General features: G+C 44.2%; 59 protein-coding genes, 2 tRNA genes and 1 riboswitch (1 of these 62 running past the window's edge). Of the genes, 25 read left to right on the top strand and 36 right to left on the bottom strand.

The features are described 5' to 3' along the window. On the top strand, positions 1-500 hold the 3' portion of the coding sequence (locus MUN34_RS14500; protein WP_247858170.1) for a GNAT family N-acetyltransferase. It extends 343 nt beyond the left edge of the window; the window shows 500 of its 843 coding nt (coding positions 344-843); the start codon falls outside the window, past its left edge; it ends in the stop codon at positions 498-500. On the opposite strand, the gene MUN34_RS14495 is transcribed toward MUN34_RS14500, so the two are convergent. The 4 genes from MUN34_RS14495 to MUN34_RS14480 form a co-directional block, all read right to left on the bottom strand. Continuing rightward, complete coding sequence (locus tag MUN34_RS14495) at positions 489-1,421, bottom strand: hypothetical protein (RefSeq protein WP_247858169.1); 933 nt, start codon at positions 1,419-1,421, stop codon at positions 489-491. The two genes, MUN34_RS14500 and MUN34_RS14495, sit on opposite strands and share 12 nt — an antisense overlap. A gap of 114 nt (positions 1,422-1,535) precedes the next feature. Continuing rightward, complete coding sequence (locus MUN34_RS14490) at positions 1,536-1,895, bottom strand: hypothetical protein (protein ID WP_247858168.1); 360 nt, start codon at positions 1,893-1,895, stop codon at positions 1,536-1,538. A 56-nt stretch (positions 1,896-1,951) separates the two neighbouring features. Beyond that, complete coding sequence (locus MUN34_RS14485; RefSeq protein ID WP_247858167.1) at positions 1,952-2,419, bottom strand: GNAT family N-acetyltransferase; 468 nt, start codon at positions 2,417-2,419, stop codon at positions 1,952-1,954. A gap of 31 nt (positions 2,420-2,450) precedes the next feature. After that, the gene (locus MUN34_RS14480; RefSeq protein WP_026829216.1) at positions 2,451-2,966 is read right to left on the bottom strand and encodes a GNAT family N-acetyltransferase; all 516 of its coding nucleotides are present in this window, start codon (positions 2,964-2,966) and stop codon (positions 2,451-2,453) included. Positions 2,967-3,228: 262 nt separating this feature from the next. Here MUN34_RS14480 and murB point away from each other — a divergent pair, with 262 nt between their 5' ends. Beyond that, positions 3,229-4,143, top strand: coding sequence for a UDP-N-acetylmuramate dehydrogenase (murB, locus tag MUN34_RS14475; protein WP_026829217.1), 915 nt, complete (start codon positions 3,229-3,231; stop codon positions 4,141-4,143). 93 nt (positions 4,144-4,236) lie between these two features. On the opposite strand, the gene MUN34_RS14470 is transcribed toward murB, so the two are convergent. Next, a complete protein-coding gene (locus tag MUN34_RS14470) occupies positions 4,237-5,460 on the bottom strand; it encodes an aminopeptidase (RefSeq protein WP_026829218.1) in 1,224 nt (407 codons plus the stop codon). Positions 5,461-5,555: 95 nt separating this feature from the next. Between MUN34_RS14470 and MUN34_RS14465 the strand changes: the two genes are divergently transcribed. Then, complete coding sequence (locus MUN34_RS14465; protein WP_026829219.1) at positions 5,556-5,978, top strand: DUF1232 domain-containing protein; 423 nt, start codon at positions 5,556-5,558, stop codon at positions 5,976-5,978. 94 nt (positions 5,979-6,072) lie between these two features. On the opposite strand, the gene MUN34_RS14460 is transcribed toward MUN34_RS14465, so the two are convergent. Together MUN34_RS14460 and MUN34_RS14455 are read right to left on the bottom strand one after the other, a co-directional pair. Then, complete coding sequence (locus tag MUN34_RS14460; RefSeq protein WP_026829220.1) at positions 6,073-6,909, bottom strand: formate/nitrite transporter family protein; 837 nt, start codon at positions 6,907-6,909, stop codon at positions 6,073-6,075. Between the two features lie 183 nt (positions 6,910-7,092). Beyond that, positions 7,093-7,701 (bottom strand): hypothetical protein, encoded by a 609-nt coding sequence (locus tag MUN34_RS14455; RefSeq protein WP_247858166.1) that lies wholly within the window; start codon positions 7,699-7,701, stop codon positions 7,093-7,095. Between the two features lie 138 nt (positions 7,702-7,839). Between MUN34_RS14455 and MUN34_RS14450 the strand changes: the two genes are divergently transcribed. Both MUN34_RS14450 and MUN34_RS14445 read left to right on the top strand, forming a co-directional pair. Beyond that, on the top strand, positions 7,840-8,709 hold the full coding sequence (locus MUN34_RS14450; RefSeq protein WP_247858165.1) for a YitT family protein: 870 nt from the start codon (positions 7,840-7,842) through the stop codon (positions 8,707-8,709). Between the two features lie 160 nt (positions 8,710-8,869). Next, positions 8,870-9,514 (top strand): CHASE3 domain-containing protein, encoded by a 645-nt coding sequence (locus tag MUN34_RS14445; protein ID WP_026829223.1) that lies wholly within the window; start codon positions 8,870-8,872, stop codon positions 9,512-9,514. Between the two features lie 34 nt (positions 9,515-9,548). On the opposite strand, the gene MUN34_RS14440 is transcribed toward MUN34_RS14445, so the two are convergent. From MUN34_RS14440 to MUN34_RS14410, 7 genes are all read right to left on the bottom strand, one after another. Further along, positions 9,549-9,914 carry an ArsR/SmtB family transcription factor gene (locus MUN34_RS14440; protein WP_247858164.1) on the bottom strand — a complete coding sequence of 122 codons (366 nt, stop codon included), beginning with the start codon at positions 9,912-9,914 and terminating at the stop codon, positions 9,549-9,551. A gap of 190 nt (positions 9,915-10,104) precedes the next feature. After that, positions 10,105-10,548 carry a hypothetical protein gene (locus MUN34_RS14435; protein WP_247858163.1) on the bottom strand — a complete coding sequence of 148 codons (444 nt, stop codon included), beginning with the start codon at positions 10,546-10,548 and terminating at the stop codon, positions 10,105-10,107. Between the two features lie 14 nt (positions 10,549-10,562). Further along, positions 10,563-11,201: a thiamine phosphate synthase gene (gene thiE / locus MUN34_RS14430; RefSeq protein ID WP_026829226.1), complete on the bottom strand. Its 639-nt coding sequence runs from the start codon at positions 11,199-11,201 to the stop codon at positions 10,563-10,565. Next, on the bottom strand, positions 11,191-11,961 hold the full coding sequence (gene thiM / locus MUN34_RS14425) for a hydroxyethylthiazole kinase (protein ID WP_026829227.1): 771 nt from the start codon (positions 11,959-11,961) through the stop codon (positions 11,191-11,193). The genes thiE and thiM overlap by 11 nt, the downstream gene beginning before the upstream one ends. Next, complete coding sequence (thiD, locus tag MUN34_RS14420) at positions 11,942-12,751, bottom strand: bifunctional hydroxymethylpyrimidine kinase/phosphomethylpyrimidine kinase (RefSeq protein ID WP_247858162.1); 810 nt, start codon at positions 12,749-12,751, stop codon at positions 11,942-11,944. The genes thiM and thiD overlap by 20 nt, the downstream gene beginning before the upstream one ends. Before the next feature lie 117 nt (positions 12,752-12,868). Continuing rightward, positions 12,869-12,979, bottom strand: a riboswitch (TPP riboswitch). A 60-nt stretch (positions 12,980-13,039) separates the two neighbouring features. After that, positions 13,040-14,317, bottom strand: a complete 1,278-nt coding sequence (locus MUN34_RS14415; RefSeq protein ID WP_247858161.1) for a murein hydrolase activator EnvC family protein — start codon at positions 14,315-14,317, stop codon at positions 13,040-13,042. A 207-nt stretch (positions 14,318-14,524) separates the two neighbouring features. Then, positions 14,525-15,967 carry a murein hydrolase activator EnvC family protein gene (locus MUN34_RS14410; RefSeq protein WP_247858160.1) on the bottom strand — a complete coding sequence of 481 codons (1,443 nt, stop codon included), beginning with the start codon at positions 15,965-15,967 and terminating at the stop codon, positions 14,525-14,527. A 257-nt stretch (positions 15,968-16,224) separates the two neighbouring features. Here MUN34_RS14410 and MUN34_RS14405 point away from each other — a divergent pair, with 257 nt between their 5' ends. Then, positions 16,225-16,632 (top strand): VOC family protein, encoded by a 408-nt coding sequence (locus MUN34_RS14405; RefSeq protein ID WP_026829231.1) that lies wholly within the window; start codon positions 16,225-16,227, stop codon positions 16,630-16,632. A 58-nt stretch (positions 16,633-16,690) separates the two neighbouring features. Here the strand turns inward: MUN34_RS14405 and MUN34_RS14400 are convergent, their stop codons facing one another. The 6 genes from MUN34_RS14400 to MUN34_RS14375 form a co-directional block, all read right to left on the bottom strand. Continuing rightward, positions 16,691-17,203: a type 1 glutamine amidotransferase domain-containing protein gene (locus MUN34_RS14400; RefSeq protein ID WP_247858159.1), complete on the bottom strand. Its 513-nt coding sequence runs from the start codon at positions 17,201-17,203 to the stop codon at positions 16,691-16,693. A gap of 29 nt (positions 17,204-17,232) precedes the next feature. After that, positions 17,233-17,403 carry a hypothetical protein gene (locus tag MUN34_RS14395; RefSeq protein WP_247858158.1) on the bottom strand — a complete coding sequence of 57 codons (171 nt, stop codon included), beginning with the start codon at positions 17,401-17,403 and terminating at the stop codon, positions 17,233-17,235. 28 nt (positions 17,404-17,431) lie between these two features. Next, on the bottom strand, positions 17,432-17,872 hold the full coding sequence (locus tag MUN34_RS14390; protein WP_026829233.1) for an organic hydroperoxide resistance protein: 441 nt from the start codon (positions 17,870-17,872) through the stop codon (positions 17,432-17,434). Between the two features lie 145 nt (positions 17,873-18,017). Then, positions 18,018-19,382 carry a hemolysin family protein gene (locus MUN34_RS14385; RefSeq protein ID WP_051525169.1) on the bottom strand — a complete coding sequence of 455 codons (1,365 nt, stop codon included), beginning with the start codon at positions 19,380-19,382 and terminating at the stop codon, positions 18,018-18,020. Positions 19,383-19,547: 165 nt separating this feature from the next. Further along, positions 19,548-20,030 carry a DUF456 domain-containing protein gene (locus tag MUN34_RS14380; protein WP_026829235.1) on the bottom strand — a complete coding sequence of 161 codons (483 nt, stop codon included), beginning with the start codon at positions 20,028-20,030 and terminating at the stop codon, positions 19,548-19,550. Positions 20,031-20,093: 63 nt separating this feature from the next. Next, positions 20,094-21,299, bottom strand: coding sequence for a DUF2254 domain-containing protein (locus MUN34_RS14375; RefSeq protein ID WP_247858157.1), 1,206 nt, complete (start codon positions 21,297-21,299; stop codon positions 20,094-20,096). A 193-nt stretch (positions 21,300-21,492) separates the two neighbouring features. Here MUN34_RS14375 and MUN34_RS14370 point away from each other — a divergent pair, with 193 nt between their 5' ends. Together MUN34_RS14370 and MUN34_RS14365 are read left to right on the top strand one after the other, a co-directional pair. Continuing rightward, on the top strand, positions 21,493-22,977 hold the full coding sequence (locus MUN34_RS14370; protein WP_026829237.1) for an aldehyde dehydrogenase family protein: 1,485 nt from the start codon (positions 21,493-21,495) through the stop codon (positions 22,975-22,977). 63 nt (positions 22,978-23,040) lie between these two features. Beyond that, positions 23,041-23,430 carry a tautomerase family protein gene (locus MUN34_RS14365; RefSeq protein WP_247858156.1) on the top strand — a complete coding sequence of 130 codons (390 nt, stop codon included), beginning with the start codon at positions 23,041-23,043 and terminating at the stop codon, positions 23,428-23,430. A 51-nt stretch (positions 23,431-23,481) separates the two neighbouring features. Here MUN34_RS14365 and yidD read toward each other — a convergent pair whose 3' ends face one another. Beyond that, positions 23,482-23,748 (bottom strand): membrane protein insertion efficiency factor YidD, encoded by a 267-nt coding sequence (yidD, locus tag MUN34_RS14360; protein WP_247858155.1) that lies wholly within the window; start codon positions 23,746-23,748, stop codon positions 23,482-23,484. Positions 23,749-23,853: 105 nt separating this feature from the next. Between yidD and MUN34_RS14355 the strand changes: the two genes are divergently transcribed. From MUN34_RS14355 to MUN34_RS14340, 4 genes are all read left to right on the top strand, one after another. Next, a complete protein-coding gene (locus tag MUN34_RS14355; RefSeq protein ID WP_247858154.1) occupies positions 23,854-24,819 on the top strand; it encodes a quinone oxidoreductase family protein in 966 nt (321 codons plus the stop codon). 192 nt (positions 24,820-25,011) lie between these two features. Next, positions 25,012-27,369 (top strand): YhgE/Pip domain-containing protein, encoded by a 2,358-nt coding sequence (locus MUN34_RS14350; protein WP_247858153.1) that lies wholly within the window; start codon positions 25,012-25,014, stop codon positions 27,367-27,369. After that, positions 27,356-27,916 (top strand): TetR/AcrR family transcriptional regulator, encoded by a 561-nt coding sequence (locus MUN34_RS14345; protein WP_247858152.1) that lies wholly within the window; start codon positions 27,356-27,358, stop codon positions 27,914-27,916. The genes MUN34_RS14350 and MUN34_RS14345 overlap by 14 nt, the downstream gene beginning before the upstream one ends. Before the next feature lie 76 nt (positions 27,917-27,992). Beyond that, positions 27,993-28,271, top strand: coding sequence for a hypothetical protein (locus MUN34_RS14340; protein ID WP_247858151.1), 279 nt, complete (start codon positions 27,993-27,995; stop codon positions 28,269-28,271). A 51-nt stretch (positions 28,272-28,322) separates the two neighbouring features. Here MUN34_RS14340 and MUN34_RS14335 read toward each other — a convergent pair whose 3' ends face one another. Beyond that, positions 28,323-29,057, bottom strand: a complete 735-nt coding sequence (locus tag MUN34_RS14335; RefSeq protein ID WP_247858150.1) for a metallophosphoesterase family protein — start codon at positions 29,055-29,057, stop codon at positions 28,323-28,325. Positions 29,058-29,393: 336 nt separating this feature from the next. Here MUN34_RS14335 and MUN34_RS14330 point away from each other — a divergent pair, with 336 nt between their 5' ends. Then, positions 29,394-30,416, top strand: a complete 1,023-nt coding sequence (locus MUN34_RS14330; RefSeq protein ID WP_026829244.1) for a PTS sugar transporter subunit IIC — start codon at positions 29,394-29,396, stop codon at positions 30,414-30,416. Positions 30,417-30,507: 91 nt separating this feature from the next. Here the strand turns inward: MUN34_RS14330 and MUN34_RS14325 are convergent. Then, a tRNA-Val gene (locus MUN34_RS14325) sits at positions 30,508-30,580 on the bottom strand. Positions 30,581-30,756: 176 nt separating this feature from the next. Between MUN34_RS14325 and MUN34_RS14320 the strand changes: the two genes are divergently transcribed. Further along, on the top strand, positions 30,757-33,870 hold the full coding sequence (locus MUN34_RS14320) for an efflux RND transporter permease subunit (RefSeq protein ID WP_247858149.1): 3,114 nt from the start codon (positions 30,757-30,759) through the stop codon (positions 33,868-33,870). A gap of 44 nt (positions 33,871-33,914) precedes the next feature. Here MUN34_RS14320 and MUN34_RS14315 read toward each other — a convergent pair whose 3' ends face one another. Then, positions 33,915-34,391 carry a DUF456 domain-containing protein gene (locus MUN34_RS14315; RefSeq protein WP_026829246.1) on the bottom strand — a complete coding sequence of 159 codons (477 nt, stop codon included), beginning with the start codon at positions 34,389-34,391 and terminating at the stop codon, positions 33,915-33,917. Between the two features lie 93 nt (positions 34,392-34,484). After that, the gene (locus MUN34_RS14310) at positions 34,485-35,297 is read right to left on the bottom strand and encodes a D-alanyl-D-alanine carboxypeptidase family protein (protein WP_026829247.1); all 813 of its coding nucleotides are present in this window, start codon (positions 35,295-35,297) and stop codon (positions 34,485-34,487) included. 239 nt (positions 35,298-35,536) lie between these two features. Here MUN34_RS14310 and MUN34_RS14305 point away from each other — a divergent pair, with 239 nt between their 5' ends. Continuing rightward, positions 35,537-36,082, top strand: a complete 546-nt coding sequence (locus MUN34_RS14305) for a methyltransferase family protein (protein ID WP_026829248.1) — start codon at positions 35,537-35,539, stop codon at positions 36,080-36,082. Between the two features lie 22 nt (positions 36,083-36,104). After that, positions 36,105-37,589, top strand: a complete 1,485-nt coding sequence (locus MUN34_RS14300) for a phytoene desaturase family protein (protein ID WP_026829249.1) — start codon at positions 36,105-36,107, stop codon at positions 37,587-37,589. 48 nt (positions 37,590-37,637) lie between these two features. On the opposite strand, the gene MUN34_RS14295 is transcribed toward MUN34_RS14300, so the two are convergent. From MUN34_RS14295 to MUN34_RS14285, 3 genes are read right to left on the bottom strand one after another with little or no spacing between them, the layout of a single operon-like run. Continuing rightward, positions 37,638-38,198: a histidine phosphatase family protein gene (locus tag MUN34_RS14295; protein WP_026829250.1), complete on the bottom strand. Its 561-nt coding sequence runs from the start codon at positions 38,196-38,198 to the stop codon at positions 37,638-37,640. 13 nt (positions 38,199-38,211) lie between these two features. Then, positions 38,212-38,892 (bottom strand): response regulator transcription factor, encoded by a 681-nt coding sequence (locus MUN34_RS14290; protein WP_026829251.1) that lies wholly within the window; start codon positions 38,890-38,892, stop codon positions 38,212-38,214. 4 nt (positions 38,893-38,896) lie between these two features. Then, positions 38,897-40,258, bottom strand: coding sequence for a sensor histidine kinase (locus MUN34_RS14285; protein ID WP_026829252.1), 1,362 nt, complete (start codon positions 40,256-40,258; stop codon positions 38,897-38,899). Positions 40,259-40,411: 153 nt separating this feature from the next. On the opposite strand from MUN34_RS14285, the gene MUN34_RS14280 reads away from it, so the two are divergent. After that, positions 40,412-40,978 carry a YdhK family protein gene (locus tag MUN34_RS14280; RefSeq protein WP_247858148.1) on the top strand — a complete coding sequence of 189 codons (567 nt, stop codon included), beginning with the start codon at positions 40,412-40,414 and terminating at the stop codon, positions 40,976-40,978. A 43-nt stretch (positions 40,979-41,021) separates the two neighbouring features. On the opposite strand, the gene MUN34_RS14275 is transcribed toward MUN34_RS14280, so the two are convergent. Beyond that, positions 41,022-41,094 (bottom strand) — tRNA-Val (locus MUN34_RS14275). Between the two features lie 143 nt (positions 41,095-41,237). Next, on the bottom strand, positions 41,238-41,864 hold the full coding sequence (locus tag MUN34_RS14270; protein ID WP_247858147.1) for a nitroreductase family protein: 627 nt from the start codon (positions 41,862-41,864) through the stop codon (positions 41,238-41,240). Positions 41,865-42,058: 194 nt separating this feature from the next. Here MUN34_RS14270 and yhfH point away from each other — a divergent pair, with 194 nt between their 5' ends. The 4 genes from yhfH to MUN34_RS14250 all read left to right on the top strand — a co-directional run bounded on the left by yhfH (position 42,059) and on the right by MUN34_RS14250 (position 44,923). Beyond that, a complete protein-coding gene (yhfH, locus tag MUN34_RS14265; protein ID WP_251135546.1) occupies positions 42,059-42,205 on the top strand; it encodes a protein YhfH in 147 nt (48 codons plus the stop codon). A gap of 204 nt (positions 42,206-42,409) precedes the next feature. Continuing rightward, positions 42,410-43,258 carry a polysaccharide deacetylase family protein gene (locus MUN34_RS14260; RefSeq protein ID WP_081776658.1) on the top strand — a complete coding sequence of 283 codons (849 nt, stop codon included), beginning with the start codon at positions 42,410-42,412 and terminating at the stop codon, positions 43,256-43,258. Positions 43,259-43,270: 12 nt separating this feature from the next. Then, complete coding sequence (locus MUN34_RS14255) at positions 43,271-43,924, top strand: YkyA family protein (protein WP_026829256.1); 654 nt, start codon at positions 43,271-43,273, stop codon at positions 43,922-43,924. Between the two features lie 93 nt (positions 43,925-44,017). Continuing rightward, positions 44,018-44,923: an EamA family transporter gene (locus tag MUN34_RS14250; protein WP_026829257.1), complete on the top strand. Its 906-nt coding sequence runs from the start codon at positions 44,018-44,020 to the stop codon at positions 44,921-44,923. Positions 44,924-44,950: 27 nt separating this feature from the next. Here the strand turns inward: MUN34_RS14250 and nagE are convergent, their stop codons facing one another. The 3 genes from nagE to MUN34_RS14235 form a co-directional block, all read right to left on the bottom strand. Continuing rightward, positions 44,951-46,459, bottom strand: a complete 1,509-nt coding sequence (gene nagE, locus MUN34_RS14245) for an N-acetylglucosamine-specific PTS transporter subunit IIBC (protein ID WP_247858146.1) — start codon at positions 46,457-46,459, stop codon at positions 44,951-44,953. 161 nt (positions 46,460-46,620) lie between these two features. Next, positions 46,621-46,818 carry a CsbD family protein gene (locus MUN34_RS14240; RefSeq protein ID WP_026829259.1) on the bottom strand — a complete coding sequence of 66 codons (198 nt, stop codon included), beginning with the start codon at positions 46,816-46,818 and terminating at the stop codon, positions 46,621-46,623. 145 nt (positions 46,819-46,963) lie between these two features. Continuing rightward, complete coding sequence (locus MUN34_RS14235) at positions 46,964-48,166, bottom strand: ornithine--oxo-acid transaminase (protein WP_012369410.1); 1,203 nt, start codon at positions 48,164-48,166, stop codon at positions 46,964-46,966. Between the two features lie 173 nt (positions 48,167-48,339). Between MUN34_RS14235 and MUN34_RS14230 the strand changes: the two genes are divergently transcribed. After that, positions 48,340-50,379, top strand: coding sequence for a bifunctional diguanylate cyclase/phosphodiesterase (locus tag MUN34_RS14230; RefSeq protein WP_247858145.1), 2,040 nt, complete (start codon positions 48,340-48,342; stop codon positions 50,377-50,379). A 102-nt stretch (positions 50,380-50,481) separates the two neighbouring features. On the opposite strand, the gene MUN34_RS14225 is transcribed toward MUN34_RS14230, so the two are convergent. Beyond that, the gene (locus tag MUN34_RS14225) at positions 50,482-51,876 is read right to left on the bottom strand and encodes a basic amino acid/polyamine antiporter (protein ID WP_026829261.1); all 1,395 of its coding nucleotides are present in this window, start codon (positions 51,874-51,876) and stop codon (positions 50,482-50,484) included. Between the two features lie 118 nt (positions 51,877-51,994). Here MUN34_RS14225 and MUN34_RS14220 point away from each other — a divergent pair, with 118 nt between their 5' ends. Together MUN34_RS14220 and MUN34_RS14215 are read left to right on the top strand one after the other, a co-directional pair. After that, positions 51,995-52,678: an MgtC/SapB family protein gene (locus tag MUN34_RS14220; protein ID WP_247858144.1), complete on the top strand. Its 684-nt coding sequence runs from the start codon at positions 51,995-51,997 to the stop codon at positions 52,676-52,678. 108 nt (positions 52,679-52,786) lie between these two features. Then, a complete protein-coding gene (locus MUN34_RS14215) occupies positions 52,787-54,421 on the top strand; it encodes a peptide ABC transporter substrate-binding protein (protein ID WP_026829263.1) in 1,635 nt (544 codons plus the stop codon). An 87-nt stretch (positions 54,422-54,508) separates the two neighbouring features. Here MUN34_RS14215 and MUN34_RS14210 read toward each other — a convergent pair whose 3' ends face one another. Both MUN34_RS14210 and ade read right to left on the bottom strand, forming a co-directional pair. Further along, positions 54,509-54,766 (bottom strand): hypothetical protein, encoded by a 258-nt coding sequence (locus tag MUN34_RS14210; protein WP_247858143.1) that lies wholly within the window; start codon positions 54,764-54,766, stop codon positions 54,509-54,511. A gap of 187 nt (positions 54,767-54,953) precedes the next feature. Continuing rightward, a complete protein-coding gene (gene ade / locus MUN34_RS14205; RefSeq protein WP_247858142.1) occupies positions 54,954-56,684 on the bottom strand; it encodes an adenine deaminase in 1,731 nt (576 codons plus the stop codon). Between the two features lie 124 nt (positions 56,685-56,808). On the opposite strand from ade, the gene MUN34_RS14200 reads away from it, so the two are divergent. Continuing rightward, complete coding sequence (locus MUN34_RS14200; protein WP_247858141.1) at positions 56,809-57,348, top strand: gamma carbonic anhydrase family protein; 540 nt, start codon at positions 56,809-56,811, stop codon at positions 57,346-57,348. The last annotated feature ends 91 nt before the right edge of the window (positions 57,349-57,439 follow it).

Below are 57,439 nucleotides of genomic sequence, written 5' to 3'. Positions count from 1 at the left end.
GTTACTGTTTATCCAGTGAACAGTTCCGACTGATTGGTCTGACACACGATCGGCCTGCCTCCGTCCAGTTCAAACCTCTCTCCTCACGTAATCGCCATCTGTTCTTAACGATCCGTAACGAAGCCATCCGTTATTCTGAATTTCTTTTCCCTTACGATACTATCTATCTCGACTATTTAATCGATCAAGGTGTCTTGCCTTATCTCGTCTACGACAAGAAAACGATTGTCGGAACAATTTTAATGGAACAGCATAAACAAGTCGTCCGCCTTTTGGAAATCGCATGTTTGCCCCAATTAAAAAACCAAGGCTACGGTCGCCGGATTTTAGATACCTTCCAAATGAAGTTACACAAGAAAAATATCTTATCTTTTGAAGTCTATTGTTGTTCCACACATCAAGAAGCTCTTCGTCTCTATCAACCGACTGCTTTTTGTGATATTCAAATTTTTTCGAATTGGCACCGTTATTCTTGTGAACCGGTTTCGTTAGTCACGTAACCGTTGAACGATTTCCAAGTATTCATTGAGTACATACTGATTGTCCAGCGTCTTAAAATCAACGCCTGCCTGCTGTTTTAATTGGTTGCCGATGACAAATAAACTTTCGTAATAATCCGTTCCCATGCTTGCCGCAAGACCCGGCTGATGATTATGGAATGCCAACAGTGCATCTTTTACGATTTCTTGCTGATTTGGTTCCATCAAAACATCTTCTAACATTTTCGGGAATTGTTCAATCTGGCGACCGACGATCGCATAAAAGAGCGGAAAATGTTTGGCATACCGAAATGCTACTTCGTAACGGGTATGATTAACAATTGATCGTACACTGTCGAACTTTGCACGTTGAAGACGTTCCGCCAAGCCGACTGTCGCAGGATGCCTAAACAAAGAAAGACTCTGTTCATCCAGTGCTTGTTCGTGCGTCAACAATAACACGATGTCCAGTGTATTGATTTCATCCGTTTCGAGAAAACGGTCACTTCGTTGCAACACCGTTGTGTAATCCAGGTCCACCCCTGAATCGACTGCAAGTTGAAATAAGACGGGATCATAGACGGTATATAGACCTACAGGGAAAGATAACGGCTGCCTGACAAGTGACCGGTGACCTTCCACTGTCACGATTTGATTCAGATCCAGTCCATTCGCAAGTAACTGTTGAAATAGTGACGCTCCCTGGCCGCTTTCTGTCAATTTCATCAACAGGCGATCCACCTCAATCAGCGGCTGTTCCGTCTCAAGGGCTAAATTCAGGTGTTTATCTGATTGCAGCGCAACAGCTCGTCCGATAAAATTCAAGGCTTGCCGCTCTTGTCCTGTCAGTAGTTGATTGTATGTCTGAAAGGTCTCACTCTCAAGTGTAAGAAAAGCATTCAGCGCTGGAGCGATTGCTTCGTTTTTAACAAATCTTTTCATAATTAGTGTCCTCCTGCATGATGTCTCTCTTCGTAGTGTACGCAATATTGAATCTTCTTGAAAGACTCAAAAAAATCTTGGGGCTTCTAAAGAAAAGGAAGCGCCCAAGATTTTTCATTTTTTACTTACCTGCAGATGGGAATTCCGAAATGCTTCATCCTGTTTTCCGGTTTTTTCAACACTGGTTCCGACTGAACCGCTGTATTCGATCTGTTGTTTAGGCTGAATGAATTCATAAGTAATAGCCGGCTCACCGCGTAAACGTACTTTAATCACTTGACGATGTTGAATTGAAAAAGAGGCCTTTACTTCGAGTAGTGACGTTTTATCGATGTCGTGTTGCGTTTGTAACATCTTCGCCAACTGTTCTTCTGCACTGCGTTGGCTACTTTGAAGTTCAGCGTAAGAAATTCCTACAGCAAACGCCAATACGCCAATCAAACTTAACGCGAGAATGACCAGTACTTTTCTCAATGACTGACTCACCTCCAGACAAAGTTCTTCCTGCTCTCTTCATCGGTTCGTCCGTCCTATTCCTGAAGTCTTTTTGAAACTTCCTCCAAGTTCATCTGCATGTCCAAATGGGGAATCCCGTCCTCTAAATATACGTCCGACATTTCCTTAAAACCAAATGAACCGTAAAATTGTTTTAAGTGTGCCTGAGCCTGAAGGTCAATCAATGCTACACCCTGTCCTTGAATGTGAACAATCGCTTCGTTTAAGAGTTTTCTTGCGATACCGTTTGACCGGTAACCGATTTGTACCGCCACCCGACCGATTGCGACTGCGCCTGACAGCTTTCTCGGCAAGATGCGCAGACAACCAATCAAATGTTGACCGTCGTACGCGAGACCATGCAGCGCCTCCTGGTCACGATTATCGAGTTCTGGATAGGGACAGTTTTGTTCAACGACAAATATATCCGTTCTTAATTTCAATAATTGATATAAGCTTGCACCGTCCAACTCATCAAATGCCATCCACTTTGTCTGATACATACCTGATCCGCTCCTCTGTACTTTCGAAAAATCAACCTCTGAACAGCCGGGATAACCGGCAAGAATAGATGACGACCGGAACCCCGTTATACATCGTATCTTTCTCCCATTGTAACCCATTCGCACGAGCGACATTTTGCGAAGAATGATTTTCCGGGTGAATGATGGAAATCAGACGATCATGCCCTCTTTCGAACGCTTCGCGCATTAATCGTTTGGCCGCTTCCCGGCCGTATCCGACCTTCCAATGAATCGGCGTCAACCAGTACCCGACTTCTAATTCCTCGATTCCATCAACTTTTTGTAAAACCAGCCCGGCAAAACCAACAGGTTCATTCGTCTCTTTTTTGATCAACAGTAAAAAACCTGTTTGCCGTTCATCCTCATAACGATCGAATTGCCGTTCGAACCAGTTTCGCGCCTCTTCTTCTTCCAACATGACACCACCGTTGATATAACGCATGACCTGTTCATTTTGAACAAGGGTTTTATAAAAAATAAAATCGTCTTCCACAAACGGTCGCATCTCCAGCCGTTCACTCTCCATTTCAATCCCCCTCTTTCCGAATAGAAGCTGTTTTCTTTAATTTTCCCTTTTTTACATTCATTCATTCATAATCCATTCATTTTCACAAAAAGAAAACGATATCTACATGTTGATTCGATTACATTCTTCAGGAACCGCTTGCTTTTTATCTGTCAACTCTGTATTTTGGGAACAGTATGCTAAACATCAATCACGGAATTAGTGTAAAATATATTTTGAGCATTTTTTTGGCTGAATGGAATTTATGAAAAAGGACTGAGACATGATGACTGAGCAATTATTAGCTGGATTATATGAAGGTATTGCAAAAGAAGCTGTATTGATTAACGAACCCTTAAAAAACCATACGTATACTAAGATGGGTGGATTGGCAGATCTCTTCCTCATCCCGTCGACATATGAAGAAACTGCATTCGCCGTCCGATACGCGTATGAAAATGACCTCCCCTTGACGATGCTTGGAAACGGCTCGAATCTTGTCGTCCGCGACGGCGGTATCCGCGGGATCGTTTTATCTTTTGAAAAATTAACGGATATTTCGGTCGAAGGTCACGAACTGATTGCTCAAAGCGGTGCTGCCATCATCCACGCTTCACGTATCGCTTACGACCATGCTTTAAGTGGTCTTGAGTTTGCCTGCGGCATCCCCGGAACGATTGGCGGAGCATTGATCATGAATGCCGGAGCATATGGCGGAGAAGTAAAAGACTGTCTCCACAGTGCAACCGTCTTGACACGCAAAGGTGAATTATTGAATATCTCACATGAAGAACTCGAGCTCGGATACCGGACGAGCTGTTTTTCCAAAAAAGAGTACATCATTTTAGAAGGACGTTTTTCGTTAACAGAAGGCGATCCTGCCCTGATTAAAGAAATGATGGATGATTTGACACATAAACGTGAGACGAAACAACCACTTGAGTACCCTTCTTGCGGGAGTGTCTTTAAACGACCGGAAGGATATTTCGCTGGTAAGTTAATTCAAGATAGCGGGTTACAAGGGGCACGAATCGGTGGTGCAGAAGTTTCTCAAAAACATGCCGGTTTCATCGTTAACATCAAAGACGCAACGGCCACCGACTACATTTCGCTCATCCGCCACGTGCAGGAAACCGTTCAAGAAAAGTTCGGCATCTTACTGGAGCCGGAAGTGAAAATCATCGGGGAAGAAGCTTAATCGTTTTTAATCACATGAAACCAAACAAAGAGAGCACCCCGACATGATTACCATGTCCGGATGCTCCTTTTTTCTATCCTCAAAAACTCTGGATTAGATTGCCCAGTTTCCGTCACGCATCAAGGGCTCTCGTGTACCGTCAGGCAACTCTCCGTCAATTGACATTTGACCTGAACCAATCATGAAATCGACGTGAGTCATTGAATCGTTTGCACCTTGCGCTGCCAATTCTTCATTCGACAAACTTGGTCCATTTTCAAGACAAGTCGAATAGGCGCGACCAATCGCTAAGTGGCATGAAGCGTTCTCGTCAAACAACGTATTATAGAACAAAATACCGGAATCTGAAATCGGTGAGTGATGAGGCACAAGAGCCACTTCTCCGAGATAACGAGCACCTTCATCTAATGAGATGAGTTCGTCAAGCGCTGCTTGTCCCTGTTTCGCTTCAGCTTTGACGATTTTTCCGTCTTCAAACCATAACGTGAAATCATCAATCAGATTCCCGCTGTAGCTGAGTGGTTTTGTACTTGAAACATGACCATTGACGCCTGTTTTCTTCGGTAACGTGAATACTTCTTCCGTCGGCAGATTGGCGATGAAGTCGACACCATCCGCGTTTGGTCCTCCGCCACCCAACCAGACGTGACGCTCTGGCAATTCAATCGTCAGTTCTGTGCCTGGCGCCGAATAATGTAACTTATTGTATTTTTTTTCTGTCAGGAAAGTCGCTTTGGTCCGCAAGTTTGCATCATGTTGCTCCCAAGCTGTGACTGGATTGTCTTGATCGACACGTGTTGCTTTTAATATGGCTTCCCACAGGTCTTCTACAGCGCGTTCCGAGTCTGGGAATACCTTTGCCGCCCAGGCATCTGACGGCGCTGCAATGACGCACCAACTGACGTTATCGCTCATGACGAACTTACGCCAATTTGCCAACGCAACGCCAGCGGCTTTGTTCGCTCGCGCAATCCGGCTTGATTCAACACCATTCAATAAATCAGGATCTTCACTGACAACTGACAAGAAAGCTGTTTTTTCTTCTGCTAATTGATCAAAACGGGCTTTTAACCATTCTGGGAACGCATCAAATGAATCTTCCGGTGCGTCGAAGTAACGGATTTTCGTCATTTCGTCATCCGACCATTGAACGTAGACATTCGAAGCTCCCACTTCGTAAGCAACGCGTGTGATTTCACGGACTAACGGTGCATTTTCAATCCCTGCCCGAATTTCGAGTTGTTGACCGGCTTGCAGGTTGATTCCTGTACGTACGGCAAGTGCAGCATACTTTTTTAATTGTTCTTGAGTCGGCATTATGTAATCCCCTTTCAACTATTACTCTTATTTTCACGAAATAGTTGCAATTTTGCAAGAAATAAGGCGAAACTAGAGATACAGAAGGAGTGTTGATGATGGAATTTACACCAGGAGATTTTAAATCCGCTTATACCTATTTCCACCGACAAGCGTTAACCGCTGTCGGAAATGCGAAAGCACAAGAAGACTTATTGATCCAAGGAGAACTCGGATTAGCCCGATTAACGACAGATCTTGCCTCTGAGGACGGCTCGGATATCGAACGCGAAGCAGAACTTGTTCTTTATTTCCAACTCAAACAGTTGCTCGACATGTTACGCGCTTTGTACAACAAACGTTTCGAAATGCAACCGGAACAGGAGCAACTTTTATTGACAGCTGTTCTTTACTTCACGTCTCCGGTTGATGCTTTACCTGATGAAAATATTTTAGGACTGTTCGATGATGCTCAAATCGTCGAGGCCATTTATGAAGAACTGGCCGCGGATGTCGATCGTTTTCAACATCTCGAATGACAACATGAAATAATAGCAGACATCAAAAAAAGAAGGATCCGTTGAAAACCGGACCCTTCTTTTTCTATCTTCAAGCAGTCGAACTTAACGTTTTTTAAGCTTTTTGTTTTGAAGCGATGTTGATTGTTGCTGCCTGTTCGTTCGATTGATCTACTTCGAGCTTCGATTTATTGAGCCATGTGTAGACCATTCCCATGAATAGTGCTCCACCGATAATGTTCCCCAACAATGCCGGAACCAGGTTATGGATCGCACCGGCAAAGGAAATCGCTTCCGGATGCGGGACGACTAAAGCAAGTGAGAACAATGCCATGTTGGCAATAACGTGGTCAAAACCAGAAGCAAAGAACACAGCGACCAAAATCATCATCATCATGATTTGTGCGAGTTCATTTTTCATGTTTTTCGGAATGAAAATCGCCAGACAGACCATCCAGTTACAGAAGATGGCTCGTGTAAAGATTTCCCATGTCGTATGATGGATTTTCGTCTCAGAAACAGCAAACAACCAGTTTTCCATTCCGAGTTCCTGGATAATCCCTGTTTGTGAGAAAAGTAAGGCAAAGGCAAGTCCGCCGAGACCGTTTCCGATGAAACACAGCGTCCATACTTTAAACGTATCCATCTTCGAAGTGAAGCCACGCATTGTCGACGTCGTGAAATACATCGTATTTCCGGTAAATAATTCTGCACCGCCGTACACGATCAAGACGAGCGCGACACCAAACGTCAATCCACCGACGAGTGTCGTAACCGGTGATTCATTTAAATATAAACCGTTGATTGCTTTAAGTGTAAATATGATGGCAAAACCAATAAAAACTCCTGCTAACATTGCTCGAACCAAATATTCTAGCGGACGCATCCGTAGCATTTGTGTCGATTTGACAGCTTTTTTTCGTAATCCTTCTAATGCTTCTACTTCATTCATTGTAGAAACCCCGCTTTCTTTTGTTCAACACTTCACAATGTCTGTTCATTTATTATCATACTTCCATCTTATAAGATGTTCAAGTCATGAATAGACACTATTTAGCGTTTTATTAAAAGAACAGGATGTAAACGATACCAATGTGTCAAGTTTGTGAAAAGTGCTTTTTATTGGTGTATACAACTACTTTCCAGGAAGGATTTGCAACGATTCTTGGAACTTTTCAAAAAATACTGTCCGCCTGGAATCTACAAGTACATAGTCTTCGACAACGACGCGATTAAACCGATTTGCGGAAGAACTGGCACGTTCGATATCCCGTGGTGTATAGTCTTCAATCCGTTGTCTGTCCATATCAAACGTGACTTCAGAAAACGAATCCCTGTAATGAATTTGAAGTTCGGATAAGTCGGATACACTCAAAAAAAGTGCTAGTGTCTGATGCATGATCAACTTGGATAAACGGCTTTCCAAAAAAGCGGCGTTGCCGGATTGGATTGCCTTTCCATTACTACCCGTCCAATCCGCCTGCCCTTTTTCAGTAGGTTCGTATGTCATCTTCACCGTCGTACCATCCACTGATACACCAGTCAACGCCTCGGAAAACGGCAACTGTTTGACTAACTCTTCAATCGCAGCCGTATTGGCAACCGATGTCCCGACATGACGTGCAATCACATGACCATCTTTAAAACTCTCTTCTTCCGGCGGTTGCTGTTGGTTCCAGACGACCCACGAACCTGCCGACAGCCCGATTCCAATACACAAAATGAACAGTATGATTTTTTTCAAAAAACGCTCTCCTTTCTCAAAACCAGATGATTTTATTGTTCTTTTTTCAAATCGGGGGTTGAATTAATCCTCATATCAGCGTACTCTTGCAGGCAGATACTTTATGGAGGAGGAGCATGAGATTACTCATCAATCACAATGAAAACTAAACAGCCCGCAAAGAAAAAACGTACAGAGAAAATCGGTTTCCTCTTGATTGGAACATTGCTGTACTCGTTGTACATCAGTCTTCTCTTATCGCCGAATGATATCGGATCCGGCGGAATCATGGGAATCACACTTATCGCACAAGAATTATTCCACACACCAATCGGTTTGACACAACTGGTCTTGAACATTCCACTTTTTTTACTTGGATTTCGTTTTTTAAGAAAACACTTTATGTTTTTATCCGGTCTCATCGTCTTGGCTTCATCGTTTTTAATTGACTGGATTCCGACCCAAATCGTTCCTGAATCTTTAAATGATCCACTCGTCGCTTCCATTTTTGCCGGACTTGTCTCTGGTTTGGCGATGGCTTTGATCTTCTTTGGCGGTGCCTCGACTGGCGGTCTCGATATCCTTGGAAAATTCTTTTATGCCCGCTTCCACAACTGGCCGCTTCCACGTATTTTTTTAATGCAGGATTTAGTCATCTATGTACTCGTCTGGTTCGTATTTGATTTGAAACATGTCATGTATGCGTTGATCATGAGTTTTGTTCGGGCGAAAGCACTTCAGACCGTGTATAGTTTTTATTCCGCTTCTAAACAATGTATCATCATTTGTGAAAAAGCCGATGAAATCAATGAAGTAATCACAAAAGAATTAGGACGCGGTGTAACGATTCTCGATGCGCGCGGCGGTTATTCGAAGCGGACGAAAAAGATGGTCTATGTCGTCGTACAGAATAATGAAATTCTTAAACTCCAAGAAATTGTTTCCTCCGTCGAATCCAACGCTTTTGTCACGTTTTCTGAGATTCATACGGTCTTCGGGAACTACAAAGAACACTCCTATTCTTTTTAACTGTCTAAAACGTTGTTACCGCTGCACTCGTTGTAGCGGTTTTTTGTGTATAATACGCAAAATCAAAGAAAATGTTCCACATTTTTTGAAGAATCCTTCACTTTTTGGGAAATAGTGGTTAAGCTAATGACATTACGTTTTGTAAAAAAGGATGGATTGCATGAATCAACTATGGCGGCACCGTATCACCCTCATCCTGATCGTCAGTCTGTTTGCCTCGATTCCACTTCTGTATGCTTTAAGTGGGTATCGAACGATTTCCAAATTGACTGAAGAGATGCATAGACAAGATATTCCAATGATTAAACAAGTAGATCAATTGATCGAACATAATCGTGACCGGGCGAATGCTGTTCGCGGCCTGTTGTTATATGAAGATGACCGTTACATTGAACAATATTACTTTTCTACTTCTAAAGTTCATGATTTACGGCGTTTATTAAATTCCTCCAATCAGACACCTGGTGCGGTTAAAGATTTACTGTTGCGTAATAATGCCTGGGAGGAAGAGATTCAAGAAGTTTTTACCGTCTATGAAACAGATCATCCGCAACGGGCTAAAAAATTAGCTAAACAAACGACCCAAACCACCCAAACGATTCTTGAAGACTTGTCACAAATTAAAGAAAAATTATATCGTGATCTTGAACAAAAACTAGAATTGGCCACTGAAATGACGGCAGAATATAAACGAATGTGCTTCAGCCTATCTATTTTAGCTTTTTTGTTGATTGCAACGACCATCATCTTATTTCACCGGTCTAAACCGCTTTCCGAAAACAAAACAAACACGTATCGCCCGTAAGGACGTTACGTGTTTGTTTTGTTGTTCAGTAAACTCAAGAGGACGCCTTACCTTCGTTTACATGTTCCATTGCTAGATGAACGAGCGACGATACGTGATGATCGTCCAGCGAATAATAGACGACCTTACCTTCTTTTCTATATTTCACCAGTCCTTGTTTCAACAAGGTACGGAGATGGTGAGAAGCTGTTGCAATCGAACAATCCACCGAAGCCGAGACATCACAGACACAAAGCTCCTCTTCCACCGTCAAGGCGTAAGCAATTCGTAAACGCGTGGCATCTGACAGGACTTTGAACAACTTTCCAATGTCTGTCGTCGGAATCGTATCGACGATTTGTTCAATTTCTTCTGCACGTACTTGATCAATGGCAATCGTTTCACAACGTGGTGCATCCACCGTCATCACCTCTTTCCCTTTCATTCCACCATCGTTTCAAATGAATTGCAAGGAAATCACTTCAGGACTCAGGTGACTGACTGATCTGAACTTTTTAACTGAAAAGCAACAGTTCAAAAAAGTCTGTTTCCCGTCGTCCAGACCGGGAAGCAGACTTTTTCATTAGACGATTCCTATTTGAAGCACATTTTCATTTATCACGGTTTCGTCTTGAGATTGCGTAAAAGAACCAGCCACCTAAAAAGTTTCCGATATCCCATACGATACGGTTTGAATCGACGGCACGCACACCGATATCAATAATGCCCGTACTTTTCAAGCGCTCTTTATAGCGCTTCCGTAAAAAATGGGGTAGCGGAAGAAACAGCATCATCCGGTAAAAAATATCTAGATGTGTGTGCCCCCAGATTTCAGTTGCGATTGAGCTCGTTTGAATGAGCAAGGAACGTTTATACTGTTGTCGGTATTTATTCTTTAATAACACAGCTAGTTGATACGAATAACGATTCGGGAAAGGAAATAGCACTGCACCTAAATGATATTTCCCGCGATTATCGACTCGAATGATTTGTGGTTCGATTTTATACCGAATCCAACGTCCTCGAAATCGAACAGACTGCCATTTCACGACCATCACCTCTAAGTGAACTATACCCTGTCGGAGACGCTCTGACGCACTTGTTTCACGGTCTGCTTAAACTTTTTCGTCGTTCGTTGAATGTCTTCACTTGCAAATAAAGCTGAAACCACAGCATATCCGTCCACTAGTGAACTAAGTGTTGAAATGTTCGTTTCGGTAATCCCACCGATTCCAACCAACGGGATGTGAACGGCTTTACGAATCTCTTCTAACGTCGCTCGCGCCATGAATGTTGCATCTTGTTTCGTCGCTGTCGGAAAGAGTGAACCGACCCCTAAATAATCTGCGCCTTCCCGTTCTGCCGCAACAGCTTGTTCCACTGTTGAAACGGAAACACCAATCGTCGCTTCCGGTAACAAACGACGCGCTTCAGTTAAAGGAATATCATCTTGACCGATATGCAAACCGGCATCGACCAATAAAGCGATATCAATCCGATCATTAATAATGAGCGGAATGTCGTAACGTGCGGTAATATCTTTCAACGCAATGGCTGATTCCAGAAAAGCCTTGCCCGAACTATCTTTTTCCCGTAATTGAACAATCGTTGCGCCTCCTTTAATCGATGCTTCGACGGCGTCCGCCAAGGAAAGATGCGGATGCAAACGTCGATCGGTCACTGCGTAAATCAAATATTCACTGTCCATTTGTCTGCACCTCCGGCAAATTTTCTTCCGTCATCAAGCTCACTGCATCGAACAACCCGGTCCGAAAACTCCCGATACCAGGATAATCCTCAGCCGACTCCCCTGCTTTCCCCATAGCATATGTCCCAAATACTGCCGCCTCAAAACGATCGTATCCGGCTCCTAAAAACGTCGCAATCAAAGAAGCGGTCATACATCCTGTTCCCGTCACTTGACCAAGACGTTTCGTACCAACATCCAGATAATGTTGACGATCTCCATCCGTCACAAAATCAATCGGTCCTGTTACGACGATGACTTGTTTCGTTTGGGATGCAAAATCATGGATACTTTGAAAATCCAGGGATTCTCCTTCAGCAGCGTCGACTCCTTTCGTTCGAGCGGTCTGTCCAAGTAATGTCTTGATTTCAGATGCATTTCCTTTGATGACCGTAAAGGTGATTTCCTCCATCAATTGCTTCATAAAATCTGTTCTTAATGCCGTCGCTCCTGCGCCAACCGGATCCAGAATGACCGGTTTACCCAATCGATTAGCCGTTTTCCCTGCTAAAATTTGAGCTTGGCGCATGTCTGGATTAATCGTCCCAGTATTAATCACGATAGCATCTGCATGCCCGACCATCTCTTCCACTTCCAACAGGTCATCTGCCATAACAGGAGATCCGCCAAGGGCAAGTGTCATATTGGCACAGTCATTGATCGTTACGGTATTCGTTAAATGATGAATCAACGGTTTTTTATCATGGATGCGTCGTAGCATGTGTATCCCTCCAAAGTTCATGAAAATGATGTGTCGGACCAATACCGTGTCCGAGCGCAAAACCGTGACGAATGGCTTCCGTCACATAACGTTTTGCATGACTGATGCTGTCTTCCAGTGAATGACCGAGGGCAAGATGAGCTGCGATAGCAGCAGATAGCGTACAGCCTGTTCCATGGGTATGACGGGTCTCTATCCGTTCTTGTTCAAAGACGACATATCGTCCGTCCGCATATAAAAGATCGGTGGCGTCGTGTCCTTCCAAATGTCCGCCCTTGAGCAAAATAGCTCCTGCTCGTTTTTCAGCCAGTTTTACCGTCGCTTGTTTCATATCATCAAGGGAGTGAACCGTTTGGCCAATCATCCGCTCGATTTCAGGAATATTAGGGGTTACAAGCGTCGAAAGCGGTAAAAGCTGTTCGAGCAATGCATGTTCTGCATTCGGTTGTAACAAGCCGTGACCACCTTTCGCGACCATGACGGGGTCGAGAACAACCGGAAGCTGATGTTTTTCCAGTTGTCTTGCAATCACTTGGATCGTGTCTTGATTGGAAACCATTCCGATCTTAATCGCATCGACACGGATATCTGAAAAGATGGATGTCAACTGTGCTTCCACGAGCTCTGGGGATACATCTTCGACCGCTTGAACACCTAACGTATTTTGTGCCGTAATCGCCGTGATGACACTCATTCCGTATACACCGAGTGCTGAAAACGTCTTTAAATCTGCCTGAATTCCCGCTCCGCCTCCAGAGTCGGATCCAGCAATCGTCAATACATGTTTCATTCCACTTCCTCACTTTCCTGTGAGCAAATAAGGAGAAAACGGACAACAAAAAGCGCCGTCCGCTGTAAAAAAGCAGACGACGCCATGAACAATCAGTTCTACTGATTGAAGTACTCATGTCTTCGATCTCAACTTTCCTACGCTGGTATTATCCAGTTCAGGTGACAGGGTCGAAAACAGAATGGTTTTCCTCTCAGCCGGACTCCTCCAGCTCCCCTAGTTGCTCGTAATTTAAATTCTTTTTCACTGTATCACAGCACTATCAAAAAAACGAGCCGAAGCTCGTTTTTAAAGATATCCAAGTGGATTGACCGTGTTGGCTGGTCCTGTCGCACTATATTGGTATCCACCGATATGCAGTTCAAAATGTAGGTGCGGTCCTGTCGAATTTCCGGTACTGCCGAGAGTACCAAGTGTTTGACCTTGAGTTACCGTTTGACCTGCAGAAACCGATAACGAATTCATATGACCGTACACTGTTGTGTACACCTGACCCTCAAGGAAATGCGAAATCATGACGTGATTTCCATAAGGTCCGCCGCTCCCGGCCGTAATGACTGTTCCGGAAGCCGCTGCTCGAATCGGTGATCCGACGGGTCCACTGAAGTCGACACCATTATGGAAAGTATATCCGTTTGCCCCACTCGCCGGTCCAAACCCTTGTGAAACACCACCTGAAGCTGGACGAATGAACTTCGCTGATCCTGTCGGCACACTGCTGACAGGAGTCGGAAGAACCGTTGCTTCGCTTGATTCACGCGTTGATTTTGCCGCCTCTTTTGCCGCACGCTCAGCCGCTGCTTTTTCGGCAGCCGCTTTTTCTGCCGCTGCTTTCGCTGCAGCTTTTGCTGCCGCAATCGCTCTTTCTTGAGCCTCTAAAGTCGCTTGTAATTCTTTTGCATTCAACAGTTTCGTCGTGAACTTTGTTTTCCCTTTACGTAATTTTTTCAGGGTTGCACTCCGTTCTTTCATCTGTTGTTTTAACTGTTTCTTTTGGACAAGCAATGATTCTTTTTCTTGAACACGCTCTTCTTTTTTAGCAATAAGATTTTTTTTCATTTCTGCTAGCTTTTCTTGTGTTTCCAAATAAGCAGAAATCATTTTATCGTCTTGCTCGGCAATTTTTTTCCCGGCCATGACACGGCTAAATAAATCACCCAAGTTTTTTGAACCAAAAATGACTTCTTCCCATTTTATAGAATTCCCATCATTTTCTTGAAGGACACGTAAGCGGTCTCCGAGCAACTCTTCTTGCCGGGTAAGCATGATTTCATAACGGGCGATTTCCGCTTCAAGATCTTTGATTTGAAGATTTAATTGTTCAATTTGTTTGTTTTTTTCCGAAATCCGAAAAATATTTTCGTTGATGGCCGCATCAATTTTATTGATTTCGCGTTGTTCCACTGATATTTTAGCTTCTTGTTTTTTGATGGCTTTTTCCAACCGGCGCTGCTCTGTCGCGTTTTGAGATTTCTTTTCTTTAATCGTTGCAGCATGACTAGAAGTCGGTGCAGTGGATACAAGTAACACCCCTAACAATACTGTTGCAAGCAATTTTTTTAACATGTCTGGTTTCCTCGCTTATGTATGATTTCTTATTTGAAAAGTATTTAATTCAAAGTATTTCTGCCTGAGATTGATTATAGCACCGTAATAGTTTCAGTAAAATTTCATTTATGTTTCAAGTGAAAGCGTTTTTTTGTAATATAACATTTTTTGTTTTTATCAAGACACACAAAAAAGCGATTGCCGCAGCAATCGCTTTTTCCGTAATTATAACATCGACATTGGATTTACAGAATTCGCTGGTCCTGAAGCACTGTAGCTGTAACCACCTACATGAATTTCAAAGTGTAAGTGCGGGCCTGTTGAATTCCCTGTGCTACCAAGGGCACCGATTTGTTGTCCTTGACTGACACGTTGTCCAGCATGTGCATTTAATGAACTCATATGCGCGTAAACCGTTGTATATGTTTTCCCATTTAATTGGTGTGCAATCATGACATGATTACCGTACGGACCACCGCTTGATGCAGTAATCACTGTTCCTGTTGCTGCTGCAACAATCGGAGTACCGACTGGAGCACCGAAATCAATCCCATTGTGGAAAGAGTAACCATTTGAGCCACTTGCTGAACCATATCCTTGTGTGATTGATCCACTTGTTGGGTGAATAAACAGAGAAGAAGATGATGGAGCAGGCGTTGGTGCTGCCGGTTCCGGTGTTGGTGCAGGTGCTGCTTTTGGCACAGTCACAGATGGTGTAGATTGTTTCGTTGACGTCGCAGGTGCTGACGACTTTTGTTCCGCTTTTGCTGCTGCTTTAGCTGCAGCCGCTTCTGCCGCCTGCTGTTCAGCTGCTGCTTGTTGCGCCGCTGCCGCTTGTGCTGCTTGTGCTTCTGCACGTGCTTTCGCTTCACGTGCCGCTTGTGCTTGACGCTCTTTTTCGATACGTGCTTCACGTTCGCGTGCTGCCTTTTCGGCTGCAATCGCACGTTCTTGTGCAATCAAAATCTGTTGTACTTCTTTTGCATCCATCAATTGTGTTTCAAATTTCTTTTTTTGTTTCCGGAGTTCTTTTAAACGTTTGTTTCGTTCTTTCAGTTGTTGCTCAAGTTCTGCTTGCTGACGTTTTAATTCTTGTTTCTCCGTCACAAGTTTTGCTTTTTTATCTTTTAATTCCTGTTGTGCAGCTGCTAATTTTTTTTGTGTATTTTGGTAGTCGGTAATCATTTTATCATCTTGTTGCGAGATTGATTTCCCGGCTAACACACGGCTGACAAGATCTCCGACATCTTTTGAACCAAAGATGACTTCTTCCCATTTAATAGAGTTCCCATCATTTTCTTGCATGACACGAAGGCGGTCTCCGAGAAGTTTTTCTTGACGCTTTAATTTTGCTTTATACTTTTCAATCTGTTTCCCAAGCTCAACGATTTCAGCTTCAGTTGCTTTAATTTGACGATCTTTTGTTTCAACTGCAAACATTTTTTCGTTTAATGCTTCGTCTAGACGATTCACTTCTTGCTGTGTTTTCGAAATTTTTTGTCCTTCTTGATTAACAGACGATTCTAAGTTTTTTTGAGTGTTGGCATTTTCTTGTTGTTTTTGTTCGTTTTTAGCTTTTTGTTCACTTAAATCATCTGCTACTACGAAATGAGGAGTCGATGAAAGAATAAGTGCAGAAACGATGAGCGACGCGAACGTTTTTTTCATGTAGTATTCCCTCTTTTTCTGTGTGGTTTATATTAAGTAATTAAATGATGATATTTAAATTTAATAATACTTTTTAAAAATTATAAGAACGTTTTTGATTATAGCATTCATTTTCCCTCTATTATATTTCAGGAAGATGTCATTTTTGATAAGTTCTCTTTTCGCCTCTATGCGGACATTCCAATCGAACCTTCTACATTGCTTGTTGGGAAAGAGTTTGACACACTATGACTATCGAAGTAAAGGAGGAACTGTTTATGCATTTGGACCATACTGGCATCGCTGTTCGGGATATGCAGGAAGCGATCACATTCTATACGACTATTTTGGGAGGAACATTAATCCGCGAGTATAGTAACCCGACACCCGGGGTTGCTTCTAATATTGCTGTCATCGAATTTGAAGATGCGCATATTGAATTGTTGACTCCAACAAGCCCGGAAAGTCCGATTGCCCGTTTTTTAAAACAAAGGGGAAAAGGTGTTCACCATATTGCTTATCGTGTCGATGATTTAGATCAAGCCATTTTAGAAGCAAAAGAACGGGGCATTACATTTTTAGAAGATACGTACCGTCAAACTCCGCTCGGCCGCCGATTGATCTATATGGATCCTAGGCATTCACATGGCGTCATCACAGAACTCTGTGATTATCCGGAGAACTAAAAAAAACGAGCGTACATTGACTTGAAAGTCAACGTGCGCTCGTTTTCACTTAAAACGATTATCCTAATTTTGCTAACATTTCGCGATTGAATGCCGGGATGTCGTCCGGTTGGCGACTTGACACGAAGTTGTCATCGACGACTACTTCATTGTCTTCATACGTCACTCCCGCATTCTCTAAATCAATTCGAATTGATTTATATCCTGTCATTTTACGCCCCTTGACAATCTTCGCATTAATCATCAATTGTGGACCATGACAGATGGAGAAGATCGGTTTTTTAGATGAATCAAACTCTTCCGTAAATGTGACGAAACGATCGTCTTCACGAAGTAAGTCCGGTGAAAAACCGCCAGGAATCAATAATGCATCAAAGTCTGAAGAAGAAGTTTCATCAATTGTTACATCGACTGTCACTTTTGCTTCTTCTTGTTTTCCGACTAATTCTGCACCTCGTTCTGTTCCGATGACTGTTACTTCATGACCCGCTTCTTTTAACGCATCGACAGGTCCGGTAAACTCTACATCTTCAAAATGATCGGCAAGCACGACTGCTACTTTTTTACCCATTTCATTCATCCCCCAAATCAAAGTTAACGTTACTTATCGAATCCTCGGTCTCGTGAGGACACCGGATCATCCGGCATTTGATCCTTGCCTTTTAATACTTCTTTTTGCTGTTCGGGTGAAAGCTCAAGTTCCTTGTCCGTCAAACGTTTTCGTTCATCTTCAAACTTTTCGTTTGGTTGATCTGTTCCCTTTGGAGCCATCTTACTTCCCTCCCTTTTCAGCATAAAATCAGTTGTCCAAGGACTCGACCACTTTTACTGACAAATCAACATCGATGTTACCGCGTGTTGCTTTTGAATACGGGCAGAATTGGTGTGTTTTTTCGAGTAATTCTTGTGCTTCTTCTTCTGTTACGCCAACTACTTCAACAACAAGCTTAGCAGCGATTTTGACGCCGCCTGCTTCTTCGTCTTCGAGTAAGCTGACTTCAGAATTTGTACGTGTCTCGACACGTTTTTTATCTTGGCGGGCCATCAAATTGAATGCCCCATCAAAGCATGCAGCGTATCCCGCTGCGAATAATTGTTCTGGATTTGAAGTAGGAATGCCTTCTTTGCCTTTCGTACCCGGCATGACAAGATCTAAATTGATTACGTTATCGTCAGAGGCGACCTTTCCATCGCGTCCCCCTACTGCAGTTGCACGTGAAGTAAGAATTGTTTTCGTCATGAATAAGAACCCCTTTATCCGCTAATTTTAGTAGCTTGTTTTGGCCACATAAACTGTATTACCACTGTCTTGAGAAGAATAAACAATCAAAGGTGTTCTTTCCAACAAAAAAGACCACACCGAAGTGTAGTCCTGTTCCTTACGTTCAAACGATTTCTTCTGTAATGGGTTCTTTTTCAGGTAACTGCAAGTAAATCGATTTAACTTGATGGTTGTCGACTTCCATGACTTTGACCGTATGGTTTTTATAACGGAATTCCTGACCGCTCGATACTTCCGTATCCTGTGCCATGACCCAGCCACCAATCGTATCAATATCTTCTTCTTCGATGCCCAGGTTAAACCGTTCGTTCAAATCATCAATCAGAACACGACCGGAAATCCGGTACAGTCGTTCATGAATCTGTTCAATATCTGCTTTTTCATCTTTATCAAATTCGTCCCGGATTTCACCGACGATTTCTTCCAGGATATCTTCCATCGTGATGACACCGGCTGTTCCACCGTATTCATCGATGACAAGCGCCATCGGTGTCCGCTCTACCTGCATTTTCAACATCGCATCCTGCAACGGAGAGTATTCCGAGACAATCGGAAGGTTATGCACATAATAGCTTAAAGATTTCCCTTTGTTCGCCATATGATCCGTAAACAATTGCTTCGCGTTGATAAAACCTAAGATTTTATCTTTGTCGCCTTCTTCTGCAACCGGATAACGGGTGAACTGGTATTCTTCGACGAGGGCGATGATATCTTTCATCGATGCATCGTTCGAAATCGTAATCAAGTCTGTTCGTGGGAGCATGATATCTTTCGCAATCCGCTCATCAAACGAAAAGATATTCTGCATATACGACAGTTCTGTTTGATTGATTTCACCGCTCTTGTAGCTTTGGGTCATGATGATTTTGATTTCTTCTTCCGAGTGGGCATCTTCATGACCAACCGGTTCGACTCCAAACAAGCGCAAGAAGACACGGGCAGATCCATTCAGTAACCAAATGACAGGTTTCATGACTTTCCCGAACCAGTAAAGCGGCGGGGCAAGCAACATCGTAATGGCTTCTGTTTTTTGAATCGCGAGCGATTTAGGAGCAAGTTCTCCAAGGACGACGTGTAAAAATGTCACGACGGAAAAGGCTAATGTGAAGGAAACAACTGTCGAGACCGACTCCGGAAGCGCAATCTCCTTGAATACCATTGCAAGAATCGCACCGACCGTCGACTCACCTAACCATCCTAATCCGAGAGCCGTAACGGTAATTCCCAGCTGACAGGCGGATAAATAATAATCCAGGTTGTCTAATAATTTCTTAGCCGTCTTCGCGGTTTTACTGCCTTCTGTGATCAATTGATCGATTCGGGACATTCTCATTTTGACAACTGAAAATTCTGCTGCGACAAAAAAAGCGGTCAACACAATTAATAGTGCAATAATCAAAAGCCGAATGATAATCGTTGTTGTATCGAATGTCTCCACTGCGTGTGTACTGTCCAATCGTTTCCCCAAACTAAGGGGATTCACCTCCATTTAAATTAAGCCGACAATCTTCTTATCGGTCTTCTCCATCAAAAAGAAGCTTGTTTTTAATGAACAAGCTTCTCTACTTTTTCATATTCATACTATAACGGAACTCTCGGAAAATGTGTACTTGCAGATAATCTTTCTTTTTGATTACACGACATACATGATGAATACGACAATCATTAATAACATTGCGATTCCTTTTAACAAGGCACTCGACAAGATTCCTAAAACGGTCCCGATTCCGATTGAAACAGAATCTGACCACGTTTTTTTACTGATGATTTTTTCCGTTAAAATGGCAAAAACAAACGGGAAAATCAACAATCCGATGCCCGGCAAGATAAAGGGCCCTGCAATCAAGCCGACGGTCGTCGCAATTTTCGCAGCCTGTGAACCTCCCCGCCGATCGACGGTATAAGAACTGACCAAATAATCCAGTGTAAATAACAAGATGATGAAAATCGCTTGAATAACCCAGAAACTGACGGTCAACTCAGTAAAGCCGAATCCAAATCCATAAATTAAAAATCCGATGACGAGTAACGGTGCACTTGGAATGACAGGATAAACCAGTCCTGCGAAAGCAGCTAAAAAACAAACTGCAATCAAACTCCATAATATGATGGTCATGCCAATCTCCTACTTTCTGCTGTTCTTTCTTCTCTTGATTACGTTAAAACGTTCCAAGAGGTTTCACGAGAGTGCCGTCTTTTGAGCCTGTTCCAAATATTGACGATCCCATTCATTCAACGCAGACCAGTCGACTTCCGAACAAACAAACGGAATGAACCGATCAATGCTCGCTTTGTGCTCTGGTAACGCATTGCGTTTCATGATTTCAAGCGATTCCAGCATCGTCGCCAAAACTGAAATGTCTTCTTCACCATAATGCCGGAGTTGATAAAACGTTAAATACAACAGTTCAGAAAATGCAAGCCTCTTGACCGTGGCAGATCCTTCCCCCCTCACCAGGAGATTGCCGTCCGGAAGCATGGTGTACCGTCTGAATAAGTCACCGATTTGCCGCATCGCATGGCGCGCTGTATTTGGATCATTGATTCCGGGTGAAATCGCCCGAAGCGCGACTTCTGAGAGCTTTTGAATCACAAACGGAAAGTCTTGTTCGGCTGAACGCGTCGGTCCGATGAGGATTCCTTGCTCCACGTTTTCTCGTTCGGCACTTCCAATCCGTTGCCCCTGCGTGATGTAGCTCCCGATTGTCACATCAATTGCGACATGTCCACCTGACTTCATCAATAATTCGTAATCAATCGCTTGTAAATAACCGGTTTGCGCAGCGGTAAGATCAAACGGATAACTCGTCTGCTTGTCCGGTAGCAATTGGTATTGACCTTCTTCTATCGCTTCAACGTGCTCGTCAATCAATGTACGCCCTTCTTCATGTAAACGATCGAGTAAGGTCGTGACCCGAATCGATTGACTGACGATATGGACGAATGCGACAAACGCAATGATTGCAATCAAGACAACGACGACTGCGACGGCAGAAGCGACTACACTGTCTTTTAGTGACGGTCGCATGAAAAACAACATCGTGATGGAATAAGTGACCGTGCCGATAAAAATCCCGAAAATGTGTTGGACTTGCCGATTCTCAATAAAGTTCGGTAAGGTGCGGGGTGAAAATTGTGAGGAATAGGTTGTCAGAACGACTAAAATGGTCGAGAACGTAAATGTCATCATCGTCAACAATCCAGTGAAGACCGCACTATGAATGGTTTGAGCTAAACCAAGTGTGGTTTTCCAACCGCTCGGAAACAGCTCTTTTGCATACAGATCAATCAATAGAACAATCGCTGTCAATATTGCTCCCCCTACTCCATAAAGGAGCGGCCACCACCAATTCGTTTCCCGGTAAACCAACTTCAGCTTCTGCACATTTCATCCACTCCACTCTAATATATCGATATATTTTTTAATTCCTGTTTCTTCATCTAGTAAAACGTCTTCGCCTAATCTTTTTAAAATCCGCCGAGTCAATTCACTTTGTGAAAGTGTCGGTTTGTGTTTTACTTCTTCACATAACGTGAATAACTTAAGTGTTATCAAAACGAATTGGAGATGAAAAGCTATGCAACAACATACAGAATCAACACTCAATACAGACTTCACTAAAATTTTTATTAACGGTCAGTGGCGCAAAGGCGCAAGTGACAGCAACATGACAAATACGAATCCTTTTACAGGCGAAACGCTGTTTGAAATTTCAGCAGCTAATAACGATGACTTGGATGATGCTTACCAATCTGCCAAAGTCGCACAAAAAGAGTGGGCAAAAGTGCCGGCACTTAAACGCCAAGCCTTAATCGAAGAATTTTTGAAAGTCATGTACGAAGAGAAAGAAACAATTGTCGATTGGCTGATTAAGGAATCAGGAAGTACACGCATCAAAGCAGAAGGTGAGTTTCTTGCATCTGTCTTAATCGTTAAAGAAGCTGCGACTTTCCCACTACGGATGCACGGTGAAATCCGTCCGTCTGTCGTACCGGGCAAAGAAAACCGGATTTACCGGAAAGCACTCGGTGTCATCGGTGTCATCAGCCCATGGAACTTCCCGTTCCACCTTGCCGTTCGTTCCATCGCAACAGCAATCGCAATCGGAAACGCTGTCGTCGTTAAACCGGCAACAGACACACCGGTCTCAGGCGGTTTAATTTTTGCTAGTCTCTTTGAAAAAGCCGGCTTACCGAAAGGTGTCTTAAACGTCATCGTCGGTCGCGGATCAGAAATTGGCGACTCGATCGTCGAGCACCCGGTCCCACGTTTGATCTCATTTACTGGTTCTACCGAAGTCGGTCGCCACATCGGTGAACTCGCAGGGAAACATTTGAAAAAAACAGCACTCGAACTCGGTGGAAACAACGTCTTCGTCGTACTTGATGACGCTGATCTTGATCGTGCCGTTGAATCAGCCGTTTACAGCAAATTTTACCACCAAGGTCAAATTTGTATGTCAACAAACCGTATTTTGGTTGCTCAATCGATTCACGATGAATTCGTTGAAAAATATGTTGCACGTGTTAAAGAACTTCAATTTGGTGATCCATCGAATGGACGTACACAAGTCGGTCCATTGATCAACCAATCGCAAGTCGATCGTATCATGGAAGAGATTGAAAAAACGAAAGCAGCGGGTGCAACAGTCCGCGTCGGCGGTGAAGCAGATGGAAACGTCATTGCTCCTACGGTCGTCACAGGCGTTACAAACGATATGCCGCTTGCTAAAAACGAAATCTTCGGACCAGTCGCTGTTATCATCCCGTTCAAAGATGACGCAGAAGCACTCGAACTAGCGAACTCACTTCCTTACGGATTAAGCGGTGCTGTTCACGGTTCTTCTATTGAACGAGCAACAGAATTTGCACTTCAGGTTGAAACAGGCATGATTCACATCAATGACCAATCAGTCAACGATGAGCCGCATATGCCGTTCGGTGGCGAAAAAGACTCAGGTCTAGGTCGCTTCAACGGCGAATGGGTACTTGAAGAGTTCTCGACAGTCCAGTGGTTGTCTGTCATGCACGAACGTCGTCAATACAAACCATTCTTTGAATAAGATAAGCTTAGACATGAAGTACGGGGCTTCCCGTACTTCTACATATTAGAGAGGATGATGAATATGCCATTACTACGTTTTGATGTCATTGAAGGACGCTCGGATGAAGAACTGAAACTTTTACTCGATACCGCACATGAAGCAATGCTTGAAGCATTTGACGTGCCGAAACGAGATCGTTACCAAATCGTTCATACGCATAAAGCAAATGAAATGATCATCGAGGATACCGGACTCGGATTGACACGCTCCAATCAGGTCGTCGTCATCAGTGTAACGAGTAAAACACGGACTGAAGAGAAAAAGCAGACCCTTTATCGTTTACTGGCTGAACGATTGGAAGCCGCATGCGGACTCTCTCCGGACGATTTAATGGTCTCGATCGTCGAGAATGATGCAGCAGACTGGAGTTTCGGACTAGGGAAAGCGCAGTTTTTAACAGGTGACCTGTAACATCTAAAAAAAGAGTCTGAACTCATTTAACGAGCTCAGACTCTTTTTGAATTATTTTTGATGTTCTGTCGGGTTTTCCCGTTGTAACGGAGCTCGCCAGTCAAATGTCTCCGGTACAAAATCGAGTCCTCCAGGATGAAACGGCTGACACCTCAATAACCGGCGGGTCGTCAAATAACCGCCTTTAAAGGCACCGTGTTTTTCAATCGCCTCTTTCCCGTAATGCGAGCACGTCGGGTAAAATCGGCAGGTCGCCGGTTTCATCGGTGAAATCACTTTTTGGTAAAAATGAATGCCACCGAGTAGGACTTTTTTCATGCAATCTCACCTTCTTTTCTCCTACTGTAACGCATATTGAAAGGAATTTCTGTTTAAGTGAATTATACTACCTTTGACAACTACAAAAAAGGACGTGTATTTACTATGCAAGCTCTTACATTTCGTACCTTCGGAGATTCCAGTGTCTTGAATTACGGAGAACATCCGACTCCTGACATTCAGCCGAATGAAGTACTGATTGAGATGAAAGCCATCGGATTGAACTTTGCCGATATCTACCGCCGGAAAGGCAATTATCATTTAGAAGGGACTCCCCCTTATCTCTTGGGATATGAAGGTTCCGGTATCATCACACAACTCGGAAAGGCTGTGACTGATCTCCAGGTCGGACAACGGGTCGCCTTTGCTGATGTCCCGAACGCCAACGCCGAATTCGTTGCCGCGCCCGTCGATAAGGTGATTCCCTTACCGGATTTCGTTTCGTATGAAACGGCAGCATCTGCCCTTCTACAAGGTTTAACCGCCCACTATTTGACACGGGACAGCTATACGATCCGCCCGAAAGATTTGGTTTTGATTCATGCGGCAGCCGGCGGTGTCGGTCAATTATTGACACAGATCGTCCGCTTACACGGCGCCATTCCAATCGGCTTGACGTCATCGGCGCAAAAAGCAGACATCGCCAAACAAGCAGGATCTGAACATGTTTTCTTATATTCAGACGACTGGGTAGAACAGATTTTAACATTGACGGATCAGCGCGGCGTCGACGTCGTCTATGAATCGGTCGGCTCGACGTTGATGAACAGTTTTCAAGTGACGAAAACACACGGGACAGTCGTCTTTTACGGCATGGCCGGTGGTGATCCGGTTTCTGTCGACCCACGGTTCCTGATGGATACTTCGAAAACACTGACCGGCGGTGATTTATGGAACGTTCTGACGACACGAGAGGAACGTGTTCGTCGAGCCGGTGAACTGTTCAGTTGGTTGGAATCCGGTCAATTACACATCGCAACGCCTACCACGTTCTCCCTTTCAGATGGACAACGTGCCCATGATTATTTGGAAAGCCGTCAGAGTACCGGAAAAATTTTATTGATTCCTTAAGTCTGAAAAGCATCCTTCCTTCATTGGTTGGGTGTTTTTTTCGTCTGGAATGATTACAAAAGAGAAACAATTCTTTTTCTCAGCAATTCATCCACTTAAGTAGTTGCTTTCCTTCATAAAAAAGCGTAGAGTAAAATTCATCAAAACCAGAAACTTAAATTAGTTTTTAGTTTCAAGAAGGAGATTTGATTTATGTTTCGCTCAGAATGGAAAAAACTAAAAAGCCCGATGATGATCATCGTGATTCTTGCACTTATCCTCGTCCCGTTTCTTTACAACTCGATCTTTTTATCTGCTTTCTGGGATCCGTACGGTAAGACAGAAAACATTAAGGTCGCAGTCGTCAATGAAGACAAGACGACGAAGTTCGAGGGAGAAAAAATCGATATCGGAAATCAGTTCGTCAAAAAACTGAAAAAAAATGATGACTTTGACTGGCAGTATCTATCACGCAAAGAAGCAGCCAAACAACTGCGTGCTGGTGATATCTATATGACCGTCGTCATTCCGAAGAAGTTTTCGCATAATGCGACCACTTTACTCGACGATCACCCGAAAAAAATCGAGCTGGAATATTATCTGAACCCAGCCAAGAACTATTCCGGTACGCAGATTTCCAGCGCTGCCGCTAAACAATTAAACGAAAAAATCCGTAAATCCGTAACCAAACAATATAGCAGTGCGATTTTCGGATCACTCAAAAAAATCGCCAAAGGACTGGAAGATGCGTCTGAAGGTTCAGCCAAACTCGAAGATGGCGCTAAAAAAACGACCGACGGCGCTAAAACACTGACGACTAACCTCGGAAAATTGACGAGTGGTACAAACGATTTGTCCACGAATTTAACGAAAGCGACTGACGGTTCTGCACAAATTTCAACCGGTCTTAATACGCTGAGCGAAGGGGCGCAGACACTGGCAGAAAAGTCCGGCCAGTTATCAGGTGGATTGAATGAACTGGATGCTAACAGTGGAAAACTGATTAAAGGATCAACAGACTTACAGGCCGGTTCCACTAAACTCCGTCAAGGTCTTGAGACAGCTTCTGCTGGAACGACCGAACTTCGTCAAGGTCTTGAGACGGCCTCTGCCGGAGCATCGAAGCTCGACAATAACCTTCCACAATTTACGGCTGGTCTTGATCAACTGAATGCCCGTGCTCAAGAAGCAAATGCTTCTCTAGTAGCCGTCAATGATGCTGCTGACACGTTAAAACAAGACTTGAGTACGCGTCGTGAAGCACTTGAAGCAAACGTGGCAAACATCAAAGCAGTCATCGCTTCGTCTGAGACATTAACAGAAGAAGAAAAAGCAGCATTATTGGCGTCGATTGCCACGATGGAACAAAATGTTCAAAATTTAGCGCAACAAGAGACAGCACTTGATGCTAGTCTTGCGAAAGCCAATGATGCGACAGCAAAAATCAATCAGTTAGCTGTCGCCGGACAAGATATTGCATCTGCCGTTTCGAAACTTAATGGTGGATTAGGCCAGTTACTCGCAGGTTCAAAACGTTTGGAGCAAGGTCAAACACAACTGCTCGCCGGAGCAAAAACCTTAGAACAAGGTCAAAATACGCTCAATCAAGGCTTGACAACCTATACAGACGGCGTCCATAAAGCAGCTGTCGGCAGTACGCAATTAACGGCTGGTGCACAGCAACTGGCTTCTGGTGCGAACGATGCCAGTACAGCATCCGGTCAATTGACTTCTGGTCTCGGTCAGCTGTCAGACGGTGCCGTTGCCATTTCTTCCGGTGCCGGTCAACTGACGGATGGGGCTTCACGCTTGGCAGACGGAAACTCGAAACTTGCCGATGGTGCCAACACGCTAAAAACGGAACTGGGTAAAGGAGCGAAAGATGCGACTGTCAAACCATCGAATGCCCGGGACAACATGCTCGCTGAGCCGGTCGTCCTAAAAGAACATGATTATTCAACCGTTAACAACTACGGATCAGGTCTTGCGGCTTACATCCTCAGCATCGCTTTATTTGCCGGTGCCTTGATGTTCTCTTCCGTTTATCAAATCCGTCCTGAACATGGTGAGACATTAACATGGCGGTTCCTCGTCGGAAAACTGTCCATCATCTTACCGATTGGTGCCTTACAAGGGATTGCGGCTTCCGTCGCCATCGTCTATGTTCTAGATGCTGATGTTGCAAGCACCCCTGCGCTGTATGGTTTCGCTGCCTTAACAGGGATGACGTTCATCACGTTGCTCTTTACGTTAACAATGCTCTTTGGCCGGGTTGGACAATTCAGTGCCTTCTTACTCTTGTTACTGCAAATTGGTGGTAGCGGCGGTACGTTCCCGGTCGAAATGACACCAAGTTTCTTCCAAACCATTCACCGTTTCTTACCGATGACGTACTCGGTCACAGGTTTCCGTGAAGCACTAGGAATCGGTGTTACTGACACACTCATCGCAAACAGTCAGGTTCTTGGTTTAATTCTGTTTTCTGCTCTCGCTATCAGCTTCGCTGGCGCTTTAGGCGGAAAACGAATTCTTCTTTCGACGAAAGCGAGAAAACGCCATGACACTGTCTGATAAAGAACATCTAATCTTAGATGCTGCGATGGCCTGTTTTTCTGAACTCGGGTATAAAGGAACGACCATTGAACGGGTTGCTAAACGGGCTCATGTCGGAAAACCGACCGTCTATCAATTATTTGAAAGTAAACTCGATCTGTTTGAATCTCTTGTCACACGCGTGTTGCAAGAGATGAAAGCAGAGGCAGAAAATGCCTACACGACAACAGCTTCCGTCGAAGAAAACAAACAGGCCATGATTGATGCAATCGTCAATCATCAACAGCAACATCTGTTTATCTTACAAATCACGCAAGAAACCCAGACGTTGAAACTCCAAGAGATGTCTGAGTTACGGATTCGGATCGAGCAGCATACCGTCGAATATATCAAAAATCTACTGAAAACACGGTTAGAACTCGAAAAACGTTCTCCTGAAGTTCCGGTCGCAGTGACTGCCTTCTTACTGTTCAAGACGTACATTGCCTTGATTTCTGAATGGCCTTTGATTGGAGAACCGCTTGATTTAAAAACAATCAGTCAAGCGATGTTGAAATTGTTATAATAAAACAGCCTCTCGTGATATCGAGAGGCTGTTTTATGTCATGGATTCTAAATCGTACTCGAATGGAGTGTTTTATTTGTCTCAACTTTTACTGTCCAATTTTCTCTTTACGTTAGCTTTACTGGTCTACGTCATTGTTTCCCTCGTCGATATGTGGAAATCGTATACCCGCACCAGTTCAAAAACAGACTTTCTGTTTTTTATTTTAACATTGATCACCTTATTTATCGGATTTCTTGTATCTCCGTTTCTTGCGCTCGCTTTTCAATGGAAACGAAGCCGGACGAAACGGATCATTGGGATTTTACTGATTGGTATCCCTTTGATTCTTGTTCTGGTAAGTCGCTTTTTATAATACAAGTGTTCCTGACGAAACGATCCGTGCTTTTTCAAGCGGATCGTTTTATCACGTTCTACCGCCTAAAAACAGTTTACGCAACAGTTCTTTTTCCGGCATCGGTGCCGCATTAAACGCTTCTAAGTACGGTCGATCATCATATGCCACTTCAATGACATCCACTTTCCATTCTCCGTTGTTCTGCTCGACTAAGGCGAATGGTGCCACAGCTTCCGGCTGACAGCCGAGTGCTCCCGGATTCAAATAAGTCACGCCCTTTGCCCGGATTACTTGTTTCGGATGATGGTGGCCAAAACAAATCAGGCTCGCCTGGTGTCCTTTAAACAGCTTCGACAAGGATTGTACTGTTCCGTCAACCGTTTCCGCCAATGGTTCCTCTCCGATTGGTTTCTGTTCATCCAGATACGCATAATGTGTAAACAATGCTTCCTCTTTCGAAAATGTCTTTCGGACGGTTCTTGGGAGTTGCTCCAAAAAACGTTGATTGACCGGTGTTAACTGATCGGCAATCCATTGGTGATGGTTTTTCGCATGACGGTAACTATCCGGATATTTTTGACCATGTATCAACGCAAGTACATTCTCGTCATGATTTCCGCTGATCGTCGTCATTCGTGGTGTCGACCGCACAATTTCGATGACTTCATTCGTTTGTGGTCCGATACCAATCAAATCTCCGAGACAGAAAATTTCTGAGACATCTGCTTCTTCCGTTATTCTTTTTAAAACTGCTTCTAATGCCGTTGCATTGCCGTGAATATCTGTAATGACTGCAAATTTCATGAAAACGCCTCCAATGCTAATCTTATGCCATTCCTGTCTTTCCCCTGATTTCAAGTCCAAAAATCATCAAAAATAAATTGTCAGAAAATATTGATTATTAATTTTACTCGTGTTAGGCTTAGAAAAATTCGTTGAGAGGGGAATCACTTTATGTATGCACAACAAATTGCTGGCCGACTGATTATTCTATGCTCGAGGGACTGAAACCTTTTCCGCTGATTTTCGGAATTGATTTTGGGCCCTCCTTTCGATGCATCGAATGAGGCGCCCGCAGGAATGATGGCGCCTATCCGATACCGGATAGGTTTTTTTCATGGCAAAGTAAATAGAGAGAGGATGAGTGAGTTGAAGGAATATGCGATGGATCGAATGGTAAAGGTATCTGCCGGGATGGCAAATGCGGTGTTAGTAACGTTAGGGGTAGGATTATTGATTGAGACGTTCGGCAACCTTTTACATATTGAAATGTTACTGACAATCGGCGGCGTCGCCAAAGTCTTACTCGCCCCAGCACTTGGAGCCGGTATTGCTTATCAGCTTGGCGGAAACACATTAGTCTTATTCAGTGCGATGATTGCCGCTACAATTGGCGGAGCCGCACTTCAGCCGACGGATGCCGGCCTTGTCCTCGTACCGGGGCAGCCAATCAGTGCGTTGCTCGCAGCTGCTGTTGCCGTCTTCGTCGGAAAACGAATGACAGGGAAAACAAAATTCGACATGATGGCCATCCCGGTTAGTGCTGTTCTTGCCGGCGGTTTTACTGGTCTTGCTGCCGCTGCCGTCACAACTCCTCTACTCACACGATTCAGCGCTATGGTCACTGCGTCCGTCGAGTCTTCACCAATTGCGACATCACTTGTTATTGCTCTTATCTTCAGTGTCTTATTGATGTCACCTGCTTCATCTGCTGCACTCGCCATCGCACTTCAACTTGACCCGGTCGCCAGTGCCGCCGCCTTAATCGGTTGTTCGGCTCAGTTTGTCGGATTTACATTGATGGCATATCGTCAAACGGATCCCGGCGGTTTGATCGCTTCGTTTTTCGTCACACCAAAGGTTCAGTTTCCGAATATCGTGAAGAATCCGCGCCTTGTCGTCGCACCTTTCCTGGCTGCGATGATTTCCGCACCCATCGCAACACTTGTTCTTTCACTTGAAGTTCCTTATGAACTTGCGGGTCTTGGATTAAATTCAATGATTGCCCCACTCAATATCTTCGTTAATCAAGGTTTTAATGCATTCCTCATCTTTTTCGCAACCGGTGTCGTCCTTCCTGGTATCTTGACGCTCGTCTTTTATCGCATGACTACGATGGCTGGTTGGACAAAAATGGGTGACCTTCGATTAGAAATTCAATAAGTGATCACCTTGCTGTTCCTTCATTATATGAGGGAACAGCTTTTTATACGAAAAAACTCCCGTTCATCGTGTGATGAACGGGAGTTCGGTATGATTCTGACTGGGCTCGAACCAGCGACCTCTACCCTGTCAAGGTAGCGCTCTCCCAGCTGAGCTACAGAATCATGATCGTGTGTTCTGGGTATATGTTTATTATAGCAACATATTGAAAACTGTAAAGACTTTTCTATGATTTTTTTCATTATATTTTTTCTTTTTGCTCTGCAGTTCAAAGTTGCAGGGTTTCGTTTCGTCCTCTACTATGTAAATAAGCACATATAAAATAAAGGAGGGGTAACTGTTGAATTTTTTAACAAGGTTTAGTTTAAAGAACTCTGTCGCTGTATTTATTATTGCTATTTTATTAGTTTTGGGCGGCGTATATTCGTTTTCTCAGCTTAAAGTGGATCAGTTTCCTGAAATTGAATTTCCTCAAATTTCAGTAGAAGCTGTGTATCCAGGCGCATCTCCAGATGATGTCGATAAACAGGTCGTCTCAAAACTCGAGACAGCACTGAAAGGAATCGAGGGCTCGACAAAAATCACGAGCTCTGCTTATGAAAGTATCGGGATCATCAATATCGAATTCCCATTTGATACCGATATGGACAAGGTCGAACAACAAATCGATGCTGCGATCCAGGATGCTAATCTTCCGGAAGAAGCGACAACGAAGTTGAACCGCTTCTCATTTGGATCGTTCCCGATCTACAATATTTCCTTCTTTAGTAAAGATGGAAAAGAGATTGAGTCGCTTCTAAAAAATGAAATCGAACCGGAACTTAATAAAATTCCGGGCATCAACAGTGTTTCGGTTGGTGGCTACAAAGATGATTTGGTCCAGATTACTGTCGACAATAAAAAGGCGACAGCTGCCGGTTTATCTTTATCAAGCATTAAAGAACAAATCAATGCCAAGTATGTTTCCTTCCCGTCTGGTCAGCTCGCAGAAGGCGATTCGAAGATTCCGATCCGGGTCGAAGAAAAACTGGAAAACTTGGATAAATTAAAAAATCTCCAACTCACGTCAAGTGTCTCTTCTGGTGCTGCTTCAGGCGGCCAGGGTCAACCTGCTCAATCAGGACCTCCGGCTGGTGCAACAGGTGCTACCGGTGCTCCAACAGAAGAAACGAAACCGGCTGAACCGGTTCGTCTTTCAGACATCGCTACCATCGAAGCAGTCTCGAAGCAAAGTGAAAAAACACGTTATGATTTAAAAGATTCTCTATCAATGGCAATTACAAAAAAACAAGATGCCAATACGGTTGAAATTGCCGACGGCGTCACAAAAATCTTAAACAAATATGATGACCAAATCGATTATACGATTGGAATTGATTCTGCGAAAGACATCGAAGAATCCGTCGCTACGCTTGTAAAAGAAGGATTACTCGGTGCCTTATTCGCTTCACTGGCTGTCCTTCTGTTCCTACGGAATATCCGGGCGACCATCATCGCAATCGTCTCGATTCCACTGTCACTCTTGATTGCGGCCATCTTCTTGAACTGGCAGGATATTTCATTAAATATCATGACACTCGGTGGTATGGCAGTCGCTGTCGGCCGGGTCGTCGATGACAGTATCGTCGTCATTGAAAATATTTTCCGGCGGGTCCGAAAATCAGATGGTGGTATGACAAATGAAGTCATCGAACAATCAACGAAAGAGATTTTAAAGGCTATCACGTCTTCGACGCTTACGACCGTCGTTGTCTTCTTGCCAATCGGCTTTGTCGGCGGTATCACAGGTAAATTCTTCTTACCGTTCGCCTTGACCATCATCTTCTCGTTACTCGCTTCCCTGCTTGTCGCGATTACGATTGTACCGATCCTAGCGAAGTTCGCCTTTAAAAAGGTACCAGCGGAAGAAAAAGAAGGCGTCTTACAGCGCTGGTACGGCACACTGATTGAAAAATCATTGTCGCATAAAGCGATTATCTTAGTCGTTTCCTTCTTGTTACTCGGTGGTTCGCTTGCCATCGTACCGCAACTCGGCTTTACGTTCATTCCGAATGAAGCTTCAAAAACATTGACCGCTTCACTCGAACTTCCTGCTGCGACATCGCTTGAGAAAACGAGTGAGGTTTCGCTCAACATGGAAAAAATGTTCGATCAGGAAAAAGCGATTGCTGATGTCACGACATCCGTTGGAGCACGTGACTTCACGACCGGGTTGCGCCTTGATAACAAAGCCAGCTACTTCTTGAACTTAAAAGACGGGGCTGATGTCGAAAAAACGATCAAATCCCTTGAAACAAAAATGGATGATATCGCAAAAGAAGATGATGTCGACGTTAAAATCAGCGTTGCTGAGCTGTCGACAGGTGGTCCCCCATCCAACAATAATGTGGATGTTGATTTGTTCTCGACTGATTTAGAAGCGCTCCAAAAAGCTGCCAAGCTGGTCGAAGACAACATGAATAAAAACAACGATTTAAAATATGTCACGAATAACTTCAGCGAGAAACAAAAACAATTCCTCGTCGAAATTGATTCTGAAAAAGCCAGTGATCGTGGTTTGTCCGGCTTCCAGATTCTTGGTACGGTCAACGACCAAACGAAACCTGTCACAGTCGGTACGCTCAATCTCGATGACAAAGATCAGGACGTTCAATTGTCTTATAAAGAAGATTTGACGTCGAAAGCAGATCTTGAGAACGTCCAGCTCTTCTCTGCCGCTGGCCCTGTCGCCTTAAAAGATGTCGCGACTGTTAATGAAGTTGAGACGTTCACATCGATTCAGAAACTGGATGGAAAAGTGTACGCCCGCGTTTCGGGTCAAGTCAAAGGCGATAACGTTCAAACGGTCTCCAGTGACGTCAAAGCCGCTGTCGAAAAAATCGACTTGCCAGACGGTGTTTCCTTAACAAGTGGCGGTGGAAATGATGACACGGTCGAAATCTTCCAATCTCTTGGGATCGCCATCGTGGTTGCAATCGGTCTCGTCTACTTGACGATGTTAATCACGTTCGGAAAAGCACGGATTCCGTTCATTATTCTTTCATCGCTCATCTTCGTTCCGATTGGCTCGCTCGTTACGCTGTTCTTAGCTAACGAACCATTGTCTGTCAGTGTCATGATCGGATTCCTGATGCTGATCGGAATCGTCACGACCAACGCGATCGTGCTTGTTGACCGGATTGGTCAGAACATCACACGTGGACTTCCGATTCGGGAATCGTTGATTGAGGCCGGTAAGACACGACTTCGTCCAATCCTGATGACGGCATTCGCTACGATCATGGCGCTTGTTCCGCTCGCACTGACGACGTCATCCGGTACCCTGATTTCAAAAGGGCTCGCCTTGACGGTCATCGGCGGATTGACGACGTCAACACTCTTGACGCTCATCATCGTCCCTGTCGTCTATGAGCTCTTCTTCTTCAAAAAGGTCAAAAAAGAACGTCAATCTTAACCTAAAAAATCCTCCCCTCTTCATGAGGGAAGGATTTTTTTTGATTATTTTTCAAGCAATTCATCTGTCCGATCAATCGTTCCATTGTGTTTAGTGACAAGTCCGTCCAGTACGGAGGGTTCGAATTCTTCCCCAATTGCGATGATTCCCGTCTTACCGGGCGGAATCACACCAAGTGTCCGCTTGAATGTTTCTTGAACGGCTTGATTCTCTTTTAAGTCTTTCGAACCGCCAATCAGCATCCCGGTCATCGAACCTAGCAGAATGCCGAAAGGTCCTCCGAGAATCCCGACTGCCATACCGATCAACGAACCTTTAAATGCTTTGTTGGAACCGCTCAAGTCGACGGCATCTTCAAAGGAAAAAGCTCCGCTCTCACTTCGTTTAATGACAGCGATCTGTTCAAAATCGACTTGACCATTCGCATGGTATTTTTTTAATTCACTAAATACCTGATACGAGGTCGCTTCTTCTTCAAATGTAAAGGTTATGATATGGTGCTTCTCTTCTTTTTTCGCCACAACTTCCCACCTCTTTCGCAAAAGACAGATTGCCACCACTGACGATGAGGAATACACCATTTATTTACCATTTAAAGCTTAAAACGAAACCTGTTACGGTGTGACCGGTTTACCAGGTTCTAATTGATAATATTCTTCCATTGTCAATCCGGTCATTTTCAGCTGCGCCGCAAGCGTTGCCCCAACATAACGGAAATGCCAGCTTTCATACGTGTACCCTGTCCATGATTCTTTTCCGAGCGGATAACGAAGATGGAATCCGTAACGGTGCGCATTGGCAGCTAGCCATTTCGCTTCTTTTGTAGTTGAAAAGCTGAACTTTGCATATTTCGATGAATCGGCGCCTCCGATATCAAAGCCCAGTCCTGTCTGATGTTCACTTTTTCCCGGTTGTGCACTGTACGTACTGGCTTTCTCAAAACCATCCCGTGCGACATACTTTTCAAACAATGCCTTTTGATACGCATAAGAACGGTATGTACTGAATGCGACAAGCGTAATGCTTTCAGCTTTGGCAGCCCGTCTCATTTTTTCAAATGCTGCCCGTGCGACCGTACTTTCACCAGGTGCATACGTCGATCGTAACGGAAGATTGGGATTGACGATTAGTGTCTTGCCGATGCGTAATCCGCCGATTTGTTGATCTGTCAGCAAATATTTTGTGCTCGCATACCCTGTCTGTGTTCCATAACGGACTTTTGACCATGTCCCAAGTCGGCTGATCTCGTTGACGTAGACAGTAGTCGGAATGACTGCGACGACTGCTTTAGTTGTCGAAGCCCCGCTTCGAAGATTGAGCGGTGTTTTCGCTTGACGGTAACTGGATGCTTCTGCTGCCAGTGAAAAACTGACAAGTGACAGGAGGATCGCCAGCAACCCTATCACCGTTTTCTTTAATTTTTTCATATCTCTTAAAACTCCTTTTTTCCAAAACAGGGTAATTAATCTTAGATTTTAGAATAACATTCATTTCAAAACGTCACCATTTTTTGTACAGGGTGTAATCAAAATGAATTAATTCTCCCACTCTTAAAAGAGCTTCCCCCGTCAGATACGAGGATTGAATCTTTGTTTTTTGGGGTAAACATTTCTTGTATGCGTTTTCTTTAAATAATAATGATTGGCATCAGTCAGGGGCGAATCTTATGACCATTTTAGACAAAGTGTTCATCGCCATCTCTCTTCTTTGGTTACTGGAATTGTTTCTTTTCCGAAACCGTAAGAAGGAACCTTCTCCACTCGAAGAACGGCGAAGTTTTTATTGGATTTTAGCTACATTAATCGCCACCATCCTCTTCTCCGTTGTATTCAGTGATTCAACCGCCCTTTCTTTTTCACGCGAAATCGGATTGTTTCTGTTAACTGCCGGTGTCGCTGTGCGGTACTGGGGGATTTATCATCTCAAGCATCAGTTCACCCGCCACGTCACTGTCAATCCAGGCGATCAGCTTGTCAGCACGGGTCCTTATCGGGCACTACGCCATCCCCTCTATACCGGTCTGTTTTTTATCACATTAGGCTTCCCGTTATACTTCGGGAACTTACTCGTCACGTTATGTGCCGGCGTCCTGATGTTCATCGCTTTGCTTCACCGCATTCGAATCGAGGAACGGATGTTGACGGAAGGATTTGGTCCTACTTACACTGCCTGGGCCCGCAGAAGAAAACGTTTGATTCCATTTATCTACTAAGACATAAGGAGATGTGATTTTTTTGAAGAAACAAGCAGTCGTCATTGGAGCAGGTTTAGCAGGTATGTCAGCCGCAATCCGCCTCGCAGGAGACGGTTATGAAGTCACGATGCTAGAACAAAACGGAAACGTTGGCGGTAAATTAAACCAACGCAGTGGTCAAGGATTTACGTTCGATACCGGCCCTTCTATCTTGACGATGCCTTGGGTACTCGAGCAATTGTTTACGAGTGTTCACCGTCGACTCGACGACTATCTCGAAATCGAACGCATCGAACCGCAATGGCGGACCTTCTTCGAAGATGGGACACAACTTGACGTCAAAGGCGATCTTCCAGGCATGCTGGAAGAGTTCAAAAAAGTTTCCGACCAAGCAGATTTCGTCGAACTGTTCAGTTATTCCAAAAAAATGTACGACCTGTGTTTGGATAGTTTCTACAAATACAGTCTCGAAGATTTAAAGGACTTAAAAAAATACCATACGATGTCTGAATTACTTAAGATGGACCCTCTCAATACAGTAGCAAGCGGTACAAAAAAACATTTGAACAACAAATACCTGGAGCAACTGTTTAACTATATGGTCATGTATGTCGGTTCCAACCCTTACGAAGCTCCTGCTGTCTTCAATCAAATGATTTACGTTCAGATGGGTCTCGGCATCTATTATGTCAAAGGTGGTATGTACAATATCGCCCGTGCCATGAAGACGGTGCTTGACGAACTCCGGGTAACCATTCACGTCAACACACCTGTCGAACGTGTCGTCACAGAAGGCAAGCGTGCAATCGGCGTGGAAACGACAGACGGTACATTTTATCCGGCTGATGTCGTCGTCTCGAACCTTGAGGTCATTCCGACCTATCAACATCTCATTTCAGAGAAAAAAGGACCAAAACATGCTAAAAAATTAAATCAGTCATTCTTGCCATCTGTTTCCGGTCTTGTCCTGTTACTTGGAGTTAACCGCGAATACAAAGACTTGAAACACCATAACTTCTTCTTCTCCGATGATCCGGAACGGGAATTTGCCCAAATGTTCAAGGATGGGGTTCCACCAGAAGATCCAACGATTTATGTCGGTGTCTCTTCTAAATCGGACGCTTCACAGGCTCCTGAAGGAAAAGATAATTTGTTCGTCTTGACACACGTGCCACCACTGACGAAACAAGACAGCAAAACTGATTGGGATGCGTACCGTGAAGTTGTCCTCGATAAATTGGAACGGATGGGACTGACTGATTTACGCGAATCGATTGAATTTGAATACCGCTTTACACCAGAAGACTTGAAATCCCTATACGGTCCGAACGGCGGCTCGATTTATGGCGTGGCAGCCGATCGGAAAAAGAACGGTGGATTCAAGATTCCATCGAAGAGCGATCTTTACGAAGGTCTTTACTTCGTTGGTGGTTCCACACATCCGGGTGGTGGTGTCCCAATGGTCACTTTATCGGGTCAGCTGACAGCTGATTTAATCCAAAAACATGAAAATGTAAAGGCATAATCAAAACAGGAGATTGTCCCTTCAGTGAAGGGACGATCTCCTGTTTTTTTAGTTGTGCTGACAGACTTCTTCAATATGAAGGAAGACTCCGTCTTTAAATATCATTCGATAGACAGCCGGCATTTTTAACGTTTTCCAGAAATCATATCCGTATGTCGGATCAAAGTGTTGCATCAATAACACCATAATATTTCCATGTGTTCCGATGACGACGGTTTGATTTTTATGTTTTTTCAACAATTGTTTGATTTCATGAACGATCCGTTGTTGTGCCGTAACGTTTGATTCACCTCCATACGGATTTTCATCCGGATGTTCCCAGACGTAGCCGACAGCCTGTTGAAAGTCCGACAGTTCTCCCGGTGCCAATAACCGTTCTTGAACAGCCGCTGTTTCTTGAATGACTAATCCGTATTGTGCCGCTAGAGGCTGGACCGTCTCAATAGCTCGTCGGTACGGACTCGCGTAGATATGGTCCGGTTTAATCCCTTTAAAAAGCGTCGTCAATTGTTCCGCATCGTATCTACCTTGTTCCGATAGAGGACGCGCTTGTTCGTCTGTAGAATAGGTCGAATGTGCATGACGAACCAGATAAATCGTCGTTGTCATATTAACTCCCCTTTCAGCTATTTTTTGCCTGCTCCAGCAAACGATAACCCACACCTCGGACAGTTTCCAAGTACTCATCGATTGGAAAACCAGAACGGCGCAGTTTTTCACGAAGATGACGCATATGAGAATCGATAGTTCGTGGTTCAATCGATTGGTCGTCGCCCCAAAGTGACAGAACCAATTGTTCTCTTGATAAGATACCATTCACGGACGCCAGGAGCTTTCCTAAAAGTTGAAACTCTGTTTTCGTCAGTAAAATCTTTTGTTCGTTGAATGTACAGTGATACCCTGCGACATCATACTGCAGTCCATGAAATGTATACTGTTCCCGCTTTTCTCGACCAATCAATAGTTCGATTCGTCCCAATAATTCGCCTTCATGAATTGGTTTTGCCACATAATCATCTGCCCCTACTTTGCGTCCCCGTAACACATCTTCCATTTGGTTCCGCGCTGTCACCATAATGATTGGAAAATCAACCATTCGTCTTATGTTTTCACATAACGTCCATCCATCCATATCGGGCATCATGACATCAAGTAAAGCCAAATCAATGGGAACCGTTTTGACGATTTCGAGCGCTTTTTCGGCCGAATCGACTAAATGACACGTATGACCATATGGTTCCAGATATAACTTCATCAATTGAAGCATCCGCTGTTCATCATCAACGATTAAAATTCGAGCCATCTCTTCACTCCTTCCATTGAATCATCACACTCGTCCCAATATTCTTTTGACTCTTGATATCTAATGTTGCATCGTGTGCTTGAACGATTGCTGACGCAATCGTCAATCCAAGTCCTGATCCGCCTCGACTTCGCGATCGTGACGGTTCACTCCGGTACAAACGTTTTGTCACATGAGGTAAACTTTCTTCGCTGATACCGATTCCGGTATCCCGTACTTGAAAATACGGTCCTGTTTCATTCCTGCCGTATCGGACGATGATGTCGCCGGTTACTGTATATTTCCTGGCATTATCCAAGAGATTCACCAACACTTGCTTGAGCCGAATTTCATCTCCTACTATCTCTACTGGTTCCCCCGATACATGAAAATGCAGTCCTTTTTCTTCAATCGCAGGTCGCATTTTCTTTGTCGTCGAGACAATCAAGTCATCGAGTGAAAGTCGCAACCGTTCGACTGAAAATGCATTCGTATCGGAACGTGCCAGTAACATCAACTGTTCAATCAATGTGCTCAAATGATCGCTTTCTTCTTTGATAATTGACAAATAGGCTGTTTTTTCAGATTCCGGCAAGTCTGGGCGATGTAATATGTCAGCATATCCTTTCATGTAGGTCAGCGGGGTTCGGAGTTCGTGGGAGATATTTGCTAAAAAATCCGTCCGTTCACGATTCAAGAAATCGAGATCTTTTGCCAATTGTGTGATGGACCGCGCCAGTGCCCCAAGCTCATCTGAACGGTTCACCGGTAAATCCACGTCAAGGTTTCCTTCTTTCAACTGGGCGGTCGCACGTTCCATCTCAATGAGTGGTCTTGAAATCAATCGTGTGCATAACATAACAGTCGCAAGCGACAGGAGAATAGCAATGATACCGACTTGAATGAATTGTTGCCTTAACGGATTGACGACTTGTTGAATCAATGTTTCCGGAGCAAACATGAAGACATGTCCACGATGAACACCTGAAATCGTGATTGGACTATCTGTTATTAAAAAACCGTTCGCTTCCGCTTGAGATTGTAAAATCCGATCTTTTCGTTGCGTTTGAAATTCCGTATGGACAAGTTCTTCTGTCATTTTTGGAGTAAGAGGATGCGAAGACTTTAAAATTTTTCCTTTTTGATCCGTAATCACGACAGTAAATTCAGATGCCGATTCCATCAAACTGACATGTTCCAACGTTTCTGCATGAAATGATTTCTCAAGGACATCGCGGTGTGTATTCCCCCGGTTCAGCAAACCGAGGACCACTTCATCCGTCCTTTGATTCACGAGGTTTAAATAGAGGGTACTGAACAGAATACCGCCGATGACAAGAATCGCAGTCAAAAAAAGTAAACCAATATAGTACGAAATATGTCGCATGTCCTGCCCCCTTCTTTCCCTTCAGTATTACGATACACTTTTTCAAAGACTCGTTCAGTCAGGCAATTGAATTGTCACTCTTTCTGCATGGTTTCTGCACGAAACACGGGTATAGTAGTGACATAACCAGATTACTACAGGAGGTATTTTTTTATGAAAAAACAACTATTCGTTACATCACTTGCTCTTTCTGCTGTCCTAGGTTTAGCTGCCTGCGGATCGGATTCAAATTCCTCTAATTCAAATGACATGCACGATAATATGAATGATTCCCATGCAGGAATGATGCATTCAAGTGACGGAAAAATTCCGGCCGGACTAAAACAAGCCGAAAATCCAAAATTTAAGGACGGTGCAAACGTCATTTTGTCATCGGACCATATGAAAGGCATGGACGGGGCAGAAGCAACCATCGTCGATTCATTTGATACGACAGTATATGCAGTCAGCTTTACACCAACAAACGGAGGAAAAAAAGTCAGCAATCATAAATGGGTGATCCAGGAAGAACTTAAACCGGTTCCGGAATCACAGTTACAATCAGGTGACAAAGTGACTTTAGCGGCAGATCACATGAAAGGCATGGATGGGGCTAAAGCGACTATTGATCAAGCCGATGAAACAACCGTGTATATGGTTGATTTTAAACCGACGACTGGCGGAAAAAAGATTAAGAATCATAAATGGGTGACAGAAGATGAACTTCAATCCAACGATTAAAACAAAAAAACCCGCTCATCCAAGGATGAACGGGTTTTTAGTATGATTCTGACTGGGCTCGAACCAGCGACCTCTACCCTGTCAAGGTAGCGCTCTCCCAGCTGAGCTACAGAATCATGATGCAGTACGTTATGTACTTGCTAGGACATGTATTAATATAGCAAGAAACTAACCATCTGACAAGTACTTTTCTAAAAAAATTAAAAATAAAAATGAACGGGACCGAAACTTGATTTCGAGTCGGCCCCTTCACATTTACTTATAGAATTGTCGTGACTTGATCGACCGGCAGACGAAGGGCCGGACGTTTTTTCGCATCTTCCACTGCTTTCCCGACGGCAATCAACATGACCGGAACATAACGTTCATCTGTAATAAACGTTTCCGTGAAGAGTTGATGATTGAATCCACCCATCGCAAGTGTTGATAATCCTTTTGCTTCAGCGACCAACATGAGTTGCATCGCTGCTAGACTTGCGTTTGACATGGCTGCATCTCTCGCGTAAGCCTCGCTTTGGTAAGCTCCTTCCACTTGTCCTTTGATCGAGTCGAACAAGTCTTCCGTCATGCCTCCTGCTTCTACGGCTGGACCATAAACCGGATTATAGTTTCGGTTTGCCTGTAAATCCCCTAGTACGGCAATGACGACTGAAGAAGAACTGATGGCAGGCTGATTGTAAGCGATTGGAGCCAATTGCTGCTTCGCTTCTTCCGAATGGAAGGCGACGAAATGCCAATGTTGCAAGTTCCAAGCACTTGGCGCAGCTGTCGTCAATTCGATTAATTCTTGTACGTCTTCCTGCGAAAGCATGAATGTCTCATCGTAATGACGAACTGAACGGCGTTCTGTCAAAAGTGATAGTGTATCGGATAGTGTTTGATTCATAATGATCCCCCTTTAAGTACATCTGTTTACTTTGTTATCGTATCATCCTCTCCGCTACCTGTCATATGACAAGACTCGCTGATGTTCCATCTGTTATAAAACAATAATTGACATACTCTATCTGTACTAGTACAATAAAAGAAATTCAGTGTTTCTTGCTGCCAAATCCATATATTAAGAGGAGGAACAAAATCATGGAACAACCCCTTTACCAAGAAACTTCTCCGGAGTTTTACCGTCAACTTCCGGTCAAGACCTGCTCTCATTGCGGAAAAGAAATGGATGAACAGTGCGAATCATATAAAACAGAATGTGATGAGTGTGCTGTTACAGAACACTGATCGAGAATTGTCCGAAAAAAGAAGTCTCCGATAACGGATGGACTTCTTTTTTTGTTAAAAAAACTTTTTTGATTTCTATTTTAACAACGTTTTTTTAGATTACAGCTCTCTTGGTCATCTTTTTGTAATATTTTTGTTACAAACGAAACAGACAAAATGTTACATTTAACTCATAAGATTTTCCGTAAAGGAGCTCAGACATCAATGGATCCATACAACTCAGGTAATCCAATCGGCCTTGGACCAAGGTACCGAAAACCAAAACGAAAGTATTTCGCTAAGCTTTTTATTACGCTGGCGCTGATTCTTCTTCCGATTGGCGGTTATATCGTTTATCAGTACCTTACTTCGACACAACAACAAGTCAGTGTAAAATCTGTCCAATCTTTGCGGGAAGTTCCGACTCCGAACTTAGACAAGGCACGCGTCGAGAAATGGAATGGAATTACTAAAAAAGTAGCTTATCTGACATTTGAAGATGGACCAACCGCATTGACTCCGGACATCTTGAAATCATTACAAGAACAAGACGTCAAGGCGACCTTCTTCCTGATCGGAAGTAACATCGATGAGCAACCGGATGTCGTCCGCCTGATGGCAAAGGATGGACATTATATCGGGTCCCACAGTGAAACACATGATTACGACACGTTGTATAAGAAAAAGCAGTATGTTTCCGAAATGCTCCGGGTTCAAAAACAAATCAAGCAACTGACGAATCACAGCCCGTTGTTGACACGTCCTCCTTACGGATCAACACCCGGCATTACCAAGTCCATTGCAAAAGAAATCGAACAGGCTCATCTTCGGGTTTGGGATTGGTCGATTGATTCAATGGACTGGTACTACAAAGATAGTGCCAAGGAAGTCGCAAAAACCGTTATTAGCCGAGCGGAAGATCCGGTCGAAATCATCCTGTTGCATGAACAACCACAAACATTGCGGGCATTACCTGCAATTGTCGCTGGATTAAAGAAAAAGGGCTATCAATTTTCCATCTATGATGAAGATTTTCATATCCCGTATAATTTCGCAAAATTCTCTAATTTATAAGGAGTTCCTTTCATGATTAAAAAACGGATGATCCTCACCAGTTGTTTGACCTGTCTCACCTTCTTGATTCTCAGTGCCTGCTCGAGTGATCCCGCCTCCTCGATGTACGATCAGCTAGAAGAACAAGCGAAGTCCGAACAAAAAGCAGCCGCTGTCGCTGAGCAACGGACGCGCCAAGATGAAATTTCCGTCAATACCTATCAAGCCGTCCTCGAAGCTGGGGCCGATGACATTAAACGGGCACAAAATGAACGGGATGAATTAGCCGCGTTGAATCAAGATCGTGTCGCATTGTTAAAACAGGAACAAACAATCCGTACCCGTGCTTTTGATGAGTTGGATCTTAAAAAATTAGCGAATAGTTTATCTTCGTTACCTGTTGCCGCAAAAAAGGACGGGAAAGTTCTTCTCGATGTCTTCAAGGAGCGCGAGAAGGCTTTTGATACGTTTTTAAAACGTTATGCGGCTACGATTGACTCAGAAAAGAAAGTGCTTTCCTACTTGACCGAAAAACCGAACTTCGTTAAGATTGATGAAGCAACAGCTGATTTAAACCGGACTTCCCGTCAAGCGACAGAGGCACTTAAAACCTTCAATCAATTGACCGTCCGCTACAATGAATTAAAGCCAACCTTTTACAAAAAGGCTGGACTCAACATTAAATAACTCACACAGGTTGCAACCAAACCCTGTCCAAAAAACCTGGACAAGGCCCCGTTGCAACCTTTTTTGTGCGTTCTAAAACATGGAGGAATCTGTATGAACCGTTCAAAAGCAACACTTTTTGTCTTAATCGGCGCCATTAGTTACGGTGTCTTATCGACGATCGTCAAACTGGCTTACGGTGCCGGTTTCGACTCGGCCGCTGTTTCCGGAAGTCAATTCTTCTTCGGATGGCTGATGATTTTTATCTTAGCTCTGTTGTCGAAGAACCTTCGTCTCCGTCCTAAAACGGCCTTTACTTTGATGGCAATCGGAATTTCAAGTGGAACAACCGGCTACTTGTATTATCAAAGCCTTCAAACCGTTTCAGCTTCAGTCGCAATCATCCTCCTCTTCCAATTCACATGGATTGGCGTCGTGATTGATTCGATCCTTGCAAGACGTCTGCCGTCGCGCTCCCATTTCTTATCTGCCATCCTGTTGATTGGTGGTGCCATTTTAGCCAGCGCGGCTTACTCCAGCGCTCTTGATGTGCGTGGTACTTTGTTTGGACTTGGAGCAGCCGTCAGTTTCTCAATATTCCTGCTTGCCAGTGGTCGGGTCGCAAATCATGTACCTGTCATTAAAAAGAGTTTTTACATGATGACGGGTGGACTTCTGTTCGTCATGATCATGTATCCGCCTACGACATTCTTGACTGCAGCCAATTTCGAACAAGGACTGATCTGGTATGCCCTTCCACTTGGTCTGTTTGCTTTAATTTTACCGCCGTTGTTATTCGCAGCGGGAGCTCCACACCTAAGTCCTGCCAGTGTCTCACTGCTTGGTGCAGCAGAACTGCCGACTGCAGTCATCTGTTCTGTCCTCATACTCGGTGAACATCTTACCGGTTCTCAATGGATTGGAATCATCATTATTCTGATCGGGATTTTCTATCCGATTTATGTCAGCAGCCTGAAACAGTCGACCAGTTCTGTCCCACGTCAAAACGACCTCTCCTGATCAATCAGGAAAGGTCGTTTTTTAACATTATTTTTGACGTTTCATCGCATCAGCGACGAATTCAACATCCGTCCCAATGATGATTTGGACATTTTTGGCACCCAACTTCATGACACCTTTTGCGCCTGCGGCTTTAATCGCCGCTTCATCAATGATAGTTGAATCTTTCACCTGGAGACGGAGACGTGTCGCACAGTTATCAATTGATGTGACATTTTCCGTTCCTTGTAATCCCGCAAAAATCCGGGCTGCTTGTTGCTCATACTTATCTTCCGATACTCCTGTGACAGGACCTGCATCCGTCACAAGTGTTTCATCCTCACGACCAGGCGTCTTCAAATCGAATTTCGTGATCATGAAGTAGAACAGGAAGTAATAGATGACGGCGAATACCAGACCGACGACCAGTAAAAGTAATGGTTTCGTCGCGATTCCGAAGTTCAAGACATAATCGATGAACCCGGCTGAGAAGGAGAATCCGTGCAATATACCGAGTAAGTTGACGACAGCCATCGAAACACCCGTCAGCACGGCATGGATGACATATAGTACTGGAGACAAGAACATGAACGAAAACTCAATTGGTTCCGTGATTCCTGTCAGGAACGACGTTAACCCAAGGCCAATCATCGCTCCTGCGACTGCTTTCCGATTTTCTTTACGTGCTGCCATGACCATCGCTGCGGCCGCTGCCGGTAAAGCGAACATCATGATCGGGAAAAATCCTGCTTGATAAATACCGGCTGTCGGATCTCCTGCGAAGAACCGTGCGATATCTCCATTCGCAATCGTTCCATCTGCTTTTTCATATGAACCGAAGACAAACCAGAAAATATTGTTTAATACATGGTGAAGACCAACAGGAATCAACAGACGATTGAAGAATCCAAACAGTGCGGCTCCTCCTGCTCCGAGACTGACCATCCATTCTCCCGCATTATTGATACCATCTTCAATGAACGGCCACAAGTAACCGAAGACGAATGCCAGGACCAGCATGGCAGCCGAAGTAATGATTGGAACGAAACGACGTCCACCGAAGAACGCCAACCAATCCGGTAATTTAATATTGTAAAATCGATTGTATAACAAGCCGGCGACGATACCGGCAATAATCCCACCGAATACAGCCATATTGACCATTGACCCCAAGGTAGCCTGATTGGCAATGGAACTTAAGGTCGCTCCATCCACTTTTGTCGAGGAGTCATTTATAATGGCGGCAATCGCATCATATTTGGCCTGAATTTGAGCGTTTGAATAATCCTTGTTCATAGAGTCGACGCCCGTTTTTAGGACCAAATATCCGACTGCCCCTGCCAAACCGGCAGCTCCACTGGCATCAATGGATAATCCGATCGCGACACCAATCGCAAAAATCAGTGGAAGGTTATCAAAAATCGCACCACCTGCTGCCACCATTAATGGAACATCCAACATGTCGGCTGAACCGAGTCGAAGGACAATTCCTGCGGCTGGTAAAACGGCGATCGGTAGCATTAAAGCCTTACCGATTCGTTGAAGAAACTGCAACATATACTTCATCCTTTCTTAAATAAAAAACAAATAATGACATGACGATGAAAACGCTTTAACATTTATTATTATTCCACATACACATCTAAATGACTAGACCTTTATACATATTTTTTCATAAAAAAAGATCCCTCTACACAAGGGACCTTAATGGGTACAGATTAACGACGATTTGTATCTTCGAGATTCTGTTGAACATTCCCAACCGTTTTTTTAGCATCGCCTTTAAGCTGATCTTTTTTTCCTTCACGTTCTGTTGACTTATCTCCTGTTGCTTTTCCGAGCGCTTCTTTCGCTTTTCCAGCAACTTTATCAACTAAACCATCCGTTTTTTTGCTTAATCCGCTATCGTGTGACATGTTCATTACCCCCTATTTTTTTAACGCATAGTAGTATGTTCCCACCTGAAACAGATTCAAACATCACCCCACTATCATTTGCTCCAAGTCTTAGGGGTCCATCAATCGAAAAACTCCCTATCGCTTTCCGATAGGGAGTGGTCTGTTACTGTGCGACCGAAACACCGAGAACTTGTTCAATCCGTTCGAATGCCCAATCTAACTCTTCTTTTGTAATGACGAGTGGTGGTGCAAAACGGATGACTGTCTCGTGTGTTTCTTTGCAGAGTAAACCTTTTTCCTTTAATGCTTCGCAATACGGACGAGCCGCTTCTGTCAATTCAACACCAATGAATAATCCGCGTCCACGAACTTCTTTAATCATCGGATTGTCGATTTCTTTCAGACGGTTCATAAAGTATGTTCCGAGCTCTAGTGAGCGTTCCGGTAACTTCTCTTCTTCCAGTACTTCAAGTGAAGCGACTGACACGGCACAGGCCAATGGATTCCCGCCAAATGTCGAACCATGTGATCCCGGATTAAAGACACTCAGGATATCGTGATTGGCAGCTACACAAGAAATCGGGAATACGCCACCACCAAGTGCTTTTCCTAAGATGTACATGTCTGGTGTTACGTTGTCCCAGTCCGAAGCAAACCATTTACCCGAACGGCCTAATCCTGATTGGATTTCATCTGAGACGAGTAATACGTTTTGTTCTTTACAGACGTCTTGGGCATCTTTCAAGAAACCTTCATATGGAATCAGGATACCCGCTTCCCCTTGAATCGGCTCAACAATGAAGGCCGCCGTATTTTCCGTAATGGCTCCTTTAAGTGCTTCCAGATCTCCGTACGGAATCGTTTTAATCCCCGGTAAGAGTGGTCCGAATCCACGTTGATACTCGGCTTCTGTCGACATCGAGACCGCTGTCATTGTCCGACCATGGAAGTTCCCTTCGCAAACGATGATTTCGGCATCGCCTGGAATTTGTTTAACTTCGTAAGCCCAACGACGCGCTGCCTTGACTGCTGTCTCGACCGCTTCTGCCCCTGTGTTCATCGGCAAGACCATGTCTTTCCCTGTCAATTGTGCGACTTTCTCATAAAAGAATCCCAACTGGTCATTATGAAATGCACGGGATGTCAGCGTAATTTTATCCGCTTGTCGTTTCAGTGCCTCGATGATTTTCGGATGACGGTGTCCTTGGTTCACGGCTGAATAGGCACTGAGCATATCCATATATTCGCGTCCTTCTGGATCTTTAACGAAAACCCCTTCTGCCTCTGAGATGACGATTGGAAGTGGATGATAGTTGTGTGCCCCAAATTTTTCTGTCTGTGTGATGATTTTCTCTGTCTGATTCATAAATAATCCCCCTTTTTCACTTAGAAAACGCTTTCATAATGATTATAACAGATTCTTACGGATAATCTTCAAACGAAATACAGGATTTATCCGCATGAAAATTGAATATACTGGGAATAGACAAGACAAGTGAACCGTCATCTCTGTTAATTTAAAAGGAGTGTGCGTCCGTAATGGATCGTTCGACCATTAATTCCTACGAAACTGTCATGCAAGGATTTCCTTTACCTGCATTTATCTTACACGTTGATTTAACCGTCCATTCTTGGAATGAGGCTGCCGAATCCTGCTGGGGCTGGTCGGCACAAGAAGTTACCGGACAACTGGTTCCGCTCCTTAATCCGGAAGACGCTGCGTTTAGTCGGCAAATCTGGCATTCATTTTTAGAAAAACGACAGTCGATGCAATTACCGAATACAACATTTCTGCATAAATCAGGTGACCGTTCAACATCCATGTTGCTCATCTCACCGCTCTTTGACGAAAAAAATGATCCCGCAGGTGCTTTTTTCTGTCAGCTTCCCTCTTCCAGTCAACAGAACGGAAGCAAACCATTATTTCAAGGATTGATGGATTTACGATATGCGTTTGATCAAATCGCTTGTGTCGCAATATTTGATGCACGGGGAACGATTCAATATGCGAATACCAATTTGACGGATGTCACGGGATTTTGTCCACACCTGTTGCTCGGTCAACCTTGGACGATATTATTAGATTCGTCCGAAGAGGTCCTCCCCATGATCCGCTCCCAAATCAAGAAGAAAAAAGCTTGGTCCGGAAAGCTATCGATATCGACCCAGGATGAGTCTAAAAAAGTGTTTCATGCCACTTTGATTCCGGTTTATGACGTAAATGGTGTCCGTTTCCAACATATTTTCATCGGTACCGATATTACGGAAACCGAACATCTCGAACAGGAACTTGATTTTTTAGTCCACCATAATGAAATGACACATTTGCTGAATAAACGAGGGTTTCTCCGTGAAGGTCAGACATTATTTTCAAAAGCATCCGACGAAATTCCCGTTTCACTCATCCTATTTGATATTGACCGATTTAAAGTCATCAACGATTCTTTCGGGACACATGTAGGGGATCAATTGTTACAGGCGCTTGCCAAACGTTTGTCCCAACATGCCAAACAGCTGTTAACGTTCCATCCGACGAGTGACTTGTTTGGTTTATTGCTAGAAGTCACCGACCGGAATGCCTTGTTCCAGTATGCCCGGAAACTGCAACAAGTGTTGCAACGTCCATATTATATTAACGGACACTCCTTAATCATCTCCTGTACGTTCGGAATTACCGTCTATCCTTCGGAAGCCAAATCACTGGAAGATTTGTACCGTCGTTCGGAGATGGCTTTGTATGCCGGAAAATCAATCGGAACAGGAACGATTCAATATTTGACCCATGAAATGGACGAACAGTTCACCCGGAAATTACAGCTCGAACGATCGCTATTTACGGCTTTAGAGGATCAGGCCCTTCATTTGGTATATCAGCCGATCATCAATCTGAAGTCGAAGCATATCGATGGATTCGAAGCGCTGTTACGGTGGAATCATACGGCACTCGGGAGCATTCCTCCTGATGAATTCATTCCCCTCGCGGAAGAAGCCGCTTTGATTACTCCGATCAACAACTGGGTTGTCATCGAAGCCTGCGAACGACTAGCACTTTGGCAGAAACAGATTGCGGCTGATTTGACGATGGCTATCAACATTTCACCGCACCAGTTCCAAAGCGATTCGTTTGTCCGGACCTTACAACATGTCGTAGCGCAAAAAAATATCAATCCTCAATTCGTGACACTCGAACTGACGGAAAATATCGCGATTTTGCAGACACAACGGACGATTGAACGGATGCAACTGATCAAAGCCCTTGGTTTCCGGTTATCCATTGATGATTTCGGAACAGGTTATTCTTCCTTACAGTATTTGCGTGCCTTTCCGATTGATGAACTCAAGATTGATAAAGTCTTCATTGACGGAATCGATTTAGGCGAAAACGGATTGCTCGATTCAATCATTCAACTTGGTCAAAACTTGAAGTTGAATCTTGTCGCGGAAGGTGTCGAAACGACAACTGCTCTTAATTATTTAGAAGCGACCGCTTGCCAGCAAATGCAAGGATTTATTTTTTCAGAGCCGTTGTCTGTTGATGAAGTAGAACTTCGTTTTGGTTCATCAAATCCCGAAGACTGAAATATAAGCAGTAACTAAAAAAACAGGAGCCGGACTCTGACCCGGCTCCTGTTTCGCGTATAAAGACTGACATTGAACGTCTTGTTGTTTCGTTCATTCGTCTTACAATTGAATTTGTCCACCGACCATCCCGTAAACGGCAACGGCGGCTAATAAAATTAAAATTCCGCTCGCAATCATTTCGTAACGGGACATGCCGTCCCGTTTCTGTTCCCGCTCTGCCATCAGGTAGGCAATGATACCCGGTGCATACACGAGGGCTGCGATGACGATATACCAAATACCTGAAGCATAGACGAGCCAAAGTGAATAGGCAGCGGCAATCGTCGAGAAAATCAACATCTTCGTATTACGTTCTGCTCGTGAAAAACGAACACTGTACACGGCAGACAACAGATATGGTAACAAGGCACAAATTCCGGCAATACTGGATAAGACCAGATACGTTTGTGCCGAAAATAAAGCGATACCCGCAACGAATTGGGTCGCAATTTGAGTGATCAGCAATGCACCGACCGGCGCTCCTTTTCGGTTCGTCTTTGCAAAGAATTTCGGAAACGCACCGTCTTTAGCGACGAGGTAGGAAATTTCAGATGCAAGAATCGTCCATCCGAGTAGTGCTCCGGATAACGAAATGATCAATCCGATCATAATCAATGTTGCTCCAAACGGACCAATGGCAGCTTCGAGCACATAAGCCATTGTCGGTTCTTGTAATCCAGCCAATTGTTCCTGATTCAAAACACCGAGAGATAAGACGGAAATCAAGATGTAGATGACAAGTACCCCGACAAGTCCTACGACTGTCGCTTTCCCGACATCACTCCGTTTGTTGGCACGTGTTGATAACACGACAGCCCCTTCTATCCCAACGAAGGCCCAAAGCGTCACGAGCATCGTCCCTTTGACTTGCGTAAAGATACTGCCTAATTCTGTTCCTTCTCCCCAAAAATTAAGGTTAAACGTCTTCACATTAAAAGCAATCGCTACTAATAAAATAAAGATCAAAATCGGAACGAGTTTTGCAATTGTTGTAATTAAGTTGACGAGCGTCGCTTCTTTAATCCCGCTCGAAACGATGAAAAACAGTCCCCATACGACAATAATACTCATCACTAACAAAAATACACGATTTTCTGATGAGAAAATCGGGAAAAAGTAACTGAGTGCATTAAAGACCAACGTGATGTTGGCAACTGTCCCGATCCAAGCCGAGACCCAATATCCCCAAGCGCTGTTAAAACCGACAAAGCGTCCGAATCCTTCACGGGCATACGCGTAAATGCCCCCCTCGAGTTCCGGTTTACTGTTTGCCAAGTGTTGGAAAACCAGGGCCAACATGATCATACCAAGACCCGTAATTCCCCATCCGATTAAAATCGGACCCGCACTCGCTTTTTGAGCCATTGCTCCCGGCAGATTAAAGGCACCTCCACCGACCATCGATCCAATGACCATTGCGGCTAAAGCAAAAAAGCCGATTTTTTGTTGATTCATCCTCTAACACGTCCTTTATTTCTTGTATATCTATTCATATCAAACGTATATTCATTCGAAAGACACAAAATTCATTATAACAAAATCAAAGCCGTTGTAAAGAAAGGATTTGATAAATATGAATTGGATCCATTCGTTCCAACTAGAGGACTTTTTTAAATTGATGATAGCCGCACTGTTCGGTATCATCATTGGATTCGAACGCGAAATCAAAAATAAGCCTGTTGGTATACGTACTAGCCTCGTAATTACCCTGATCAGTTGTCTGTTAACCATCGTTTCCATTAAATCCGTCTTACTGTACAGCACAATTGCCCCCAATGTCCAAATGGACCCGATGCGGCTTGTCGCCCAAGTCGTAGCTGGAATCGGTTTCATCGGTGCCGGTGTGATTTTACGACGGCCGCACGATATCGTCAGTGGCTTAACGACGGCTGCCATCATTTGGGCGGCCAGTGGAATCGGAATTGCACTTGGAGCCGGATTTATCTTAGAAGCGACGTTTTTAGTTCTCTTTTTATTTTTTTCGTTAGAAGGACTGACGTGGGTCATGAAACAGTTCAATAACAGCCGATTCGAAGCCAATGTCATCGTTGCACACCTGACTCTCGCAGCAGGAACAGATGCCCAAACGGTCAAAAAAGCATTGGAAGATAAAGGTGTCCGCATTACCAACATTCGGTTACGCGGTCATCCACAACAGTTGACTTTACGGATGTATTCGCCTCATAAACTGACAATATTCATACTTTATGACTACTTGAAAACACTCGGAATTGAGCATATAGACCTTGACCAATAGAAATTGTCAGAAAATTTGTGTTGCATTTTTACTCGCTTTCACTTAAATTTACATTATGTTCACACTTTTCTGAAATCATTTAAATCTAATCGGGGGGTCATCTTTCACATGAAGAAACAAACTAAAATTGCCTTTGCTGGATTATCCAGCATGGCGCTGCTCGCTGTAGCAGCTTGCGGCCAAAGCAATGAGTCAGATGGAAATTCTTCTTCATCAAAAGAAAAAAAGCAAGAGGTGACGCTCATTTCGACTACGGATGTGCCACAACTTGATCCAACAAAAACAACGGACTCAACATCCATCATCGTTACGAACAACGTCTTTGAAGGTCTGTACCGTCTTGACGGCGACAACAAACCGACTGCAGGGATCGCAGAAAGTGTGGAAGTATCAGATGATAAGAAAACATACACATTCAAACTCCGCAAAGATGCCAAGTGGTCAGATGGTTCAGCTGTCACGGCAGACGACTTCATCTACTCTTGGAAACGTGCACTCGATCCAAAAACAGGAGCAGAGTATGCGTACATCCTCCAGGATTTAAAAAATGCCAATAAAATCTTAGCCGGTGAAGCAGAACTCGATTCGCTCGGTGTCAAGAAAGTGGACGATCAAACTCTTGAAGTTCAATTGGAAGCTCCGGCTCCATATTTCCTTGGATTAACAAGTTTCCCTACTTACCTGCCACTCAAGCAATCGTTTGTTGAAGACAAAGGTGATAAGTTTGCGACAAACGTCGACTCGATGCTCTTCAACGGACCATTTATCTTAGATAAGTGGCAATCCAATGCCGGTTGGACATACAAGAAAAACCCGGATTACTGGGATAAAGCCAACGTCAAAATGGAAAAAATCGATGTAAAAGTCGTTAAAGAAATTTCGACTGGGGTCAACTTGTTCGAGTCTAAAGACGTCGACTTCGCACCAATCACATCAGAGTTCGTATCACAATACGAAAAATCGGAAGATTATAAGACCCGTCCAGATGCACGGATCAACTTCCTCCGTTTCAACCAAAAAAATAAATCACTTAAAAACGAAAACATTCGTAAAGCCCTTGCACTTGGGTTTGAGAAACAGGGTATTACAGATGTCATCTTAAATGATGGTTCAAAACCGGCTAACTTCATTGTCGCAAAAGACTTTACGTTCACACCGGACGGCGAAGATTTCCGTGCCAAATATCCGGATCTCCAAAGCTTTGATGCAACAGAAGCGAAAAAAGCATGGGATGCCGGCCTAAAAGAACTTGGAGTCAAAACAGTAGAACTTGACATGTTGTCACGTGACGAAGATGCCTTTAAGAAAGTTTCTGAATTCTTAAAAGGTGATCTCGAGAAAAACTTACCGGGTCTTACTGTCAACATCAAGCAGCAACCGTTCAAAAACTTCTTGGACCTCGAGTCTAAAGGTGATTACGACATCTCTGCTGCCGGTTGGGGCCCTGACTACCAGGATCCAATGACGTTCCTCGATATGTGGTTAACAGGCGGAAGCTTTAACCGCATGGAATACTCGAACAAAGAGTTCGATAAGATGATCAAAGAAGCAAAAGCGGAGCCGGATGAAGCAAAACGTTGGTCAACACTTCAAGAAGCTGAAAAAATGCTCTTGGCAGAAGACTATGCAATCGCTCCGATCTACCAAAAAGGTGAAGCGTACTTGCAACGGGCGAACATCGACAAACTATATCGTCACCCATTCGGAGCAGACATGAGCTTCAAATGGATGGAAGTTAAATAAGTATCTTCCTACCGGTTACCAAGTTTCCCTTGGTGACCGGTTTTTGTATACAACAAAGACCCCTTCTGCCGGAGCCGAGCGGGGTCTTTACTGTGCGATTTGTTTATAAAATTCGATTTCTTCCCGTTGCCCTTCTTCGACAGCACGGAAAAATTCAGCAAAAAATGCGTACAAGACGGTTCGTTCCTGGTAGGTCGGACCAGCCTGTCGAATCACTGAAAACGCAAGATTTCGTAACTGACGTTTTGTACGTCGGTTGTTCGGTAACTCATAAAACTGATCGATAAACGAACGGTACACATCGGCAATCAACTTTTCATGACCTTCGAAATATGACTTATCCATTGAATCTGTCCTTTCTGATTGTTCTATCCTTTTCTACGGAATATCCTTCTAAAAAGTTTCATCAAGCTACACTTTTCACAAAGATATAAGACCTACTATAACAAGGATCAAATAATGATTCAACCGGAAAACTATTAAGAAAAGGTAAAGTCCATGTCATCACGCTTCGTGGACTTTACCTTTTCACTTATGCTTGGACTGTAATATGTTGGAACGTTTTGACATCAAACAATCCGCTGTCCGTCAACTTCAAATTCGGGATGACCGGCAAACAGAGGAAAGACATCGTCAAGTACGGATTAAAAGAGCGGTCGGCTTCAAGTACATCGAGCGCATCATTGAGTGCTTCCAGTGTATCTCCGACTTCCTGGAAAGGACGACTCGTCATCAATCCAGCGATTTCAAGCGGTAACTCCGCCAAAACTTCTGTACCGTTGACCGCAATGACACCTCCACCAGCCTTGATCAGACGTTCTGCCGCAAGTTTCATCTCGGCATCAGATGTTCCGACGATGACAAGATTATGTGAATCATGAGCGACCGTCGCCGCGATGGCACCACGCTTCATGCCAAATCCTTTAACGATGCCGACAGCTGAGAAGTTAGTCGCATTATGGCGCTCGATGACGGCGATTTTTAATAAGTCCTGCTCCGGAACGGGGATAAATTTCCCATCTTGCAAAGGCACATCCAAAATCAAATGTTCCGTGACGATACTTTTCGGGATGATTCCGATGACGTGTGCTTTGGGTTTCTCTAATACTAATTCAAAAACTTGATCCGTAATCGGCTTCGTTTTCAGTTCGCCGCGCAGTGTCGACGGTACTGCTATCTTTTGCGACGAGATGATTGTTTTACCGTCACGGGCGACTTGCTCACCACTGACAAATACTTCGGTAATCTTCACTTGATCGGCATCCTGTAAGATAACAAAGTCCGCACGACGTCCCGGTACGATCGCTCCACGATCATTTAGTTGATACGCATTGGCTGCATGAAGAGAAGCCATCGCATAGGCTGTTTCCCGCTTAATCCCATGCTTTATGGCATATCGGATATTGTAGTCAATCGTTCCTTCACGTAACGTGTCGTCCAGGTGCTTATCGTCCGTACAGAAGAGGAATCGACCGGCATTACTTTCCGTGACCGCATCGAGCACTTCCTTGAGATTCCGAGCGGCCGACCCTTCCCGGACTTCGACGTATAATCCGCGACGTGCCCGTTCGATCGCTTCTTGCTTGCTGACTGCTTCATGATCCGTCCGAATACCTGACACACCGTAGATGTTCAATTCACGTGTCCCAAGTCCTGCCGCATGACCATCGACCAGTTTTCCGGCAGCTTCGATCTGCTCGATTTTTTTCAGCATATCACGATCAGCCCGTTCGACTGCCGGATAGTCCATGACTTCCCCTAAGCCATGCACTCCCGGATGATGGACGAAAGGTTCGAGTGCCACTGCATCAAGCGACGCCCCGGCATGCTCAAACGACGTCGCCGGAACACAGCTTGGCAACATCATCCGAACGTCGAGCGCTAGTCCTTCTGCATCGTCTAACATGAATTGGAGCCCTTCCGCTCCCTTCACGTTCGCAATCTCATGCGGATCTGCGATGACTGTCGTCACACCAAGCGGTAAAATTGCCTGCTCGTATTCACTTGGTGTCACCATCGACGACTCGATATGGACGTGTCCATCGATGAAGCTTGGCGCGATGAACTTACCTGTTCCATCAATCGTTTCGATCCCTTCATACCCGTCCCCGACGGCGGCAATATAGCCGGAATCCACCGCGACATCTGCCTGATAGGTCTCGCGTGTCATCACATCGATGACCTGAATGCCTTGATAGACGACCGCTGCTTTTTCTTTTTTAGCGGCAATTGTAATAAGTCGTGCCCGAACTGTCTGATTCATCCTGTTTCCTCCTGGTGTGAACGGTATTTTTACCATCTTACAATTAGTATGTAAGCAGTTGCAATTTATTTTTCCAACGGTCAAGATGAAAACGTACACTTGAAAGCAAAAGGGAGGAACAGTTATGAAATATCGTGTAGGTCAATTGGTTCCAAAAGTGGATCCGAGCGTCTATATTGCGGACGGCGCCAAAGTCATCGGGGAAGTCGAAATCGGCAAGGATTCGACCGTCTGGTTCAACACGGTCATCCGCGGAGACGAAGGTCCGATTAAAATCGGCGAACGTGTCAATATTCAGGATGGATCAATGATTCATCAGTATGAAGGTTATCCGACCATCATTGAAGATGATGTCACGATTGGACATATGGCGATGATTCACGGGGGAATTATTCGCCAAGGCGCCTTGATCGGGATGTCGGCGACCATTCTTGATGAAGCCGACATTGGACAAGGTGCATTTGTCGCAGCTGGAAGTCTCGTCCCACCTAAAATGGTTATTCCTCCAAACTCTATGGTCATGGGCGTTCCGGCAAAAGTCGTTCGTGAGATCAATGATCATGACCGGTTCATCATGGAGCGGACCATTCGGAAATATGTCAAACGTGGTCAACAGTATGCTGCCGATTGCACGCCACTCGAAGAAGATTTGACGACAATGTGAAAACGTTTACAAAGTTCACCTGTTTTTAACAATTCTCTTCTATCCTGTTTACATCTTTCCCTTACACTGTAGAGGTAAGGCAGGAATTACG

Source organism: Exiguobacterium sp. 17-1, from assembly GCF_023096305.1.
Classification (GTDB): domain Bacteria; phylum Bacillota; class Bacilli; order Exiguobacteriales; family Exiguobacteriaceae; genus Exiguobacterium_A; species Exiguobacterium_A sibiricum_A.
This window is presented reverse-complemented; position numbering and strand designations above follow the sequence as displayed.

Excerpts from the sequence above, each read along its gene's own strand:
- nagE (WP_247858146.1), bottom strand. The coding sequence starts at position 46,459 with ATGTTGCAGTTTCTTCAACGAATCGGTAAGGCTTTAATGCTACCGATC.
- MUN34_RS14295 (WP_026829250.1), bottom strand. The coding sequence starts at position 38,198 with ATGACAACGACGATTTATCTGGTTCGTCATGCACATTCGACCTATTCT.
- MUN34_RS14495 (WP_247858169.1), bottom strand. The coding sequence starts at position 1,421 with ATGAAAAGATTTGTTAAAAACGAAGCAATCGCTCCAGCGCTGAATGCT.
- MUN34_RS14250 (WP_026829257.1), top strand. The coding sequence starts at position 44,018 with ATGAACCGTTCAAAAGCAACACTTTTTGTCTTAATCGGCGCCATTAGT.
- MUN34_RS14280 (WP_247858148.1), top strand. The coding sequence starts at position 40,412 with ATGAAAAAACAACTATTCGTTACATCACTTGCTCTTTCTGCTGTCCTA.
- thiE (WP_026829226.1), bottom strand. The coding sequence starts at position 11,201 with ATGGACAGTGAATATTTGATTTACGCAGTGACCGATCGACGTTTGCAT.
- MUN34_RS14270 (WP_247858147.1), bottom strand. The coding sequence starts at position 41,864 with ATGAATCAAACACTATCCGATACACTATCACTTTTGACAGAACGCCGT.
- MUN34_RS14400 (WP_247858159.1), bottom strand. The coding sequence starts at position 17,203 with ATGGGTAAAAAAGTAGCAGTCGTGCTTGCCGATCATTTTGAAGATGTA.
- MUN34_RS14380 (WP_026829235.1), bottom strand. The coding sequence starts at position 20,030 with ATGACCATCATATTATGGAGTTTGATTGCAGTTTGTTTTTTAGCTGCT.
- MUN34_RS14225 (WP_026829261.1), bottom strand. The coding sequence starts at position 51,876 with ATGAATCAACAAAAAATCGGCTTTTTTGCTTTAGCCGCAATGGTCATT.
- MUN34_RS14230 (WP_247858145.1), top strand. The coding sequence starts at position 48,340 with ATGGATCGTTCGACCATTAATTCCTACGAAACTGTCATGCAAGGATTT.
- yhfH (WP_251135546.1), top strand. The coding sequence starts at position 42,059 with ATGGAACAACCCCTTTACCAAGAAACTTCTCCGGAGTTTTACCGTCAA.
- murB (WP_026829217.1), top strand. The coding sequence starts at position 3,229 with ATGATGACTGAGCAATTATTAGCTGGATTATATGAAGGTATTGCAAAA.
- MUN34_RS14470 (WP_026829218.1), bottom strand. The coding sequence starts at position 5,460 with ATGCCGACTCAAGAACAATTAAAAAAGTATGCTGCACTTGCCGTACGT.
- MUN34_RS14200 (WP_247858141.1), top strand. The coding sequence starts at position 56,809 with ATGAAATATCGTGTAGGTCAATTGGTTCCAAAAGTGGATCCGAGCGTC.
- MUN34_RS14465 (WP_026829219.1), top strand. The coding sequence starts at position 5,556 with ATGATGGAATTTACACCAGGAGATTTTAAATCCGCTTATACCTATTTC.
- thiM (WP_026829227.1), bottom strand. The coding sequence starts at position 11,961 with ATGCTACGACGCATCCATGATAAAAAACCGTTGATTCATCATTTAACG.
- MUN34_RS14355 (WP_247858154.1), top strand. The coding sequence starts at position 23,854 with ATGCAAGCTCTTACATTTCGTACCTTCGGAGATTCCAGTGTCTTGAAT.
- MUN34_RS14260 (WP_081776658.1), top strand. The coding sequence starts at position 42,410 with ATGGATCCATACAACTCAGGTAATCCAATCGGCCTTGGACCAAGGTAC.
- MUN34_RS14210 (WP_247858143.1), bottom strand. The coding sequence starts at position 54,766 with ATGGATAAGTCATATTTCGAAGGTCATGAAAAGTTGATTGCCGATGTG.
- MUN34_RS14405 (WP_026829231.1), top strand. The coding sequence starts at position 16,225 with ATGCATTTGGACCATACTGGCATCGCTGTTCGGGATATGCAGGAAGCG.
- MUN34_RS14415 (WP_247858161.1), bottom strand. The coding sequence starts at position 14,317 with ATGTTAAAAAAATTGCTTGCAACAGTATTGTTAGGGGTGTTACTTGTA.
- MUN34_RS14285 (WP_026829252.1), bottom strand. The coding sequence starts at position 40,258 with ATGCGACATATTTCGTACTATATTGGTTTACTTTTTTTGACTGCGATT.
- MUN34_RS14485 (WP_247858167.1), bottom strand. The coding sequence starts at position 2,419 with ATGTATCAGACAAAGTGGATGGCATTTGATGAGTTGGACGGTGCAAGC.
- MUN34_RS14435 (WP_247858163.1), bottom strand. The coding sequence starts at position 10,548 with ATGGTCGTGAAATGGCAGTCTGTTCGATTTCGAGGACGTTGGATTCGG.
- MUN34_RS14395 (WP_247858158.1), bottom strand. The coding sequence starts at position 17,403 with ATGGCTCCAAAGGGAACAGATCAACCAAACGAAAAGTTTGAAGATGAA.
- ade (WP_247858142.1), bottom strand. The coding sequence starts at position 56,684 with ATGAATCAGACAGTTCGGGCACGACTTATTACAATTGCCGCTAAAAAA.
- MUN34_RS14480 (WP_026829216.1), bottom strand. The coding sequence starts at position 2,966 with ATGGAGAGTGAACGGCTGGAGATGCGACCGTTTGTGGAAGACGATTTT.
- MUN34_RS14390 (WP_026829233.1), bottom strand. The coding sequence starts at position 17,872 with ATGACGAAAACAATTCTTACTTCACGTGCAACTGCAGTAGGGGGACGC.
- MUN34_RS14345 (WP_247858152.1), top strand. The coding sequence starts at position 27,356 with ATGACACTGTCTGATAAAGAACATCTAATCTTAGATGCTGCGATGGCC.
- yidD (WP_247858155.1), bottom strand. The coding sequence starts at position 23,748 with ATGAAAAAAGTCCTACTCGGTGGCATTCATTTTTACCAAAAAGTGATT.
- MUN34_RS14460 (WP_026829220.1), bottom strand. The coding sequence starts at position 6,909 with ATGAATGAAGTAGAAGCATTAGAAGGATTACGAAAAAAAGCTGTCAAA.
- MUN34_RS14410 (WP_247858160.1), bottom strand. The coding sequence starts at position 15,967 with ATGAAAAAAACGTTCGCGTCGCTCATCGTTTCTGCACTTATTCTTTCA.
- MUN34_RS14215 (WP_026829263.1), top strand. The coding sequence starts at position 52,787 with ATGAAGAAACAAACTAAAATTGCCTTTGCTGGATTATCCAGCATGGCG.
- MUN34_RS14290 (WP_026829251.1), bottom strand. The coding sequence starts at position 38,892 with ATGGCTCGAATTTTAATCGTTGATGATGAACAGCGGATGCTTCAATTG.
- MUN34_RS14330 (WP_026829244.1), top strand. The coding sequence starts at position 29,394 with ATGAGTGAGTTGAAGGAATATGCGATGGATCGAATGGTAAAGGTATCT.
- MUN34_RS14370 (WP_026829237.1), top strand. The coding sequence starts at position 21,493 with ATGCAACAACATACAGAATCAACACTCAATACAGACTTCACTAAAATT.
- MUN34_RS14310 (WP_026829247.1), bottom strand. The coding sequence starts at position 35,297 with ATGAAAAAATTAAAGAAAACGGTGATAGGGTTGCTGGCGATCCTCCTG.
- MUN34_RS14305 (WP_026829248.1), top strand. The coding sequence starts at position 35,537 with ATGACCATTTTAGACAAAGTGTTCATCGCCATCTCTCTTCTTTGGTTA.
- MUN34_RS14350 (WP_247858153.1), top strand. The coding sequence starts at position 25,012 with ATGTTTCGCTCAGAATGGAAAAAACTAAAAAGCCCGATGATGATCATC.
- MUN34_RS14240 (WP_026829259.1), bottom strand. The coding sequence starts at position 46,818 with ATGTCACACGATAGCGGATTAAGCAAAAAAACGGATGGTTTAGTTGAT.
- MUN34_RS14445 (WP_026829223.1), top strand. The coding sequence starts at position 8,870 with ATGAATCAACTATGGCGGCACCGTATCACCCTCATCCTGATCGTCAGT.
- MUN34_RS14255 (WP_026829256.1), top strand. The coding sequence starts at position 43,271 with ATGATTAAAAAACGGATGATCCTCACCAGTTGTTTGACCTGTCTCACC.
- MUN34_RS14235 (WP_012369410.1), bottom strand. The coding sequence starts at position 48,166 with ATGAATCAGACAGAGAAAATCATCACACAGACAGAAAAATTTGGGGCA.
- thiD (WP_247858162.1), bottom strand. The coding sequence starts at position 12,751 with ATGAAACATGTATTGACGATTGCTGGATCCGACTCTGGAGGCGGAGCG.
- MUN34_RS14335 (WP_247858150.1), bottom strand. The coding sequence starts at position 29,057 with ATGAAATTTGCAGTCATTACAGATATTCACGGCAATGCAACGGCATTA.
- MUN34_RS14220 (WP_247858144.1), top strand. The coding sequence starts at position 51,995 with ATGAATTGGATCCATTCGTTCCAACTAGAGGACTTTTTTAAATTGATG.
- MUN34_RS14365 (WP_247858156.1), top strand. The coding sequence starts at position 23,041 with ATGCCATTACTACGTTTTGATGTCATTGAAGGACGCTCGGATGAAGAA.
- MUN34_RS14450 (WP_247858165.1), top strand. The coding sequence starts at position 7,840 with ATGAAAACTAAACAGCCCGCAAAGAAAAAACGTACAGAGAAAATCGGT.